The 56,150-nt window shown below is 32.1% G+C and carries 56 protein-coding genes, 6 tRNA genes, 1 pseudogene and 1 riboswitch; of the genes and pseudogenes, 49 read left to right on the top strand and 14 right to left on the bottom strand.

Annotated elements, in window-relative coordinates; genetic code table 11:
• Positions 1-42 precede the first annotated feature (42 nt).
• Together murD and mraY are read right to left on the bottom strand one after the other, a co-directional pair.
• Entirely contained in the window at positions 43-1,251 is a 1,209-nt protein-coding gene (gene murD, locus FBE93_RS00005; protein ID WP_165434062.1) for a UDP-N-acetylmuramoyl-L-alanine--D-glutamate ligase, read from the bottom strand.
• The gene (gene mraY / locus FBE93_RS00010; RefSeq protein ID WP_165434063.1) at positions 1,251-2,312 is read right to left on the bottom strand and encodes a phospho-N-acetylmuramoyl-pentapeptide-transferase; all 1,062 of its coding nucleotides are present in this window, start codon (positions 2,310-2,312) and stop codon (positions 1,251-1,253) included. The genes murD and mraY overlap by 1 nt, the downstream gene beginning before the upstream one ends.
• Positions 2,313-2,391: 79 nt before the next feature.
• Between mraY and gpmI the strand changes: the two genes are divergently transcribed.
• The 7 genes from gpmI to sdhE all read left to right on the top strand — a co-directional run bounded on the left by gpmI (position 2,392) and on the right by sdhE (position 9,098).
• A complete protein-coding gene (gene gpmI, locus FBE93_RS00015; RefSeq protein ID WP_002933090.1) occupies positions 2,392-3,870 on the top strand; it encodes a 2,3-bisphosphoglycerate-independent phosphoglycerate mutase in 1,479 nt (492 codons plus the stop codon).
• The gene (locus tag FBE93_RS08565; RefSeq protein ID WP_002869268.1) at positions 3,854-3,952 is read left to right on the top strand and encodes a hypothetical protein; all 99 of its coding nucleotides are present in this window, start codon (positions 3,854-3,856) and stop codon (positions 3,950-3,952) included. The genes gpmI and FBE93_RS08565 overlap by 17 nt, the downstream gene beginning before the upstream one ends.
• Positions 3,942-4,685: a 3-oxoacyl-ACP reductase FabG gene (gene fabG / locus FBE93_RS00020; protein ID WP_002933087.1), complete on the top strand. Its 744-nt coding sequence runs from the start codon at positions 3,942-3,944 to the stop codon at positions 4,683-4,685. Before FBE93_RS08565 ends, fabG begins: the two co-directional genes overlap by 11 nt.
• A gap of 6 nt (positions 4,686-4,691) precedes the next feature.
• A complete protein-coding gene (locus FBE93_RS00025) occupies positions 4,692-5,102 on the top strand; it encodes a pyridoxamine 5'-phosphate oxidase family protein (RefSeq protein WP_010790856.1) in 411 nt (136 codons plus the stop codon).
• Positions 5,103-5,439: 337 nt separating this feature from the next.
• The gene (gene sdhA, locus FBE93_RS00030; protein ID WP_002857383.1) at positions 5,440-7,275 is read left to right on the top strand and encodes an 8-methylmenaquinol:fumarate reductase flavoprotein subunit; all 1,836 of its coding nucleotides are present in this window, start codon (positions 5,440-5,442) and stop codon (positions 7,273-7,275) included.
• Positions 7,272-8,237 (top strand): 8-methylmenaquinol:fumarate reductase iron-sulfur subunit, encoded by a 966-nt coding sequence (gene sdhB / locus FBE93_RS00035; protein ID WP_165434064.1) that lies wholly within the window; start codon positions 7,272-7,274, stop codon positions 8,235-8,237. The genes sdhA and sdhB overlap by 4 nt, the downstream gene beginning before the upstream one ends.
• 3 nt (positions 8,238-8,240) lie before the next feature.
• Complete coding sequence (gene sdhE, locus FBE93_RS00040; RefSeq protein ID WP_002933084.1) at positions 8,241-9,098, top strand: 8-methylmenaquinol:fumarate reductase membrane anchor subunit; 858 nt, start codon at positions 8,241-8,243, stop codon at positions 9,096-9,098.
• A 23-nt stretch (positions 9,099-9,121) separates the two neighbouring features.
• Here the strand turns inward: sdhE and tenA are convergent, their stop codons facing one another.
• Positions 9,122-9,790: a thiaminase II gene (gene tenA, locus FBE93_RS00045; RefSeq protein WP_072225850.1), complete on the bottom strand. Its 669-nt coding sequence runs from the start codon at positions 9,788-9,790 to the stop codon at positions 9,122-9,124.
• 109 nt (positions 9,791-9,899) lie between these two features.
• On the opposite strand from tenA, the gene acpP reads away from it, so the two are divergent.
• The 5 genes from acpP (at position 9,900) to FBE93_RS00070 (ending at position 15,189) form a co-directional block, all read left to right on the top strand.
• Positions 9,900-10,133: an acyl carrier protein gene (gene acpP / locus FBE93_RS00050; RefSeq protein WP_002854831.1), complete on the top strand. Its 234-nt coding sequence runs from the start codon at positions 9,900-9,902 to the stop codon at positions 10,131-10,133.
• Between the two features lie 25 nt (positions 10,134-10,158).
• On the top strand, positions 10,159-11,373 hold the full coding sequence (locus FBE93_RS00055) for a beta-ketoacyl-ACP synthase II (RefSeq protein ID WP_002882383.1): 1,215 nt from the start codon (positions 10,159-10,161) through the stop codon (positions 11,371-11,373).
• Between the two features lies 1 nt (position 11,374).
• Positions 11,375-12,313 carry an acetyl-CoA carboxylase carboxyltransferase subunit alpha gene (locus FBE93_RS00060; RefSeq protein ID WP_165434065.1) on the top strand — a complete coding sequence of 313 codons (939 nt, stop codon included), beginning with the start codon at positions 11,375-11,377 and terminating at the stop codon, positions 12,311-12,313.
• A gap of 151 nt (positions 12,314-12,464) precedes the next feature.
• Positions 12,465-14,519 (top strand): TonB-dependent receptor, encoded by a 2,055-nt coding sequence (locus tag FBE93_RS00065; protein WP_165434068.1) that lies wholly within the window; start codon positions 12,465-12,467, stop codon positions 14,517-14,519.
• A gap of 82 nt (positions 14,520-14,601) precedes the next feature.
• Positions 14,602-15,189 carry an NUDIX domain-containing protein gene (locus FBE93_RS00070; protein ID WP_002933077.1) on the top strand — a complete coding sequence of 196 codons (588 nt, stop codon included), beginning with the start codon at positions 14,602-14,604 and terminating at the stop codon, positions 15,187-15,189.
• A gap of 42 nt (positions 15,190-15,231) precedes the next feature.
• Here the strand turns inward: FBE93_RS00070 and FBE93_RS00075 are convergent, their stop codons facing one another.
• The 3 genes from FBE93_RS00075 to rpmB all read right to left on the bottom strand — a co-directional run bounded on the left by FBE93_RS00075 (position 15,232) and on the right by rpmB (position 16,933).
• Complete coding sequence (locus FBE93_RS00075) at positions 15,232-16,329, bottom strand: methyl-accepting chemotaxis protein (RefSeq protein WP_165434066.1); 1,098 nt, start codon at positions 16,327-16,329, stop codon at positions 15,232-15,234.
• 9 nt (positions 16,330-16,338) lie between these two features.
• Positions 16,339-16,554 carry a YdcH family protein gene (locus FBE93_RS00080; protein WP_002855201.1) on the bottom strand — a complete coding sequence of 72 codons (216 nt, stop codon included), beginning with the start codon at positions 16,552-16,554 and terminating at the stop codon, positions 16,339-16,341.
• A 184-nt stretch (positions 16,555-16,738) separates the two neighbouring features.
• The gene (gene rpmB / locus FBE93_RS00085; protein WP_002854974.1) at positions 16,739-16,933 is read right to left on the bottom strand and encodes a 50S ribosomal protein L28; all 195 of its coding nucleotides are present in this window, start codon (positions 16,931-16,933) and stop codon (positions 16,739-16,741) included.
• Between the two features lie 139 nt (positions 16,934-17,072).
• On the opposite strand from rpmB, the gene rpe reads away from it, so the two are divergent.
• The 3 genes from rpe to thiC all read left to right on the top strand — a co-directional run bounded on the left by rpe (position 17,073) and on the right by thiC (position 19,953).
• Complete coding sequence (gene rpe / locus FBE93_RS00090) at positions 17,073-17,720, top strand: ribulose-phosphate 3-epimerase (protein ID WP_002859889.1); 648 nt, start codon at positions 17,073-17,075, stop codon at positions 17,718-17,720.
• On the top strand, positions 17,717-18,478 hold the full coding sequence (locus FBE93_RS00095; protein WP_002933070.1) for a 3'-5' exonuclease: 762 nt from the start codon (positions 17,717-17,719) through the stop codon (positions 18,476-18,478). Before rpe ends, FBE93_RS00095 begins: the two co-directional genes overlap by 4 nt.
• A 21-nt stretch (positions 18,479-18,499) precedes the next feature.
• A riboswitch (TPP riboswitch) is annotated at positions 18,500-18,604 on the top strand.
• Positions 18,605-18,660: 56 nt separating this feature from the next.
• Positions 18,661-19,953, top strand: coding sequence for a phosphomethylpyrimidine synthase ThiC (gene thiC, locus FBE93_RS00100; protein WP_002933069.1), 1,293 nt, complete (start codon positions 18,661-18,663; stop codon positions 19,951-19,953).
• On the opposite strand, the gene FBE93_RS00105 is transcribed toward thiC, so the two are convergent.
• The 6 genes from FBE93_RS00105 to FBE93_RS00130 are packed head-to-tail and all read right to left on the bottom strand — an operon-like array spanning position 19,945 to position 24,079.
• The gene (locus FBE93_RS00105) at positions 19,945-20,463 is read right to left on the bottom strand and encodes a hypothetical protein (RefSeq protein WP_002868197.1); all 519 of its coding nucleotides are present in this window, start codon (positions 20,461-20,463) and stop codon (positions 19,945-19,947) included. The genes thiC and FBE93_RS00105 overlap by 9 nt on opposite strands.
• Positions 20,453-20,980, bottom strand: a complete 528-nt coding sequence (locus tag FBE93_RS00110; protein WP_002933063.1) for a hypothetical protein — start codon at positions 20,978-20,980, stop codon at positions 20,453-20,455. Before FBE93_RS00110 ends, FBE93_RS00105 begins: the two co-directional genes overlap by 11 nt.
• Positions 20,977-21,924: a hypothetical protein gene (locus FBE93_RS00115; protein ID WP_002933061.1), complete on the bottom strand. Its 948-nt coding sequence runs from the start codon at positions 21,922-21,924 to the stop codon at positions 20,977-20,979. Before FBE93_RS00115 ends, FBE93_RS00110 begins: the two co-directional genes overlap by 4 nt.
• A gap of 1 nt (position 21,925) precedes the next feature.
• Positions 21,926-22,555 carry a lysophospholipid acyltransferase family protein gene (locus tag FBE93_RS00120; RefSeq protein WP_002891782.1) on the bottom strand — a complete coding sequence of 210 codons (630 nt, stop codon included), beginning with the start codon at positions 22,553-22,555 and terminating at the stop codon, positions 21,926-21,928.
• Entirely contained in the window at positions 22,539-23,840 is a 1,302-nt protein-coding gene (gene miaB / locus FBE93_RS00125; protein ID WP_002933058.1) for a tRNA (N6-isopentenyl adenosine(37)-C2)-methylthiotransferase MiaB, read from the bottom strand. The genes FBE93_RS00120 and miaB overlap by 17 nt, the downstream gene beginning before the upstream one ends.
• Entirely contained in the window at positions 23,837-24,079 is a 243-nt protein-coding gene (locus tag FBE93_RS00130; protein ID WP_002851103.1) for an HP0268 family nuclease, read from the bottom strand. Before FBE93_RS00130 ends, miaB begins: the two co-directional genes overlap by 4 nt.
• 126 nt (positions 24,080-24,205) lie before the next feature.
• Between FBE93_RS00130 and nusA the strand changes: the two genes are divergently transcribed.
• Complete coding sequence (nusA, locus tag FBE93_RS00135; protein WP_002933053.1) at positions 24,206-25,294, top strand: transcription termination factor NusA; 1,089 nt, start codon at positions 24,206-24,208, stop codon at positions 25,292-25,294.
• A 15-nt stretch (positions 25,295-25,309) separates the two neighbouring features.
• Here the strand turns inward: nusA and FBE93_RS00140 are convergent, their stop codons facing one another.
• The gene (locus tag FBE93_RS00140; protein ID WP_002933050.1) at positions 25,310-26,497 is read right to left on the bottom strand and encodes an MFS transporter; all 1,188 of its coding nucleotides are present in this window, start codon (positions 26,495-26,497) and stop codon (positions 25,310-25,312) included.
• Between the two features lie 73 nt (positions 26,498-26,570).
• Here FBE93_RS00140 and FBE93_RS00145 point away from each other — a divergent pair, with 73 nt between their 5' ends.
• The 3 genes from FBE93_RS00145 to recG are packed head-to-tail and all read left to right on the top strand — an operon-like array spanning position 26,571 to position 30,650.
• The gene (locus FBE93_RS00145) at positions 26,571-27,617 is read left to right on the top strand and encodes a dehypoxanthine futalosine cyclase (RefSeq protein ID WP_002933049.1); all 1,047 of its coding nucleotides are present in this window, start codon (positions 26,571-26,573) and stop codon (positions 27,615-27,617) included.
• Complete coding sequence (locus FBE93_RS00150) at positions 27,617-28,837, top strand: pitrilysin family protein (RefSeq protein WP_002933048.1); 1,221 nt, start codon at positions 27,617-27,619, stop codon at positions 28,835-28,837. Before FBE93_RS00145 ends, FBE93_RS00150 begins: the two co-directional genes overlap by 1 nt.
• A complete protein-coding gene (gene recG, locus FBE93_RS00155) occupies positions 28,827-30,650 on the top strand; it encodes an ATP-dependent DNA helicase RecG (protein ID WP_002933047.1) in 1,824 nt (607 codons plus the stop codon). The genes FBE93_RS00150 and recG overlap by 11 nt, the downstream gene beginning before the upstream one ends.
• Here recG and ctb read toward each other — a convergent pair.
• Positions 30,647-31,030, bottom strand: coding sequence for a truncated hemoglobin Ctb (ctb, locus tag FBE93_RS00160; protein WP_002933046.1), 384 nt, complete (start codon positions 31,028-31,030; stop codon positions 30,647-30,649). The two genes, recG and ctb, sit on opposite strands and share 4 nt — an antisense overlap.
• A gap of 94 nt (positions 31,031-31,124) precedes the next feature.
• Between ctb and nssR the strand changes: the two genes are divergently transcribed.
• The 30 genes and pseudogenes from nssR (at position 31,125) to mnmH (ending at position 55,739) form a co-directional block, all read left to right on the top strand.
• Positions 31,125-31,721 (top strand): nitrosative stress-sensitive transcriptional regulator NssR, encoded by a 597-nt coding sequence (gene nssR, locus FBE93_RS00165; protein ID WP_002868789.1) that lies wholly within the window; start codon positions 31,125-31,127, stop codon positions 31,719-31,721.
• A 15-nt stretch (positions 31,722-31,736) separates the two neighbouring features.
• Positions 31,737-32,438: an amino acid ABC transporter permease gene (locus FBE93_RS00170; protein ID WP_165434067.1), complete on the top strand. Its 702-nt coding sequence runs from the start codon at positions 31,737-31,739 to the stop codon at positions 32,436-32,438.
• A complete protein-coding gene (locus FBE93_RS00175; RefSeq protein ID WP_002861208.1) occupies positions 32,431-33,087 on the top strand; it encodes an amino acid ABC transporter permease in 657 nt (218 codons plus the stop codon). Before FBE93_RS00170 ends, FBE93_RS00175 begins: the two co-directional genes overlap by 8 nt.
• A gap of 1 nt (position 33,088) precedes the next feature.
• Positions 33,089-33,849, top strand: a pseudogene (locus FBE93_RS00180) (amino acid ABC transporter ATP-binding protein).
• A gap of 91 nt (positions 33,850-33,940) precedes the next feature.
• Positions 33,941-34,016 (top strand) — tRNA-Thr (locus FBE93_RS00185).
• 49 nt (positions 34,017-34,065) lie between these two features.
• Positions 34,066-34,151: transfer RNA gene (locus tag FBE93_RS00190), tRNA-Tyr, on the top strand.
• A 6-nt stretch (positions 34,152-34,157) separates the two neighbouring features.
• A tRNA-Gly gene (locus FBE93_RS00195) sits at positions 34,158-34,234 on the top strand.
• Positions 34,235-34,338: 104 nt separating this feature from the next.
• Positions 34,339-34,413: transfer RNA gene (locus FBE93_RS00200), tRNA-Thr, on the top strand.
• Between the two features lie 68 nt (positions 34,414-34,481).
• Positions 34,482-35,681: an elongation factor Tu gene (gene tuf / locus FBE93_RS00205; protein WP_002855271.1), complete on the top strand. Its 1,200-nt coding sequence runs from the start codon at positions 34,482-34,484 to the stop codon at positions 35,679-35,681.
• A gap of 52 nt (positions 35,682-35,733) precedes the next feature.
• The gene (gene rpmG / locus FBE93_RS00210) at positions 35,734-35,892 is read left to right on the top strand and encodes a 50S ribosomal protein L33 (protein ID WP_002793551.1); all 159 of its coding nucleotides are present in this window, start codon (positions 35,734-35,736) and stop codon (positions 35,890-35,892) included.
• A 12-nt stretch (positions 35,893-35,904) separates the two neighbouring features.
• Positions 35,905-35,980 (top strand) — tRNA-Trp (locus FBE93_RS00215).
• 18 nt (positions 35,981-35,998) lie between these two features.
• A complete protein-coding gene (gene secE, locus FBE93_RS00220) occupies positions 35,999-36,178 on the top strand; it encodes a preprotein translocase subunit SecE (protein WP_002854985.1) in 180 nt (59 codons plus the stop codon).
• A gap of 9 nt (positions 36,179-36,187) precedes the next feature.
• Positions 36,188-36,721: a transcription termination/antitermination protein NusG gene (nusG, locus tag FBE93_RS00225; RefSeq protein WP_002851098.1), complete on the top strand. Its 534-nt coding sequence runs from the start codon at positions 36,188-36,190 to the stop codon at positions 36,719-36,721.
• Between the two features lie 25 nt (positions 36,722-36,746).
• The gene (rplK, locus tag FBE93_RS00230; RefSeq protein ID WP_002779452.1) at positions 36,747-37,172 is read left to right on the top strand and encodes a 50S ribosomal protein L11; all 426 of its coding nucleotides are present in this window, start codon (positions 36,747-36,749) and stop codon (positions 37,170-37,172) included.
• Between the two features lie 54 nt (positions 37,173-37,226).
• Positions 37,227-37,928: a 50S ribosomal protein L1 gene (gene rplA, locus FBE93_RS00235; protein ID WP_002854928.1), complete on the top strand. Its 702-nt coding sequence runs from the start codon at positions 37,227-37,229 to the stop codon at positions 37,926-37,928.
• A 151-nt stretch (positions 37,929-38,079) separates the two neighbouring features.
• The gene (gene rplJ / locus FBE93_RS00240) at positions 38,080-38,559 is read left to right on the top strand and encodes a 50S ribosomal protein L10 (protein WP_002858610.1); all 480 of its coding nucleotides are present in this window, start codon (positions 38,080-38,082) and stop codon (positions 38,557-38,559) included.
• Between the two features lie 20 nt (positions 38,560-38,579).
• The gene (rplL, locus tag FBE93_RS00245; protein ID WP_002854820.1) at positions 38,580-38,957 is read left to right on the top strand and encodes a 50S ribosomal protein L7/L12; all 378 of its coding nucleotides are present in this window, start codon (positions 38,580-38,582) and stop codon (positions 38,955-38,957) included.
• 108 nt (positions 38,958-39,065) lie between these two features.
• Positions 39,066-43,202: a DNA-directed RNA polymerase subunit beta gene (gene rpoB / locus FBE93_RS00250; protein WP_072225851.1), complete on the top strand. Its 4,137-nt coding sequence runs from the start codon at positions 39,066-39,068 to the stop codon at positions 43,200-43,202.
• Entirely contained in the window at positions 43,195-47,748 is a 4,554-nt protein-coding gene (gene rpoC, locus FBE93_RS00255) for a DNA-directed RNA polymerase subunit beta' (protein ID WP_002855038.1), read from the top strand. The genes rpoB and rpoC overlap by 8 nt, the downstream gene beginning before the upstream one ends.
• Before the next feature lie 119 nt (positions 47,749-47,867).
• Complete coding sequence (gene rpsL / locus FBE93_RS00260) at positions 47,868-48,254, top strand: 30S ribosomal protein S12 (protein WP_002782934.1); 387 nt, start codon at positions 47,868-47,870, stop codon at positions 48,252-48,254.
• Between the two features lie 69 nt (positions 48,255-48,323).
• Positions 48,324-48,794, top strand: coding sequence for a 30S ribosomal protein S7 (gene rpsG / locus FBE93_RS00265; RefSeq protein ID WP_002779471.1), 471 nt, complete (start codon positions 48,324-48,326; stop codon positions 48,792-48,794).
• A gap of 12 nt (positions 48,795-48,806) precedes the next feature.
• Positions 48,807-50,882 carry an elongation factor G gene (gene fusA, locus FBE93_RS00270; protein WP_002779472.1) on the top strand — a complete coding sequence of 692 codons (2,076 nt, stop codon included), beginning with the start codon at positions 48,807-48,809 and terminating at the stop codon, positions 50,880-50,882.
• A gap of 28 nt (positions 50,883-50,910) precedes the next feature.
• A tRNA-Arg gene (locus tag FBE93_RS00275) sits at positions 50,911-50,987 on the top strand.
• A 17-nt stretch (positions 50,988-51,004) separates the two neighbouring features.
• Positions 51,005-51,154 carry a hypothetical protein gene (locus FBE93_RS00280; protein ID WP_002933039.1) on the top strand — a complete coding sequence of 50 codons (150 nt, stop codon included), beginning with the start codon at positions 51,005-51,007 and terminating at the stop codon, positions 51,152-51,154.
• Between the two features lie 7 nt (positions 51,155-51,161).
• Entirely contained in the window at positions 51,162-51,863 is a 702-nt protein-coding gene (locus FBE93_RS00285; RefSeq protein WP_002861225.1) for a tRNA1(Val) (adenine(37)-N6)-methyltransferase, read from the top strand.
• On the top strand, positions 51,853-52,227 hold the full coding sequence (locus FBE93_RS00290; RefSeq protein ID WP_002933038.1) for a YkgJ family cysteine cluster protein: 375 nt from the start codon (positions 51,853-51,855) through the stop codon (positions 52,225-52,227). The genes FBE93_RS00285 and FBE93_RS00290 overlap by 11 nt, the downstream gene beginning before the upstream one ends.
• Positions 52,200-53,477 (top strand): hypothetical protein, encoded by a 1,278-nt coding sequence (locus FBE93_RS00295; RefSeq protein ID WP_002933037.1) that lies wholly within the window; start codon positions 52,200-52,202, stop codon positions 53,475-53,477. Before FBE93_RS00290 ends, FBE93_RS00295 begins: the two co-directional genes overlap by 28 nt.
• On the top strand, positions 53,474-54,250 hold the full coding sequence (gene trpC / locus FBE93_RS00300) for an indole-3-glycerol phosphate synthase TrpC (RefSeq protein ID WP_002933036.1): 777 nt from the start codon (positions 53,474-53,476) through the stop codon (positions 54,248-54,250). The genes FBE93_RS00295 and trpC overlap by 4 nt, the downstream gene beginning before the upstream one ends.
• A gap of 9 nt (positions 54,251-54,259) precedes the next feature.
• Complete coding sequence (locus FBE93_RS00305) at positions 54,260-54,745, top strand: HIT domain-containing protein (protein WP_002857290.1); 486 nt, start codon at positions 54,260-54,262, stop codon at positions 54,743-54,745.
• Positions 54,735-55,739 carry a tRNA 2-selenouridine(34) synthase MnmH gene (mnmH, locus tag FBE93_RS00310; RefSeq protein ID WP_032598751.1) on the top strand — a complete coding sequence of 335 codons (1,005 nt, stop codon included), beginning with the start codon at positions 54,735-54,737 and terminating at the stop codon, positions 55,737-55,739. Before FBE93_RS00305 ends, mnmH begins: the two co-directional genes overlap by 11 nt.
• Positions 55,740-56,150 lie beyond the last annotated feature (411 nt).

The raw sequence follows: 56,150 nt of genomic DNA on the forward strand, positions 1-56,150 counted from the left end.
TAGGGGTTTGGAAGGTAATATTTGTATGAAAAGTAAAATAAATTAAATTTTATTCACACATTCTTTAAAGACTTTTCCACGCTCTGCGTAAGAGTTGAACTGATCTAAACTTGCACAAGCGGGACTTAAAAGAGCCACTTCATTGACTCTTAAGTGATTTGAAATTTCATTTACAGCTTTAGATAAAACTTCACATTTATAGGCTTTCAAATTCGCTTTTTTTGCATAATCAAGCATTTTTTCAGTACTAATACCTATAGCATAGAGTTCTATGTTAAAATTTTTCATAAAATCAAATAAATTACTAAGATCTACACCCTTATCATCTCCCCCTATGATAAGATGGATTTTTTTATCTTTATAGCGATTAAGTGCAGCCATTACCGCACTTTCATTTGTAGCTTTAGTGTCATTTACCCAAAGCCTATTTTGACTGTCTTTAAGCTCTTCGAGTTTATTTTTTTCCATTACAAAGCTATTTAAAAGCTCATAGCTTAAAGTATCAAGTAGAATTTTTTCTATAGCTAAAGCCATGATAGCATCGAGTAAAAAAGGACTTTTAAAGGAAATTTTTTCCGTATCAATGCCAAATTTAACAGCTAGATCTTTTTCATCTTCATAGCTTATTTTATGAGCTTTTGTTGGAGTATTCGCATAAATTTTAGGCAGTATTGCTACATCACATTCATTCATTCTTTTTAAAATGCTTAGCTTATCTTGAACATAATTATCAAAACTTCCATGCCAAGAAAGATGATCAGGACTTATAGGTAAAAGTGCATAAATTTCAGGTTTAGCTTTATGAGTGTAGTGTAGGGTGAAAGATGAAGTTTCAAGTATCCAAAGTTTTGCATAAGGATCAAGCTCTGCTAAAGGAGTTCCAACATTTCCACCCATAACAGCACCAATGTGTGATAATAAATGTGTAGCCATTTGAGTGGTAGTGGTTTTGCCATTGGTTCCGCTTATCCAAACGGATTTTGGCATGATATCATAAAAAAAGTCATATTCACTTTGTAAATTTTTTGCTTTTTGAATGAGTTTGTGCTTTGGTGGAAAACCTGGACTAGGAATTTCAATATCGCTTAAATTATCATCAAAATCATTAGGATTTAAAAGTAAATTTCCTAGTGTATCTTTTTTTGTTTCTATAAAATGATCATCATAAATATCAAAAGGTCCAAATTTATCTACCAAATTTTCAGCAATAGCACGTGTGGTTTTTCCGTATCCAAAAAGTGAAATTTTCATTATCTTAGCTTTATTGATGCAAGTGCGAGTAAATTTGAAAGTAGGGCTATCATCCAAAAACGTACTATAATTTTATTTTCTACCCAGCCAACTTTTTCAAAATGATGATGAATAGGTGCCATTTTAAAAACTCTTTTATTAAAAATTTTAAAACTTCCAACTTGTAAAATTACAGAAACAGTTTCGAGAACAAAAACAAAACCTATGAGTAAAAGTAAAATTTCATTTTTGCTAATGATAGCTAAAAATCCTATAAATCCACCTAAAGCTAAACTTCCGCTATCCCCCATAAAAACCTGTGCAGGGTAGCAGTTGTACCATAAAAATCCCATTAAAGCACCGATTGATGCAGCACAAATAATCACCACTTCACCAAGTCCTTGAATTTTTGGCAAAAGTAAATATTCACTATAATTTAAATTTCCGCTCAAATATAAGAATATCCCTAAAGTAGATAAAGAAAAAATACTTGGAACTGTAGCTAAGCCATCAAGTCCATCGGTTAAATTTACAGCATTAGAGCTAGAAATTAAAACCAAAATCCAAAAAGCAATGGCAAAAATTTCCATATCAAAAAGAGGGTGTTTGTAAAAAGGTATAAAAAGTTCCGTGCTAAGCTCTGAACTAAAATATAAAGGTAAGATGCAAATAAGTCCAGCGATGATTTGTGCTAAAAGCTTCATTCTTGGACTAAGTCCTGAATGATTATCTTTTTTTAGAACTTTGCCTAAATCATCTATGAGACCTATCAAACAAAAAAGTATCAAACAAAGTAAAGCACTTATAGCAAAAATATTATCAAATTTGATACAAAATAAACTTGCGATTACTGCAGAACTGATGAAAATAAGCCCACCCATGGTTGGAGTATGGCATTTGGTTTTATGAGTTTCTGGGGCGTATTCGTAAATAGGTTGACTAGCATTTTTAGCTTTTGCCCAAGTAATAAATTTAGGCATTAAAAATAAAGACAAACATAAAGCGATAAAAAATGCAAATCCTGCACGCACACTAATATAAGTAAAAAAAGCATAATGACTTAAATCTGAAAGATAATACAAAACCTAGCCTTCTTTTTGGTTTTTAAAAGTTTAATTTTAGTAAAATCTAACCAAAAAAATTCTTATAAAAGAGAGAAAAATGAAGCAAAAATGCGTTTTAATTATTACAGATGGAATAGGGTATAATAAGAATAGTAAGTTTAATGCTTTTGAAGCAGCTAAAAAACCAAGTTATGAAAAGCTTTTTAAGGAAGTCCCAAATTCTTTACTAAAAACGAGTGGTTTAGCTGTAGGTTTGCCAGAAGGGCAGATGGGAAATAGTGAAGTAGGGCATATGTGTATAGGCAGTGGGCGTATTATTTATCAAAATTTAGTGCGTATTAATAAAGCCATTGAAAACAAAGAACTTGAAAAAAATGAGAATTTACAAAAACTTTTAGCAAAATGTAAAAGAGTGCATATTATAGGGCTTTATAGTGATGGCGGGGTGCATTCTATGGATACACATTTTAAAGCCATGCTTGAAATTTGTGCGAAAAATGGCAATGAAGTTTTTGCTCACGCAATCACTGATGGGCGTGATGTAAATCCAAAAAGTGGCTTAAATTTCATAAAAGATTTAAAAGGATTTTGTGAAAACTTAGGCGTGCATTTTGCTACGCTTTGTGGGCGTTTTTATGCTATGGATAGAGATAAGCGTTGGGATAGGGTAAAAGAGTATTATGAGTGCTTATTAGGTAAGGCTTATAAGGTGCCAAATTTATTAGAATACCTACAAAAATCTTACGATGAAAATATTACTGATGAGTTTATCAAAGCAGCACAAAATGAGAATTACAAGGGTATGAGAGAAGAAGATGGCATTATCTTTATCAATTTTAGGAATGATAGAATGAAACAACTCGTTGAAGTGTTAAATTCTAAGGATTTTAAAGAGTTTGAACGCGAAAAAATCTTTGAAAATTTACTTACTATGAGTGTTTATGATGATAAATTTAAACTCCCTGTGCTTTTTGAAAAAGAAAAAATTGAAAATACTTTAGCGCAAGTGATTTCTAAAGCAGGGCTTAGTCAGCTTCATACCGCAGAAACCGAAAAATACGCCCATGTAACTTTCTTTTTTAATGGCGGAAAAGAAGAGCTTTTAGAAAATGAAACAAGGGTTTTAATCCCAAGCCCCAAGGTAAAAACTTATAATGAAAAACCCCAAATGAGTGCTTTTGAAGTGTGTGATGCAGTGAAAAAAGGCATAGAAAAGGGTGAGGATTTTATAGTGGTAAATTTTGCAAATGGAGATATGGTTGGACATACAGGTGATTTTAATGCTGCTATAAAGGCTGTCGAAGCGGTGGATACTTGTTTGGGCGAGATTGTAGAATGTGCAAAAAAGCATGATTATGCTTTTATCATTACAAGTGATCATGGAAATTGCGAGGCTATGCAAGATGAAAAAGGAAATTTGCTTACCAATCACACCACTTTTGATGTTTTTGTTTTTGTGCAAGCAAGGGGAGTTTCAAAGATTAAAGATAATATGGGGCTTAGCAATATCGCTGCAAGCGTGCTTAAAATTTTAGACTTAGAAATTCCAAAAGAAATGAATGAGGCTTTATTTTAGTTTGTTTGCCTTTTTTATAAGAAATTTGTTAAGATTGCAATTTTTAAAATTAAACTTATTAAGGATAGATAATGAAATTTAGTGGAAAAAATGTTTTAATTACTGGAGCAAGTAAGGGAATAGGTGCTTCTATCGCAAAAACTTTGGCGGGTTTTGGACTTAAAATTTGGATTAATTATCGTTCAAAACCTGAACTTGCAGATGCTTTAAAAGATGAAATTATTGCAAGTGGTGGCGTTGCTGCTGTGATTAAATTTGATGCAAGTAAAGAAGATGAGTTTGAAAACGGTGTAAAAACTATAGTTGAGAGTGATGGAGAATTAAGTTATCTTGTAAATAATGCAGGCGTTACAAATGATAAACTTGCTTTAAGAATGAAATTAGAGGACTTTAGTAGCGTTGTAGATACAAATTTAAGCTCAGCTTTTTTAGGTTGTAGAGAAGCTTTAAAAACCATGAGTAAAAAACGTTTTGGTGCTGTTGTAAATATCGCTTCTATTGTCGGAGAAATGGGCAATGCTGGACAAGTAAATTATTCTGCTAGTAAAGGTGGAATGATAGCTATGACTAAATCTTTTGCTAAAGAAGGAGCAAGTAGAAATTTACGCTTTAACTGTGTAACTCCAGGTTTCATAAAAAGCGATATGACTGAAGTTTTAAGTGATGAAATCAAACAAACCTATCAAGACAATATCCCTTTAAAACGCTTTGCAGAACCTGAAGAAGTAGCTAATTGTGTAGCGTTTTTACTTAGTGATTATGCCTCTTATGTGACAGGCGATGTGCTTAAGATCAATGGTGGTTTATATATGTAAGGAAAAATGATGGATTTAAAAGAAATAGCACAATTTTTAGATGATAATGCACCAGCATTTTTAGCCACTTTAGGAACTTGTGGAAATCCTAGAGTGCGTCCTATACAAAGTCCATTGCTTGTGAGAGATAAAATTTATTTTTGCACAGCAAATACAAAAGGACTTTTTAAACATATAAAAAATTATAATGGTATTGAATTTTGTTCTTGTGCAAAAGATGGGACTTTTTTAAGACTTAGAGCTAATGCGGTTTTTGAACCAAATTTAGAAGTTAAAAAAATGATGTTCGAAAAATACCCTTATCTTGTAAATCTTTATGAAACTCCACAAAATCCAAAATTTGAAGTTTTTTATCTTGATCATCTAAGCGCTAGAATGCAATTTATGAATGGAGAATTTAAGCTTTTTAAGGCTTAATGATTTGATAATTTTATTAACTATATATTAATTAAGATAAATATTATCTTAATTAATATTAACTTTTTGTTATTTTTTTAAGGTATAATCATTCCGTTTAATTTGCAAGGAATAGATTATGATATATTGCAAAAATTTTTTAATATTTATTTTATTATATTCATTTATCTTCTTTGATTACTTATCTTATGCTTTTTTATATTTACTAAATTATAAATTTGTTTTTAATCCATTTTATATTGAAAGGAGAGTTTGTTTTTGGATTTTTGGCATGCGGTTATGTAAGATTGACTTACATTAAAAATTATTATTAATTTTTTTAAATAAGGAGAATGATATGGGTGAATTTTCTAGAAGAGATTTTATAAAAACAGCCTGTATTAGTGTAGGAGCTTTAGCTGCAAGTTCAAGTGGAGTTTATGCTTTAGATGATTCATCTAAGATGGATAAAGATACAAATTTACCTTCTTGCGATGTTTTGGTAATTGGATCAGGTGGAGCAGGTTTGCGTGCTGCAGCCGCAGTGAGAAAAGAAAATCCAAAATTAAGCGTTGTAGTAGCTACAAAGATGATGCCATCGCGTAACGCAACTTGTATGGCAGAGGGTGGAATTAATGGAGTTACTGATTTTTCTAATGGAGATTCCTATAAATTACATGCTTATGATACTATTAAAGGCGGAGCTTATTTGGTAGATCAAGATGCGGCTTTAAAATTTTGCGAATTAGCTGGAAAGGCTATTTTTAATATGGATTTTATAGGAACCTTGTTTTCAAGAAATGAGCAAGGTGGAGTAGCTCAGCGTTTAATGGGAGGAGCTTCTAAGAAACGCTGTAACTATTCTGCAGATAAAACAGGTCATATTTTAATGCATTCTTGTTTAGATGATGCTATTAGTAGTGGTGTGAAATTTTTAATGGATCATGAGCTTTTGGATATAGGTGTTGTGGATGGAAAATGCGAGGGTGTCGTTTTAAGAGATATACAAAGCGGTGGAATTTATCCTGTGTTATGCAAAGCTTTGGTGATTGCTACAGGGGGATATACAAGGATATTTTATAATAGAACTTCAACTCCTTTTATTGCCACAGGAGATGGCGTGGCAGCTGCTCTTAGAGCAGGACTTGGTTTTGAAGATCCTGAGATGATACAATTTCACCCAACAGGAGTTGCAAATGGTGGAACTCTTATTACAGAAGCGGCGCGCGGTGAAGGGGGATATCTTTTAAATAATCGTGGTGAGCGTTTTATGAAAAATTACCATGAAAAAATGGAGCTTGCACCGCGAGATGTGGTTGCGCGTGCTATAGAAACAGAAATTCGTGAAGGTAGAGGTTATGGCGAGGGACTTGGAGCTTATGTTTTGTGCGATGTACGCCACTTAGGAAAAGAAAAAATTTTAAAAGATTTACCAAAAATTCGTCACACTGCAATGCTTTTTGAAAATATTGATTTAGTAGATACTCCTGTACCTATCCGTCCAACGGCGCATTATTCTATGGGTGGAATTGAAGTGGCTAAATTTGAAGATATGAGTACTAAAATTGCTGGAATTTATGTAGGTGGAGAAGCTTCTTGTATTTCTATACATGGAGCTAATAGACTAGGGGGAAATTCTTTAGCCGATGCAGTTGTAACGGGGCATTTAGCAGGCATTGGTGCGACAAATTATGCCAAAGATGCAAGTTTTGGAAAAGGGGCAAAAACTCATGAACTTGCTCAAAAATGGCAGGCTAGATTTAAAGAAATTACAAATAATGGCGGAAATGGTCAAGAAATGTATGAATTGCGAGAAGAGCTAGGAAGTCAAAATTGGGATAATATGGGGATTTTTAGAACTCAAGAAAAACTCGATCTTCTAGCAAAAAATTTAGAAGATATACAAGCAAGATATGAAAAAATTCGTATTCCAAATCCTAATGAAGTGATGAATACTGCTTTTACAGATTATGTAGAGCTTGGTAATTTGATTTTACTTTCTCGCTGTGCTTGTTTAGCAGCTAGAAATAGACTTGAAAGTCGTGGGGCTCATACTAGAGAAGATTATCCAAAGCGAGATGATAAAAATTTCTTAAAACATAGCATTGTAAATTTAGAAAATGATGAATTAAAACTTAGTTATAAAGATGTCGTGGTAACTGAGTTTTCACTTGATGGAAGGAGAGTACAATGAAAATTATCATAGATCGTTTTAATGGCAAGGAAAAATATGAACAAAGTTATGATATTGATGATAAGGATATACAAGGAAAAACTCTGCTCTCTCTTTTGCTTTTTATCAAAAAAACAAAAGATATTACTTTAAATTTTACCGCCTCTTGTCAATCTGCAATTTGTGGGGCTTGTGCAGTTCGTGTGAATGGGCATTCTTATCTTGCTTGTGATACTAAAATGCAAGATTTGTTAAAAGAATATGATAATCCTTCAAGTATACGCATTTCTCCGCTTGGAAATTTTAGAGTAATTTCTGATTTAATTGTGGATTGGGAGCCTTCTATGGAAAATTTAAGAAAAATTCGTCCTGCTATGGTGGCAAAAAATGAATTTTCAGCGGAAAAGGGCTGTAAACAAAGTCAAGAAGAATTTGATCGTATTAGCAAGCAATGGGATTGTATTTTATGTGGTAGCTGTGCTTCAGAGTGTAATAAATTAGAAGCAGATAGTAGCGATTATATGCAACCTTTTGTTTTTACTCATGCTTGGCGTGCAGCGGCGGACTCTCGAGGTAAGGATCCTATGTTGCATGTAAAACCCAGCGTAATGAATGGACTTTGGCTTTGTGTTCATTGTCAAGAGTGCGCTGATCGTTGTCCAAAGGGTATAAGTTCAGTAAGTGATATAGCAAATTTAAGAGTGATGGCGATTAAAAAAGGTTTAAATGAAGGCTTAGGGCCTGATCATGCTGAAGCTTTTTATAAAGATTTAGTTGAAGGTTCAGGACGCTTGAATGAAATTTATCTTGCTTTGCGTTCTGAGGGTGTTATAGGTTCTATGGGTAAAACAGATATAGCTTTTAAACTTATGCGTGCAGGAAAAATGAATCCTATGCATGTTTTTGGCGAGGATGAAATAGAAGGGCATAAAGATTTGGTTAAAATGATAAAGGCGGCACAAGAAGCTGCTGTTAAGGAGTAAAATATGCAAAAAGAATACGCTTTTTTTCCAGGTTGTGTTTTATCTCAAGCTGCAAAAGAATCTAAAATTTCACTTGAAGCTATTGCACCTATTTTGGGTTGGAAGTTGAATGAAATTAAGGGGTGGAGTTGTTGTGGGGCTTCTCAAGCGCAGTGTGTTGATCCTATTGCGACTTTGGTAGCTAATGCAAGAAATATTGCTTTAGCGGAAGAGATGAAAATGCCAATGCTTACAACTTGTAGTACTTGTATGCTAACTTTAACTAAAGCAAAAAATACTCTTGATAAGGGTGCAAAAGAACGCATCAATACTTTTTTAGCACAAGGTGGAATGAAATATCAAGGTTCAACGCCTATTACAAGTCTTTTGTGGGAGCTTTATGAGGATTTGGATAATTTAAAAAGCAAGGTGAAAAAGCCGCTTTCAAATTTAAAAGTAGCTTTATTTTATGGTTGCCATAGTTTAAGACCTGAAGATACTTTCGGTAAAAAAGAAAGTTCAACCAATCCAAAAAGTTTTGAAAGTGTAGTAGAAGTTTTAGGGGCTAAAATAGTTCCTTTTGAAAAACGCCTTGATTGTTGTGGTTTTCATGCTTCTTATCCTGCAGAAAAATCTGTGAAAAAAATGTCTAGTCAAATTGTCAATAATGCAAGTGAAAATCAAGCTGATTGTGTTGTAACACCTTGTCCACTTTGTCAAATGCAGCTTGATATCTATCAAGAAAGATTTCAAGATTATACTAATTCTAAAGCAAGATTGCCTATTATTCATTTATCACAATTAGTAGGACTTGCATTAGGACTTTCTAAAGAAATGGTTGGTTTGGATTATAATATTATTGATGCAAGTAAAATTGCATAAAAACATGGGCAAAAAGCCCATGTTTAAAGATTTAATTCCATTCTTAAAGAATGCTCCCAAAAAGCCACTTCTAAGCGTGTTACAGTATGAAAAATTTCGCTGAGTTTTTGGAATTTTTGTGCACTAACACTTGAAGTATAAGAATTAACAAAATCTTCAAATTCTTTAGCTTCATTTTGAAAATTTTCACTTCCATAGGTCAAAATCCATTCCTTGTAAGGATGATCTTTTAAATTTTCATTTTTTAAACGATTTATAATTTCAGCACCTATTTTTGCATAGCCTATAGCGCAAGCACTAAGAGCAACTAACATATCTAAAAAATCTCCATTTTCACCTACGCTTAACATATAACGCGAATAGGCTATATTGACTAAACTTTCATCTTTTGCATCGAGTTCATCTGCATTAATGCCAAGAGATAAAATTGCACGATGAAGCTCCATTTCTCCTTCAACTATATAATTTTGAAATTTCATAGCAAAACGAAGTTCTTTTGCGGTATTTGAGTTAAGTGCTAATCTTGCATAACATTTTGCGTAATTAAGCAAATAAATATAATCTTGCTTGAGATAAAAAAGAAAATTTTCTTGCTTTAGGCTTTTATCTTCCAATTTTTTAACAAAATCATGATGTAGATAAGCATTCCAAATTTTTTGATTTTCTTTGATTAAATTAGAGAAAAGCATCATTTTTCCTTTATGTTTTAATATTTTATTTTCAAGTATAATGAAAAACTATAAATATTTTAAGCTTTTTATAGTAAAATACGCTTTATTTTAATTTTTTGAAGGAGAACAAATGGCAACATTTGATGATGTAAAAGCAGTAGTAGTAGAGCAATTAAGTATTGATGCAGATGCAGTTAAAATGGAATCAAAAATTATTGAAGATTTAGGTGCTGATTCTTTAGATGTTGTAGAGCTTATTATGGCTTTAGAAGAAAAATTTGAAGTAGAAATTCCAGATAGTGATGCTGAAAAATTAATTAAAATTGAAGATGTTGTAAATTATATTGACAATCTAAAAAAATAATTTTTTTCTTGCAAGGAGCTTATTCTTGAAAAGAGTTGTAGTTACAGGTATTGGTATGATCAATGCCCTTGGTTTAGATAAAGAAAGTTCATTTAAAGCAATTTGCAATGGAGAAAGCGGAGTAAATAAAATTACTCTTTTTGATGCCACAGACTTTCCTGTTCAAATTGCAGCTGAAGTTAAAAATTTTGATCCATTAGAGGTTGTTGATGGCAAAGAAGTAAAAAAAATTGACCGTTTCATACAACTTGGAATTAAAGCAGCAAGAGAAGCAATGCAGGATGCTGGATTTAGTGAAGAATTAGACAAAGAAGAATTTGGCATTGTTTCGGCTGCTGGTATCGGAGGTTTGCCTAACATAGAAAAAAATTCCATTATTTGTTCCGAGCGAGGTCCGCGTAAAATTTCCCCTTTTTTTATACCTTCAGCACTTGTAAATATGTTAGGAGGTTTGATTTCTATAGAGCATGGACTTAAAGGGCCAAATATTTCTTGTGTTACAGCTTGTGCAGCAGGAACTCATGCTATAGGAGAAGCTTATAAAAGTATAGCTTTGGGAAATGCTAAAAAGATGTTAGTCATAGGTGCAGAAGCTGCGATTTGTCCTGTGGGTATAGGTGGTTTTGCTTCAATGAAAGCTTTATCAACTAGAAATGAAGATCCACAGCATGCTTCAAGACCATTTGACAAAGAAAGAGATGGTTTTGTCATGGGAGAAGGTGCTGGAGCTTTAGTTTTTGAGGAATATGAAGAGGCTAAAAAACGCGGTGCTACAATTTATGCTGAATTAATTGGATTTGGAGAAAGTGCAGATGCGCATCATATTACTTCACCAACTTTAGATGGGCCTTTAAGAGCTATGAAAAAAGCTTTAAATATGGCAGGGAATCCAAAGGTAGATTATATCAATGCACATGGAACTTCAACCCCTGTAAATGACAAAAATGAAACAGCAGCAATTAAAGAGCTTTTTGGTAATAATATCCCGCTTATAAGTTCCACCAAAGGACAAACAGGTCATTGCTTGGGTGCTGCAGGTGCAATTGAAGCAGTTGTTAGTGTTATGGCTTTAAGAGATGGGGTAGTTCCACCTACAATCAATCAGCTTGTAAAAGATGATGAATGTGATCTTGATTATGTTCCAAATATATCAAGAAAAGTAGATTTAAAAGTGGTGATGAGTAATTCTTTTGGTTTTGGTGGCACAAATGGCTGTGTTGTATTTAAAAAAGTAGATTAATATGGCTTCTTATTTAGATTTTGAAAAAAATATTCAGCAAATTGACGAGGATATTATCAATGCTCAGATTAAAGGAGATACTGAAGCTGTATCGATTTTAAAGAAAAATCTTGAAAAAGAAATTTCTAAAACTTATAAGAATTTAAGTGATTTTCAACGTTTGCAATTAGCGCGTCATCCAGATCGCCCTTATGCTCTTGACTATATTGAACTTATTTTAAATGGCACTCATGAAATACATGGTGATCGTGCCTTTAGAGATGATCCTGCTATTGTTTGTTTTATGGGTTATTTAGGAGAGAAAAAAATAATTGTAATTGGTGAGCAAAAAGGACGTGGAACAAAAGATAAAATCGCTAGAAATTTTGGAATGCCACATCCTGAAGGATATCGTAAAGCCTTAAGAGTAGCAAGACTTGCAGAGAAATTTCAAATTCCTATTTTATTTTTGATAGATACTCCAGGTGCTTATCCTGGAATAGGTGCTGAAGAAAGAGGGCAAAGTGAAGCTATCGCTAGAAATTTATATGAATTAAGCGATTTGAAAATACCAACCATTGCTATAGTTATCGGAGAAGGTGGTAGTGGCGGGGCGTTAGCTATAGGGGTTGCAGATAGACTTGCAATGATGAAAAATTCTGTTTTTTCAGTAATTTCTCCTGAAGGTTGTGCTGCAATACTTTGGAATGATCCTGCAAAAAGTGAAGCTGCAACCAAGGCTATGAAGGTAACGGCCGATGATTTAAAATCTCAAGGTTTAATTGATGATGTTATAGATGAGCCTACAAATGGTGCACATCGCAATAAAGAAGCTGCAGCAGTAGCTATTGCTGATTATGTAAAAAAATCTCTAAATGAACTTGAAAATATTGATGTACGAGAACTTTCTGCAAATCGTATGCAGAAAATTTTAAAGCTTGGAGCCTATCAAGAGGCTTAGGCTTTTACTTCGCTTTTTTAAATAATTTTATTATTTATAATTGTTATCAAAATTAAGTTAATTAAAAGTATTCTTTTTTTATACTTCAAAAATGATTTTAAATATCAAAATAATTATTTTTAAAGGAATTAATTTGACTCAAATCAAAAATATGAAATTTAAAAAAAGTTTACTGTGTTTTTTAATTTTATCTGGAGCTTTGTTAAAAGCAGAAGAAAAATATCAACTTAATGATGTTGTGGTTAGTGCTAGTGGTTTTGAACAAGATTTGGTTGATGCGCCTGCTAGTATTTCTATCATTACAAAAGAAGAGCTTGAAAAAAAGCCAATTAAGGATATAGGGGAGGCTATAGGAGATATTCCAGGTGTAGATGTGACTATGAATAAAACAGGCACTTATGATTTTAGCATACGAGGTTTTGGTAGTTCTTATACTTTAGTTTTAATTGATGGAAAACGTCAAAGTGTTGCAAATGGATTTTATGATAATGGCTTTAGCGGCAGTGAGTCAGGTTATCTTCCACCTTTATCTATGATAGAGCGTATTGAGGTTATACGTGGTCCAGCTTCTACACTTTATGGCAGTGATGCTGTAGGCGGTGTGATAAATATTATCACTAAGAAAAATCCTGATAAGACTGAGGCAAATATAGAATTTAACACTCTTTTACAACAGCACTCTAATCACTATGGTAATGCTGGGGGATTTAATGCTTATATAGCAACTCCTTTGATTGAAGATACATTATCAATTTCTGCAAGGTTGAAGTATTATGATAAGGCAGCTTCTGATTTAAAATGGCCTACACCGGTTTGGAATAATAGTCAACAAAGACCTGATAATTACCAAATTGCTAGTCATAGTCCAGGTGCTTTTACTAGCTTAGGTTTTGGTTCTAGGTTTAATTGGACAGTAGATGATAAAAATAATATATATTTTGATATAGAGCGATATATTAATGAAATTTCAGTGAATTCTACAAGTAGTAGGGCTATTAAAAGTGAAAGACAACTTTTTAAGGATAATATTGTTTTAAATCATGATGGTAACTATGATTTTGGTTCAACTAACTCATATTTACAATATGGTAGTACTAAGGATAAGGAGCTGCATAGCCAAATTTGGGTAGGAGAAGGTAAGGTTGTTTTACCTTGGAATTTAGGTCAATACGGTAATTTAGTAAATACCTTTGGTGCAAGGATTGATTATGAGATGTTAAAAAATGATCAAGCAAGCGCAGGTAGTCAAATAAGAGGTAAAAATCTTGATCAAACCACGGTTGCGTTTTATGGGGAAAATGAGTATTTTATAACAGATGATTTGATTTTTACTACAGGTTTACGTTATATTTATAGCGATTTGTTTGATTCTGAATTTACGCCTAGGGTTTATTTGGTTTATCACTTAAATGATAATATAGCCTTTAAAGGAGGTGTTTCAAAAGGCTATAAAACTCCTGCTGCTAAGGAGTTGACAAATGGATATTATAATTATGCCAATGGTAATGCTTATTTTGGAAACCCTGACTTAAAACCAGAAGAAAGTATAAATTATGAATTGGGCGTTGATTTTAGGGTATTTGATTTTGCACATTATTCTATTACAGGATTTATTACTGATTTTACAAATCAAATCAGTAGTGAAGATTTAACAGGCTCATTAAATGGTATTAATTGCGATAATAATACTGTTTGTACTCGTCCTATTAATCTTGGAAAAACACAGACTAAAGGTATAGAATTTGCATTTAATACTAAAACTTACAATGGTTTTAGTCTAAATTCAAGTTATACTTTTATGGATAATCGCTACAAAGATGGTCAAAAAAATTGGTTTGGCGGTGATAGAATAGAAAATTTACCAAGACATATAGCAATGTTAAAATTAAACTATGAGCGAGGTAAATTTAGTTCCTATATAAAAACACGAGCAAGACTTGATACTATAGCTAAAGCAAAAGGTGGCGGTAATGGTAGTTTGCCATGGCAAAAATATAAGCCTTTTTATATAGTGGATTTAGGGATAAATTATAAAATCAATAAGCAATCTAGCTTAAGTTTTGCAGTGCAAAATCTTTTTGATAAAAATTTCTTCGATCCGCAAGTTACTAAATGGGATGGGGTTAATCCTGCTGGATATGCAAATCGTTATCAAGACTATACAGAAGGAAGGAGTTTTTGGTTGAGTTATAAATATGATTTTTAATTTTTTAAGGCTTTAATTACCTTTATATTTTCAAAAAAGCAAAAATAAAGTACAATGTGAAAAATAAATAAAAGGTTTTATTATGGCGTTTAAAAATTTAAAAGAACTTTCTTTTGAAAAATCAAATTATATTAAGCCTAAGAGATTTGCTTATGAAAGTAATGGTAAATTTTGTACTTGGGATTTTATAGAATCTAAAGATAGTGTTTCAGTGCTTTTGTATCATAAAGAATTAGAAAGTTTTATTTTTGTACGCCAATTTCGTATACCACTTTGGTATCATCAAATGCATGATAAAGATTATGTAAAAGATGATAATATGGGCTATACTATAGAGCTTTGTTCTGGGCTTGTAGATAAAAAATTATCTTTAGAGGAAATAGCAAAAGAAGAATGTATAGAAGAACTAGGATATGCTCCTAAAAATTTAGAAAAAATAGGAGATTTTTATACAGGGTTTGGTTCAGGTGTAAGCAAGCAAAGCTTTTATTTCGCAGAAGTTGATGAAAAAGATAAAATTTCTTCTGGAGGTGGAGTTGATGATGAAGAGATTGAAGCTGTTTATGTTAAGGTGCAGGATTTTGAAAAAAAATGTAAAAATATGATAAGAACGCCTTTGCTTGATTTTGCTTATATGTGGTTTTTAAAGGAGAAGTGGGGAAAATATTAAAGATTATTTAGGTTAAACCTTAAAAAGGTTCAACCTAGGATTTTAATGATCTGACTCATCAAGCATTTCTTTAAATACATTGAAAAGATCAAGCGATGCATTTTCAGCAACTTCGCATTTATTAATTATACTGTGTTGAGTAATATCTTTGCTAATATCTTCTGTATTTGCTATTGTTATAGCATTATTCATATTTTCATGAACTTTTTCATGTGGCTCGTTAATTTTTAAGAAGCTTTTATTTTGCCCAAATCTTTCTTTTCCTGTGCTAGCAAGCCATTTTCCTAAGCGACAAGATGTATGATCGGCTAATTGCTTTCCTGATTTGGAAAAAATTTCTTTATAACCATTTAATTTAAAAGCTATATGATCTAGTTTTGCTAAAGATACGAAAGCTTCTGAAGCGATACCAACTGCATTTGAATTAGTAGAATGCGCTTCATTTACTAAGTGAGTAAATTTTTCGGAAAAACTCATAATATGAGCATTAGAATCTATAGAAATTTTTTCAACTTGCTCACTTTGAGTATACATTTCATTTGCATTTTGCTTTAGAAGGTTGATATTCATTTCAACTTCTGTGGTTGCTTTTTGTGTTTTTTCAGCTAGTTTTCTTACTTCATCGGCAACAACAGCAAAACCACGCCCATGTTCACCTGCGCGTGCAGCTTCTATAGCAGCGTTAAGAGCTAAAAGATTGGTTTGATCGGAAACATCTTTAATTAGATTAATTACATTAGTAATTTCATCTACACTTCTATGCAATGTTCCTGCAACATCTCTTGTTTTATTGGCTGATTTTGTAATATCCCCTAAGGAAGCATTGATAGAATTAGCAATATGGTTAAGTTTATCCATTTCAGCAAGAGAAGTTTTAGAATAGCTAGAGATAACTTCTGCCTTATTTACATTTTCTAACATATCGCCTTGAACAATAGTAATATTTTTTAAAACCCCAGTTAATAAAACATTTAAAAGATCTGTTTTAAGTTTAGACTCTAAAGCCGCTTGTTCTAATGATGTAATTTTATTTTTTAATTCTAAATTTTCCGATTGAAATTTTTCAATTTTATGTGCAAGATTTTTATTTTCTTCTTCAAGTTTTTGAAGATCAGAATGGTTTATTTTACTTCCAAACATTGTTTTGCCTTATTTTTTATAATTTGCTAGATATTGGCTAAGTTCATCTTTTACATGAAGCTTTTCTTTTTTTAAGGTTGAAATTTCCATGCTGCTAAGAGAAGTTCTACCTTCTTCTGCATCTTTAATCATGTCATCAAGTTCATTATGACGATCAAATAGTTTATCAAAATGAGCATCTTTACCTTTTAGCTCTGACATTAATTCTCTATATTCATGTAGCATAAACTCTCCTTGTATTAGTGAAATTTAAAATTCATTTAACAAGGTATTTTACACTATTAAAAGATATTTTTGGCTTAAAAAATAATAAAATCAATAATAATTTTTAAATGTGTGTTATATAAGTGATTTATTAAAGTTTATTTTTAAATTGGAAATTTTAAAATTGAGGAATAAATCCTCAAAATTATTTAGAATTTTGTTTTTTTAGAGTTCTTAGAGTAGAAGCTGCAATTCTCATTTTTCTCGTGGTGCCATCTTCTAAAGTTACACGAACTGTTCTGAGATTAGGTAAAAAGCGTCTTTTTGTTTTATTGTTAGCATGGCTGACATTATTACCCACCATTGGACCCTTGCCTGTGATTTGACATACTCTTGCCATTTTCTTGTCCTTATGAAAATTTTTAAATGGAGATTTTATCAAAATTAAGCTTAAAATATTCCATAATTTATAGTTTTTTTAATATATAAGTCGATAAAATATTATTTATCACATTTATATATACTTTAAGGTTTTGATCATGTATGTAGCTCCAAGTTTATTGTCTGCAAATTTTTTGAAATTAGAAGAAGAAGTTAAAGCTATTGAAGCTGCAGGTGCAGATCTTTTACATATTGATGTAATGGATGGACACTTTGTTCCAAATTTGACTTTTGGACCTTGCGTGATCGAAAAAATTTCAACTATTAGTAAGTTGCCATTAGATGTGCATTTGATGGTTAAAGATGTAAGTAAATTTATAGATCTTTTTATCCCTTTGAAACCAAAATTCATTTCTTTTCATATGGAAAGCGAAGTTCATCCTATAAGACTTTGTGAATATATAAGAAGTCAAGGAATCCATCCTGCTATTGTTTTAAATCCGCACACTCCTATTGATTCTATTAAACACATGCTAGAATTTGTAGATATGGTACTTTTAATGAGTGTTAATCCTGGATTTGGTGGACAAAAATTTTTACCTTTGGTACATGAAAAAATCAAAGAATTGCGCCAAATGATTGATAAAAAAAATGCTAAAGTTTTTATAGAGGTTGATGGTGGTGTTAATGGTTTAAATGCTAGCGATTTAGAAGAATCCGGAGCTGATATTTTGGTGGCTGGAAGTTATATTTTTTCTTCTAATGATTATAAAACTGCAATTTCATCTTTAAAGCTTGAATTTTGAGTTTACAGCAAATTGATCAGATTATTTCTATATTAAATAAGCAAAGCAAGCCTTATGATTGGGTGATGCAAGAGTTTGCCAAAGTTGAAGAATTAAAAAATTTTGATTTAGATTTGGAAACTTTTGAGCTTTTGGGTTTGGGTTTAACTTTGAATAAAGATAATATTTTTACCCTTAAAACACGCACAACAAAAATTAAAGATGAAATTTTTTGCATAGTAGATATAGAAAGTACTGGCGGCGTAAGTAAGGGGGAAATTTTAGAAATTGGAGCAGTAAAAATTCAAAATTCTAAAGAAATTGGACGCTTTCAAAGTTTTGTTAAAGTAAAAGAAATTCCAGAAAATATAACTGAACTTACGGGTATTACTTATGAGATGGTGGAAAATGCTCCAAGTTTAGCAAAGGTTTTAAGTGATTTTAGACTTTTTTTAAAAGACAGTATTTTTGTAGCGCATAATGTGCGTTTTGATTATAGTTTTATTTCTAAGGCTTTAAATGAGTGTGGTTTTGGCATTTTGCTTAATCGTCGTATTTGCACTATAGAATTTGCACAATGTTGTATAGAAAGTCCAAAATATAAACTAGAGGTTTTGAAAGAATTTCTGGGCGTGGAAAATACGCATCATAGGGCCTTAGATGATGCTTTAGCAGCTGCTGAAATTTTTAAATATTGCCTTGGAAAACTTCCTTATCATATAAAAACTACAGAAGAACTTATAAATTTTACAAAGACTGCACGCATAAAGCAAAAATAAATATTTAAAGTGTATAATTAAAACATAAATGACGGGAGCTTGTGTAACAGGCTGAGAGTAAGCTAAAAGCTTAGACCGAACCGGATCTGGATAATGCCAGCGTCGGGAAGATTTATAAATTTCAATACTTTAAAAATTTATACTCACCCTTCATTTATCCAAATTTTTTAAAGGATAAATTTATGAAAACTCAAATGAATTATGCCAAACAAGGTGTTTTTACTAAAGAAATGCAGATTGTTGCACAAAAAGAAAATTTAAGTAAAGATTTTTTGCTTGAAAATATTGCTTGCGGTAAAATTATTATCCCTGCAAATATTAATCATAAAAGTCTTGATCCAAATGGTATAGGTTTTGGACTGCGTACTAAGGTTAATGTAAATTTAGGAGTTTCAAATGATTGCGTTGATTATAGCGAGGAAATGAAAAAAGTAGAGCTCGCTCATAAATTTGATATAGAAGCGATTATGGACTTAAGCAATTATGGCAAAACAAGTCGTTTTAGAGACGAGCTTGTTAATGTTTCAAAAGCTATGATAGGAACAGTTCCTGTATATGATGCAGTAGGATTTTTAGAAAAAGATTTAAAACAAATTGGCGCTAAAGACTTTTTAGATGTTGTATATCATCATGCTAAAAGTGGGGTTGATTTTATGACAATTCATGCAGGTATTAATTCTCGCGCAGCGCATATTTTTAAACAAAGTAAAAGACTTACAAATATAGTTTCAAGAGGAGGCTCTGTGCTTTATGCTTGGATGATGATGAAAGATGCCGAAAATCCTTTTTTTGAGTATTATGATGATTTGCTTGACATTTGTTTAAAATACGATGTAACTTTATCTTTGGGCGATGCTTTGCGTCCTGGCTCTACTCACGATGCAAGTGATGGGGCGCAAATTTCAGAGCTTATAGAATTATCGCTTCTTACCCAAAGGGCTTGGGATGTCGGGGTTCAAGTAATGATAGAAGGTCCAGGGCATATGGCTATTAATGAAATAGAGGCAAATATGCAATTAGAAAAGCGTTTATGCAAAGGAGCGCCTTTTTATGTCTTAGGACCTTTGGTAACAGATATTGGCGCAGGGTATGATCATATTAGTGGTGCTATTGGAGGAGCTGTGGCTGCAGCTAGCGGTGCTGATATGCTGTGCTATGTAACACCTGCTGAACACTTAAGACTTCCAAATTTAGAAGATGTTAGAGAGGGTATAGTTGCGACTAAAATTGCAGCTCATGCAGGAGATATAGCTAAACTTCCAAAAGAAAGATCAAGAGATGATGAGATGAGTAAGGCTAGACAAGAGATAGATTGGGAGAAAATGTTTAAACTTGCTATTGATGGAGAAAAGGCTAAAAAAATGTTTAATGAGCGTCGCCCTGATGATTTAAACTCATGTTCCATGTGTGGAAAAATGTGTGCAATGAATACTATGAATCAAATTTTAAAAGGCGAAGATGTGAGTTTAGCTTGAATAAACTTTGAGAGTAAGATCTATAGAGATACCTTGCTCTCCTGCTTTAAGATTAAGTGGATAATCAAGCTTGATTAAGTTGTTATAGTTTTTTAGAGCATCAATAAAATCATAAAGTCTTCTAGGATTGTTCATTGTCGCTTTAATGGCTAAGCGGTTTTTTAGATATTTTTCTTGTTTTTCGGGCTTAGTTTCTTGAATTTTTACGTTTTGAAAATATTTTTGTAAAAAAATATCAAAATTTCCTATATTAAAATTTTGCTCAAATTGCTCTAAACTTTTGTTGTTTTCGCTTCTTAGAGTTGATATTTTATCTTCACTAAAGTCAAATTTTGATTTAGCGGCTTTTAAGATAGCAAGTTGTGAGTTTTCTCTAAGATTTGCTTGTTTGTAATTTTTTAATGTCGGTAAAAGTAAAAATAAGATCAAGGCTGTGCAAACGCTTATAAAACTTAACGCGCAAATGATAAGCTTTAATAAATCAATTTCTTCTAGACTTTTATCTTTCATCTACAACTCCTGGAATTTGTTTACTAATACTAACAAAACGATACCACCCATTATCTAAGCGATAATAGGTTGTATAGCTTTGATCAAAGATGCTTTTTAAAGGGGTTTCTAAAAGTAGAGTAAACATTTCTCTTGTAGGAGTGACTCCGATAAGTTTTAAGGAATATTCGTCTTGTTCAACACTTTCAAGAGTAATATTATCAGTTTTTACAATAATATCAAATAGATTTCTTAAGCTTTCTTTAACAATTTGATTTTGAGTGTTAAAATTTTTCGCTATTTGGCTTTGATCAAATAAAATTTCATAAAGCATTTCATTTTGCTTAGTTTGATTTTGAAGTACTATAACTTGTTGTTTTTCATCATCGATAGAGCTATTGATTAATGCAATTTTTATTGTATATGTAAAATATACTAGCAAGATAAATAATATACTAAAACCAAAAAGTCCTAGCCAAATTTTATCAAAGAGTGTGAAAATAGGTTTTTTTCTTGGTTGTATGAAGCTATAAGTCATTTAAGCTCCTTTCGCATCAACTCTATCATAAGATCTAAGGTGTTGATTTGTTTCGTTTTTATCTCTAAAAAAGTTTCACTTTCTAAAAAATCAATAGCACTTATGTTAATATCTGATTCGCTATATAATAAAATACCATTGATAAATACCCCAGCATATTTATCATCATTGTAAAATTTTTCAATGCTCGTAATAATATAACGGCAAAGTTCCATATCATTGCTAAATTGATTTAATTCATCAAGATTAAAATTATCATTATTATCCAAAGTTTCAAGATTATTTTCTTGATCAAGTAGATCAAATTTATTATTTAAGGCTTCATTGAAGTTATCTAAGGTATCGTTGTTGTTTTCAATTTCTTGATTATCTTCTGATGGAAGTTCAAGCTCTAAACCTAATTCTTGCTCAAATATTTTAAAATCACCGTATAAAATAGTATTGCCTTTAGCAACAATAATTGCCAAAAGATGTCCTTGTTTAAATCCATAAAGTAAAATTTGATCATCAGGCTGTTTTTCTTTTTGTATATTGTAGTAAAGAAGGGCAAAAGGGGAATATAAAAAATCTAAACCTCTATATTCTTCAAAAAGCTCGCTATAATATTCCACATGTTCGGTAGCCGTATAAACAAGGGCATTATTAAATAAAATATGCTGTAAGCTGATTTTTCCTATATTAAAGTGCTCACAATCTTGAATATTTGTACTAGGTATTAATCCTTGTTCTTTGGCGTCTAAAAATAAAGCAGTGTGGTAAAATAAGAAATGCTTGCTTAAATTTTTTATGTATTCTAATAAATTTTCACTTTTATCAAAAGTTTTTTCATTGCTACTGATTAGTTTATTTCCTCTGTAAATAGAAGCTTTTACAATATTTTTTTTATCTTCTAAAATAATACTAATAAAAAGTTGTGGAAATATTTTTTTAAGTAAAAATAACATTTCATTCCTTAAATTGATCAGCTAAGCTAATTTTATCAAATTGTTCCATTAGAAATTCTTTAGCTTTTTCTTTATCTAAAGATAAAATATCCAAAGGTTCACTTAGACTATAAGTAATCTTACTAAAAGGTTTTGGCAAGATCATCTTATCCCAACTTTTAAATTCCCAAAAACGATTTGCTTCATAGTTTAAAATTCTTATCTTTAGTTCTTTTTTTTGAGCCAAAATGATAGAACCATCTGAAATACTATGATAAGGCCCACGTGGACCATCAGGCGTGATAACTATATCGTCATTTTGTTCTAAAACTTTAAATGCAGCTCTAAGTGCACTGCTAGCACCCCTTGAAGTGCTTCCTCTTACAGTATCAAGACCGAAAAGCTTGATGATTTTTGCAATTTGTTCTCCATCTTTATGGTGGGAGATCATGACATAGGCTTTTTTATTTTTTTGTCTATAATGTCTAAACGCAAAAGGCATGAGTGCTAATTTTCCATGCCAAAAAAGTATCACACTAGCTTTACGGTCAACTTTTTCACCTTTATAGTGCTTTTTACAGCTTAAAAAAATAAGCCATTGCAAGATGAAAATTATATATGTTAAGCAATGGATTTTAAACGATTTCCCCATATAAAACCATACGCTTTGCATTAGTGATTTTTACTTCTTTAAATTGCCCTAAAAGTTCTTCGCTACCTTCAACTTGAACTAAAAAATTATTATCTGTTCTTCCAGCAATGCTATTGCCTGCTCTTAATTCTTCAAATAAAACTTTAAAAGTTTTATTTTCTTGTTTTTTTACAATTTCATCTAAAATTTCACTATGACGATTTTGTAAGGTGCTAAGTCTTCTTGAAGCTGTTTCTTCATCGATTTGATTAGGCATGGTTGCGGCTTTTGTTAAAGGGCGTTTGGAGTATTTAAAAGAAAAAATTTGTTCAAAACGCACTTTTTCCAAAACATCCATAGTTTCTTCAAAATCTTTTTCACTTTCCCCTGGAAAAGCTACAATAATGTCTGTAGAAATGCTAACATTTGGACAAAGCTCTCTAAGTTTTAAAGCTCTATTTAAATACCATTCTTTAGTATAGCCACGCTTCATAGCTTTTAAAATTTCACTTGAGCCGCTTTGTAAAGGCATGTGCATGGATTTGCAAACTTTTGGATTATTGGCAAAAACTTCTAAAAATTTATCATCCATATGCAAAGGATGTGGACTTGTAAAGCGAATGCGTTCTAAACCTTCTATGGTGCTAAGTTTTTCTAAAAGATCTGAAAAGTCCATTTTTTTATGTTCGTTTCTAAATCTTTTGCCGTAGTTATTAACATTTTGTCCTAGTAAGAAAATCTCTTTAGCGCCTTTTTCAACAGCTTTTTGAGCTTCTTTGTAGATAATGTTAAAAGGTATGGAAATTTCATCTCCTCTTGTGTGTGGCACTATACAGTAAGTGCAGTGTTTGTCGCAACCTATGGAGATATTAATATAGGATTTATAAATACTATTTCTAAAATCTGCAAAAGCAAATTCACTTTCATCATAGTCTATGTCCACGCCCATAAATTTTGGAGTTTTTATAGCTTGAGTGATTCTGGAAATATTTCTTGCCCCTAGAACAAAATCCACATAAGGAGCACGTTTGAAAATTTCATTTCCCAAATGTGATGCAGTACATCCACAAACTCCTATTTTAGCACCTTCTTTTTTAACTTTTTCAAAGCCACCCACTTCTGAGAAAAGTTTATGCACAGGTTTTTCACGCACTGAACAGGTATTGATAAGAATAAGATCTGCTTCTTTGATATCTTCTGTTAGTGCGTAATTTTCTTTTTGTGTTAATTCTGCGATCATATGCTCAGAATCTCTGACATTCATTGCACAACCTAAAGTTTGGATAAAAAGTTTTTTAGCACTCAAAGAATATGTACCTCATACATAAAATCATTATCATCAAGTCCGTATTTTACGGTTCTATGATAAATGCTTACTCCTTTTTTTTCAAAATGATTTACAAGGGCAATAAGTTGTTTGTGTGTATTATCTTTATCAAAATAAAAAAACTTTTGCCCTTCTTTTTCTATAGCCTCTTCGATTTTTTCTAGGCTAATATTTTTAGGTTTTTCATTAATCAAAGTTCTTGCCAATTTTAATTCCATAGCTAAATCCTTAAGAATTTTCATTTTAATCTATAATTTTAGCAAATTTTACTTTTAATTAAACTTATTAAGGATATAATTTTTATCTACATTTTTAAATTTCCCACAAAAAAGGTTTTATAAAATATGGAAAAGATAGCAGATATTATCGAATCTATTGCTAATGAAAAAAATTTAAACTTAGAGAATGTAAGAGAAAAGGTAGCTACCGCTTTAATCAATACTGCAAAAAGAATTTATGGACAAGAATATGAGTTTTTTGTGGATCCTAAAAATTTAAATCTTTATCAAAAAATTACCATAGTAGCAGATAATGACGAGAGGTTGCAAAATAAAAGTGAGAGTTTTATCGCGTTAAGTAAGGCAAAATCAGAAGCTTTGGATGTTGAAATAGGAGATGAATTAACCTATGAATGTTCTTTGGAAAATTTAGGAAGAACCGCGGTAAATACCTTGCATAAAGAGCTTGAATATCATATACAAAAATTATTAGAACAAACTATTTTTGAAAAATATAAAAACAAAGTAGGGCAAATGGTTTTTGGTACAGTTGTTAGAATGGATAATGAAGAAAATACTTTTATTGAAATAGATGAATTAAGAGCTTTTTTACCGAGAAAAAATCGCATTAAAGGGGAAAAGTTTAAAATAGGGGATGTGGTAAAAGCTGTGATACGCCGTGTTTATACAGATAAGGGTATTAAAATCGAGCTTAGTCGTACGAGTCCTAAATTTTTAGAATGTTTACTTGAAGCTGAGGTTCCAGAAATCAAAGATGGTTATGTTAATATTATAGGATGTGCTAGAATTCCAGGTGAAAGAGCAAAAATCATTCTTCAGGCTAATGGAGCAAATATCGATCCTGTAGGTGCTACAGTAGGTGTTAAAGGGGTAAGAATTAATGCAGTAAGCAAAGAGCTTCATAATGAAAATATTGATTGTATAGAATTTACAAATGAGAGTGAAATTTTAATTTCTCGTGCCTTGGCTCCTGCTATTGTAAATTCTGTAAAAATTGAAGATAAAAAAGCTATTGTAAGTTTAAATAGCGAACAAAAAAGCAAAGCTATAGGAAAAAATGGTATTAATATTCGCCTTGCTTCTATGTTAAGTGGTTATGAAATAGAGCTCAATGAATTAAGCTCATCGCAGCTAAATAATGCTATCAGCAGTGAAGAAGCAATGAAAAATCTTCAAGATTTATTTAAAATTTAAAATATTTGTGAATTTTCACAAATATTTTTTATAAAACCACTTCCAATAAAATGCCGCAAAGATAAAAATCGTACCCAACAAACCTGTAATCAGTTCTAAACTCAAGCCTATTTCAAATAAAAAGCCCATAAGCATTGAAATAATAGCACTAAAACTAAGATAAATCATATCTGTATAAGCGATCACCCTACCATGATATTCTTTGTCGGCATTTTTTTGTATCATAGTGTAGGTATAAGCCCAAAGTGCTGAGGTAAAAAAACCTGCACCAATTAAACCTAAAAAAGAAATATAAAAATTAAATTGAGTTAAAGCCCAAAGTATAATACCAAAACCTTGACCAAGATACATGTAAAATAAATTTTTATCATTAATAAATTTGCTTAAAACCATAGGTCCTATAGCCAAAGAACAAGCACGTACCGCATTTAAAAACCCTATTACTAAAGCAGCAGATAAAACTTCTTTATATTGATGTTGTGCTAAAAGAGTAACTAAGGTTTCATAAGCAGTTAAACCTATAAAAGCGTGAAGCAAGATAAGGTGAAAAATTATCTTATTGTTTAAAACATAGAAAAATCCTTCTTTTATCATGGTAAAAAAGCGACTTTGTGTTTTTTGATGAAAATCAGGAATGCTTAATCTTACTAAAAAAGAAATGCCTATGAGTATAAGCATACAGTCAAATAAAAAAGCAGTTTTAACTCCTAGAAAATAAATAAAAATTCCCGCACTTGCCATACCTGCTGTATAAGAAATCGCCCAAATGACACTGTGCATTTCATTAGCGAGTTTAAGTTCTTGAGGGGTTAAAATTTTGGCCAATAAACTCATTTCAGCTTGAAAATAAATCGAAGCAACACAAAGTCTTATGAAAATTAAAATAAACAAAAGCCAAAGCATACTAAGGCTTGTGACAAAAATAAGACAAAAAATGGAAATTAATTCTATGCTAATCATACTGAGTAAAAGTTTTTTAGGTTTATTTTTCTCTACTATAACCCCATTAATAGGGGCAAGCAAAACTCCAGGTAAAAAAGCAAGCATAGCACTTGTAGCTGTTGCCCAAGTAGGAGCATTAAGCTCGACTAAAAGGGTAAAAACTCCCGTTTGAGAAAACCATGCTCCAAAATATACTATAAACTGAACCGAAGCTAATATTCTGATATTTTTGTTATTTTTTAATAGATCGATGTAATTCATAAGCGAAACTATAGCATAATTTATATTTTAAATGCTATAATTATTTTAATTATGTAAAAAACAAGGAAAAATTTTGAAAAGACTGGATAAAAAAGAAGCTTTAGATTTATTACACCATGCGAGTTTAACGGAACTTGGAGAAATGGCTTATGAAAGAAAATTAGAACTTCATCCTGAAAAAATTACCACTTTTGTTGTAGATAGAAATATTAATTATACCAATGTTTGTTGTATTGATTGTTCTTTTTGTGCTTTTTATCGCCATCATAAAGAAGATGATGCTTATATTTTAAGCTTTGAAGAGATAGGCAAGAAGATAGAGGAGCTTGAGGCTATCGGGGGTACACAAATCCTTTTTCAAGGTGGGGTGCACCCAAAATTAAAAATAGAATGGTATGAAGAATTAGTTTCTTGGATAAAAGAGCATTATCCAAATATTACTGTGCATGGTTTTTCAGCAGTTGAGATCGCTTATATTGCAAAAGCATCTAAAATTTCAATTGCTGAAGTACTTCAAAGACTACAAGCTAAAGGTTTATTTTCTATACCAGGAGCAGGTGCTGAGGTGCTAAGTGATAGGGTGCGTGATATCATTGCACCCAATAAATGTGATACAGCTACTTGGTTAGAAGTACATTACCAAGCTCATAAAATCGGTATGAAAAGTACAGCTACCATGATGTTTGGAACGGTTGAAAATGATGAAGAAATCATCGATCATTTTGAGCATTTAAGAAAATTACAAGATGAAACAGATGGCTTTAGAGCTTTTATTTTATGGAGTTTTCAAAGTGATAATACTGCTTTAATCCAAAAACATCCAGAGATTATGAAGCAAAGTTCTAACAAGTATTTAAGACTTTTAGCTTTAGCAAGACTTTATTTAGATAATTTTAAAAATTTACAAAGTTCTTGGGTAACTCAAGGCTCACTTATAGGCCAGCTTGCTTTAAAATTTGGGGCTAATGATTTAGGTTCAACTATGATGGAAGAAAATGTAGTAAGTGCTGCAGGAGCAAGTTATAGAATGAATCAAGATGAGATGATAAGACTGATTAGAAGTTTAGGCGAAAATCCAGCTAAACGCAATACCGCTTATGAAATTTTGGAGAGATTTTGATGCAGTATTTAGAGAGTAGGGGTGTTAAAATCCCTTTTATTTTTGAAAAAAATTCTGATTTTCCTATTGTTGTTTTAAAGCTTGTTTTTAGAAATTGCGCTAGAAGTTATGATGAAATAGCAGGCTTAGCTAAGATGTTTTCACGTATTTTAAATGAAGGCGTGGATGATAAATTTTTTAAGGATTTAGAATTTAGAGCGATAAATTTAGAGGCAAGTAGTGGTTTTGAAAGCTTGGAAATCAATCTTTCTTGCTTGAAAGAAAATTTTGATTTTGCTTTAAAGAGTTTAGAAAAATTGCTTTTAAAACCAAGAATGGAAGAAAAAATTTTGCAAAAATTAAAAATCAATGCCTTGGGTGAGCTTGCGAGTAAAAATAGTGATTTTGATTATTTAGCAAAAAATTTACTCAATGCTCAAATTTTTAAATGTAAAGAATTTCAAAGTCCAAATGATGGAGATGAAAAAAGTATAGAAACTTTGTCTTTAAAAGATTTGCAAAATTTTTATAAAAATTTTATCCATCTTAGTGATTTGGTTGTGATTTTAGGAGGAGATTTAGAAGAAAAACAAGTTAAGGAAGATCTTTTAAAACTCTTATCAAAACTTCAAATAGGTAAGAAAAATACTCCAAAAAAATATGAGTTAAGCAAAAACATCAAAGATGAAATTTTGCTACGCCCAGAAAGCGAACAAGCTTATATTTATTTTGCTACGCCTTTTTTTGCTGATTTTAAAGATAAGGATTTATATCTTGCAAAAATTGCTTTATTTGTTCTAGGGCAAGGAGGATTTGGTTCAAGGATTATGGAAGAAATTCGCGTTAAAAGAGGTCTTGCATACTCAGCTTATGCTATGCTTGATATGAATATGTCTTTTTCTAGAGTTTTTGGATATTTACAAACTAAAAATGAAAGCGCTAAAGAAGCTAAAAAAATCGTAAAAGAGCTTTTTGAAGATTTTATAAAAAATGGCATGACTCAAAATGAACTTGATCAAGCTAAAAATTTTCTCATAGGATCAACTCCTTTGCGTTATGAAAGCTTAAGCAAGCGTTTATCTATGTCTTTTAACGAATTTTATCAAGGTTTAAATTTGGGATATTATAAAGAAGAGTTAAAACTTATGGAAAAGGTTAAACTTGAAACCATAAATGCTTATATTAAAAAACATCAAGAGCTTTTAAATATAAGTTTTGCAAGCATACAAAATGAAAATTAAAGAAAGTGATTTTGAATTTTTTAAAAAATTAAAAATTAGAAGTGCTATTGATTTAGCGCTTCTTTTACCTAAAAAAATTGAAAATTTAAATCCAAGTAAAAATCCTAAAGAAAATGAAATGTGCACCCAAAAAATCACTATAAAAAGCGTTAGTTCAAGAAAAAATCAACTTTTTGGTTTAGGTTTTTGTGAAGAATGGCAAGAAAATATTTCTTTTGTATTTTTTCATCCTAGAGCTTGGCATTTTGGGATTTGTAAGGTAGGAAAAGAGCTTATTTTTAATGCTAAACTCTCGCGTTTTAATCACACTTGGCAATTTAACAATCCTAAAATTTTAACTTCTTTTGAGGGTTTTAGTCCAAAGTATCAAATTTTAGGTTTAAAAGATACAAAAATTGCTGCTTTTATACATAAATATCTTAATTATGAAAATTTAAAAGAAAGTGGCATAGAGGATAAATATATACATTTTCTTTTAAATTTGCATGTTTATGATGAAAAAAGTTTTTTTATGTTTGAAAATTTGCAAAATTTTAGCAAAGATTTAAAATATATAGAAATATATAATTTTTTAAAGCGTTTAAAAGCTAAACAAACGCATTTTAAAGCTCATCAAATCAATGTTTTTAATATAGCTAATTGGCTTAAAGATTTGCCTTTTTCTCTTACTAAAGATCAGCTTAACGCCTTAAAAGACATAGAAAAAGATTTGCATTCAAAAGAAGCCAAAAGGCGTGTGATTATGGGTGATGTGGGGTGTGGTAAAACCTTGGTTTTACTCGGTGCGGCTTTGATGGTTTATCCTAAGCAAGCTATTTTAATGGCACCTACTAGTATTTTAGCGTATCAGCTTTACGAAGAGGCTAAGAAATTTTTACCTGATTTTATGAATATTTTGTTTATTAAAGGGGGTAAAAAAGAAAAAGATTTAGAACAAAATATCCAAAAAGCAAATCTTATCATAGGCACTCACGCTTTAATTCATTTAGAAAGTCATAATGCCGTGCTTGTAATGATAGATGAACAACATCGTTTTGGATCAGCTCAGCGTGAAAAAATTCATTCTTTAAATAAACAAGAATTTACCCCTCATTTTATACAGTTTTCGGCTACGCCTATTCCAAGAACTTTAAGCATGATACAATCTGAACTTTTAAATTTTAGCTTTATTAAACAAATGCCTTTTAAAAAAGATATTACAACTTATTGCATACAAAATGAAGGTTTTTCTAAGCTTAGCGAGAAGATCAAGGAAGAAATTGTTAAAAATCATCAAATTATCATTATTTATCCCTTAGTGAGTGCTAGTGATAAGATTCCTTATCTTTCTTTAGAGCAGGCTAGGGGGTATTGGCAGAGTCATTATGAAAAAGTTTTTGTAACTCATGGAAAAGATAAACAAAAAGATGAAATTTTAGAGCGTTTTAGAGATGAGGGAAATATTTTACTAAGCACTACAGTGGTGGAAGTAGGTATTTCTTTGCCAAGATTGAGTATGATAGTGATTGTGGGGGCGGAACGTTTAGGACTTGCTACCTTACATCAACTTCGTGGCCGTGTAGGTCGTGTAGGGCTTAAAAGTACTTGCTATCTTTATACTAAACTTAAAGAAATTCCGAGTCGTTTAAAAGAATTTGCTAGCACTTTAGATGGGTTTAAAATAGCAGAGCTTGATCTTAAAAATCGTTTGAGTGGAGATTTGCTCGATGGTTTTATGCAACATGGAAATGAGTTTAAATTTTTTGATTTTTCTAAGGATGAGGAGATTTTACAAAAGGTAAAAAAAGATTTGGCAAAAAAATTGCCAAATTAATGTCCACCATATTTATAAAGCATATTTTGAAAATGTGAAGCTATCGTTTGTGCACGCTGTAAAATAACTGCTTTCATTTCTTCATTATAAACCATATTTAAACTTTCTTCAAAAAGTCCTAGCCAAACTTCAAAAAATTCTTGAGGAAAAGGAGGTAAATCTAGATGCTTTTTTAAGGGTTGCCCATTATAATCACCTTCTCCTAAAAGCATGCCTGCCCAAAAATTTCCTATTTTTGCTTTATGTTCTTTCCATTCTTCATCGCTTGTTCCAATAGCATTGTTAAAAATAGGGCCCAAATCCTTATCTTTTCTAACTTTTTCATAAAATATTTCCATGAGTTTTGCTATGCTTTCTTGATTAATTGTTTCAAATTTCATATAAGCCTTTCTTAAATGTTAATTTTATGGCGTTAATATAGCAAAAATAAGATAAATTAAATTTAACATAAGTTAAGAATGGAAAATGTATATAATGAAAGATTATTTAGAACTTTTATCTAGTGTAGGAAAATTAAAAAAATTTCAAAAAAATAGTATTTTATTTTATGAGGGCGAAGAGGCTAAAAAATTTTTTATTTTACTCAAGGGAAAAATACGCATTTATAAAAGTACAGCAAGTGATAAAGAAATTACTTTGCATTATTTTAATCCTCCAAATTTTATAGCAGAAATGCCTGCTTTTAAAAAATTAAATTATCCTGCTAATGCTATATTTGAGGAAGATGGAGAAATTTTGGAAATTGATTTTATTAATTTTCAAAATTTATGCAGTGAAAATAAAGAATTCAATTTTTTACTTATCAGTTCACTTTTTGATAAAATTAAAATTTTAGAAAAGAAATTATCTCAAAATGCATTAGATTTAAGGACGAGATTATTAAAGTATCTTTTGGAAAATGAAAAAAATTTAGATACAATTTCACAAAAACAAATTGCAATTGATTTAAACGTTAGAGCACAATCTTTATCTCGAGTGTTAAAAGAACTTAAAATTTCAGAACTTATTGATACAAAAAAAGGTAGAATTGAAATTTTAAATAAAGATATGATCATGAAAGAACTTTGGTAAAATTTAAGGTAGAGAATGGATTTTGATTTTATATTAGCTCAAGCTTCTGCTTTTTTAACGGCTGCTTGGCTTACGATAAAACTAAGCTTTTTTGGAATTATTTTTTCTTTGATAATAGGCTTGTTTTGTATTTTAATGAGTTATTTTAAAATAAAAATTTTAGAAAATATTTGCAAGCTTTATATAGAGTTTTCAAGAAATACGCCTTTATTAATTCAACTTTTTTTCTTATATTATGCTTTACCTAAATTTAATATACATTTAGAGCAAATTCCACCGCTTGATTTGATTTGCTTAAGCGTAGAAGAAACTTTAAGGCCTTCTTTTGCTTGTGCTATAGTAGGACTTAGTTTTTTAGGAGGTTCTTATATGGCTGAAAGTTTAAGAGCGGGATTTGAAGCCATAAGAAAACAGCAGTTTGAAGCGGGACTTTCTTTGGGTTTTTCAAAATTTGGAAATTTGCGTTATGTGATTTTGCCGCAAGCTTTGGCTATTTCTATGCCAAGTATTAGTGCTAATATTATATTTTTAATCAAAGAAACTTCAGTCGTTAGTATTATTGCCTTGCCAGATTTGGTGAATTTAATGAAGAGTTTAAATTCCTTAACCTATAAGACAGATGAGCTATTGTTTTTGTTGTTTATGGGATATTTATGCATTATTTTGCCTTTGTCTTTTATTTTGCTAAAGTTTGAAAAAAGGTTACTTCATGCTTGAACTTTTAAATACCGATACGCTTTTAAGACTCTGGCAAGGGCTTTTTGTCACTCTTGAAATTTCATTTATCAGCATTATTATTACTTCGATAGGTGGGTTATTTTTAGGAATTTTAATGAGTTTTAAAAATACCTATATCTATGCTTTTTGTCGTTTGGGTTTAGAATTTGTGCGTGTTATGCCACTTTTAGTATGGCTTTTTGTGGTGTATTTTGGTTTTCCTAGATGGTTTGGGTGGGATTTGAGTTCTGTAAGTGCAGCTATTATTGTTTTTAGCATTTGGGGTTGTTTTGAGATGATGGATTTGGTGCGTGTTTCCTTGCAGAGTATTCCAAAACATCAGTATGAAAGTGCATCATCTTTAGGTTTAAATACAGTGCAAAGTTTTGTTTATATTATTATTCCACAAGCTATGCGTCGTTTAACTCCTATGAGCATGAATTTACTTACTCGTATGATTAAAAGTACAACCTTTGCTTATCTAATCGGCGCAGTAGAGCTTGTGAAAGTAGGGCAACAAATTATAGAATTTCACAATAGAAATGATTTTGCACCTTTTATTATTTACGGTTTGATTTTTTTTATCTTTTTTATACTTTGTTATCCCATCACTTTATATTCGAGAAAATTAGAGAAAAAATGGAGCTAAAATGAGCATACTAAAAATAGAAAATTTACAAAAGTATTATGGTTTGCATCACGCCTTAAAAGATATTAATTTAGAAGTTAAGGCTAAAGAAGTTGTGGTGATTTTAGGTCCTAGTGGATGCGGAAAATCTACGCTTTTGCGTTGTATTAATGGGCTTGAAGAGATTGCAAGTGGTAATATTTATATTGATAATGAGAAAATAGATAAAGATTTTAAAGAATGGCCAAGAATGCGTCAAAAAGTTGGTATGGTTTTTCAATCTTATGAGCTTTTTGAGCATTTAAGTGTTGAAGAAAATATACTTTTAGGGCCTATGAAAGTGCAAAAAAGAAAGAAAGATGAGGTTTTAAAAGAGGCTAAAATTTGGCTTGAAAAGGTGGGGCTTTTGCATAAAATTCATACTTATCCAAGAGAACTTAGCGGAGGACAAAAGCAAAGAATTGCCATAGTAAGAAGTTTATGTATGAATCCTGAGTTAATGCTTTTTGATGAGGTTACAGCAGCACTGGATCCTGAGATTGTTAGAGAAGTTTTAGAAGTGATGTTAAATCTTGCAAAAGAGGGTATGACTATGCTTATTGTTACTCATGAAATGAGTTTTGCTAAAGCTGTAGCAGATAAAATCATTTTTATGGATGAAGGAAAAATCATCGAAGAAAATGATCCTAAAAGTTTTTTTGAAAATCCAAAAAGCGAAAGAGCAAAGAAATTTTTAAATTTGTTTGATTATCATAAATAGATAAAAATAATATTGGTTTATAATAATAAACTTTACAAGACTAAAATTTTATAGAAAAACTAAAAAAGTCTTGACAAAAATTTTTTTTTGAGTTATAATCTCACTTTTATTTTTGCTGGTTTAGCTCAGTTGGTAGAGCAGCTGCCTTGTAAGCAGCAGGTCGGGGGTTCAAGTCCCTTAACCAGCTCCATTTATTTTAGCAGTGTTTGACCAGAATATTGAAAAAGCAATATTTTTATGGTGAGTTACTCAAGTGGCCAACGAGGGCAGACTGTAAATCTGCTGGCTTTTGCCTTCCGTGGTTCGAATCCACGACTCACCACCATGCTTTGCGGGAGTAGCTCAGTTGGCTAGAGCATCAGCCTTCCAAGCTGAGGGTCGCGGGTTCGAGTCCCGTTTCCCGCTCCAATAATTTAAAAGAACTGGGAGCTGTATTTTAAAACCTTTAACTTACAGTATATATCCCATTTAAGAGTTTTTGTTGTCTGTTATTGTGTATAATTTTTCTGAGCGCTCGTATGGCTCAGAGGTAGAGCACTCCCTTGGTAAGGGAGAGGTCGCGGGTTCAATTCCCGCTATGAGCTCCATGAATTGAAAAAATTATATAGATATAAGACTTGCTTTGCTCAATTTATTTTTTATACGGAGGAAAAAAATGGCTAAAGAAAAATTTTCACGTAATAAGCCACACGTAAATATTGGTACTATTGGTCACGTTGACCATGGTAAAACTACTTTAACAGCTGCTATTTCTGCTGTTCTTTCTAGAAGAGGTTTAGCAGAGCTTAAAGATTATGATAATATCGATAATGCTCCAGAAGAAAAAGAGCGTGGTATTACTATTGCTACTTCTCATATTGAATATGAAACAGACAATCGTCACTATGCACACGTTGACTGCCCAGGTCACGCAGATTATGTTAAAAACATGATTACAGGTGCTGCACAAATGGATGGAGCGATCTTGGTTGTTTCTGCTGCAGATGGCCCTATGCCACAAACTAGAGAGCATATTCTTCTTTCTCGTCAAGTAGGCGTTCCATATATTGTTGTTTTTATGAATAAAGCAGATATGGTTGATGATGCTGAACTTTTAGAGTTAGTTGAAATGGAAATTAGAGAATTATTAAGCTCTTATGATTTCCCAGGCGATGATACACCTATTATTTCTGGTTCTGCTTTAAAAGCTCTTGAAGAAGCTAAAGCTGGACAAGATGGTGAATGGTCAGCAAAAATTATGGATCTTATGGCTGCAGTTGATAGCTATATTCCAACTCCAACTCGTGATACTGAAAAAGACTTCTTGATGCCAATTGAAGACGTTTTCTCAATTTCAGGTCGTGGTACTGTTGTTACAGGTAGAATTGAAAAAGGTGTTGTAAAAGTAGGTGATACTATCGAAATCGTTGGTATTAAAGATACTCAAACAACAACTGTAACAGGTGTTGAAATGTTCAGAAAAGAAATGGATCAAGGCGAAGCAGGAGATAACGTAGGTGTTCTTCTTCGTGGTACTAAAAAAGAAGAAGTTATCCGTGGTATGGTTCTTGCTAAACCAAAATCAATTACTCCACACACTGACTTCGAAGCTGAAGTTTATATCTTAAATAAAGATGAAGGTGGTAGACATACTCCATTCTTTAACAACTATAGACCACAGTTTTATGTAAGAACAACTGATGTTACAGGTTCGATTAAATTAGCTGATGGTGTTGAAATGGTTATGCCAGGTGAAAATGTGAGAATTACTGTAAGCTTGATCGCTCCAGTAGCACTTGAAGAAGGAACTCGTTTTGCTATTCGTGAAGGTGGTAAAACTGTTGGTTCAGGTGTTGTTTCTAAAATTATTAAATAATTTAATAAAGCCAAGTTAAAAGCTTGGCTTTAATTTTTTAAGGAAAATTAAAATGAGAATTAAAGTTGGTTTAAAGTGTGAAGAATGTGGTGATATTAATTATAGCACCTATAAAAATAGTAAAAATACTACTGAAAAATTAGAATTAAAAAAATATTGCCCAAGATTAAAAAAACATACACTTCACAAAGAAGTTAAGCTAAAAAGTTAAGCTTGCGCCCTTAGGGCAATAGCTCCAACGGTAGAGCGCCGGATTCCAAATCCGATGGTTGGGGGTTCGAATCCCTCTTGCCCTGCCATAATTAAGGTTTAAATAAATGGAAAAATTAATAACTTATTTTAAATTATCAAAAGCCGAATTAAGGAAAGTAATTTTTCCTTTAAAAGAACAGGTAAGAAATGCCTATATTACAGTTTTTGTGGTTGTTGCGGTGATTTCTTTGTTTTTGGCGTTAGTGGATTGGCTTATGTCCTCTATTGTTTCTGCGATCGTATAAGGAGAGTAAATGAGTACTCATAAATGGTATGCAATTCAAACTTATGCTGGCAGTGAAATGGCAGTTAAAAGAGCCATTGAAAATTTAGTAAAAGATAACGGAATTGAAGAACAACTTAAAGAAATTGTTGTTCCAACTGAAGATGTTATTGAATTTAAGAATGGAAAGGAGAAGATTAGCGAAAGAAGTTTGTATTCAGGATACGTTTTTGCACTTCTTGATTTAAATACAGAGCTTTGGCATCGCATTCAATCTCTTCCAAAGGTTGGTCGTTTTATTGGAGAATCCAAAAAGCCAACCCCTTTAACAGAAAAAGATATTAATTTGATTTTGGAAAAAGTTCACAATCGTGCAGCGCCTAAACCAAAGATTTCTTTTGAAGAAGGGGAAAATGTGAGAATCACAGAAGGGCCATTTGCAAACTTTACTGCAATTGTAGAAGAGTATGATATGGTTCGTGGTTTATTAAAATTAAATGTTTCTATTTTTGGACGCTCAACTCCAGTGGAGATCTTATATTCTCAAGTTGAGAAAATAATTTAATTTATATCAAGTAAGGAGATTTGTTATGGCTAAAAAAGTCGTAGGCGAAATTAAATTGCAAATTGCTGCCACAAAAGCAAACCCATCACCACCTGTTGGTCCTGCTTTGGGTCAGCAAGGTGTTAATATTATGGAGTTTTGTAAGGCTTTTAATGAAAGAACAAAAGATATGGCAGGTTTTAATATCCCTGTTGTTATCACTGTTTATGCAGATAAAAGTTTTACTTTTATTACAAAACAACCGCCAGCTACGGATTTGATCAAAAAAGCAGCTGGAATTTCTAAAGGTACGGATAATCCACTTAAAAATAAGGTGGGTAAGTTAACTCGTGCTCAAGTTTTAGAAATAGTAGATAAGAAAATTGCAGATTTAAATACTAAAGATAGAGATCAAGCTGCTAAAATTATTGCAGGTTCAGCTCGTTCTATGGGTGTTGAAATCGTTGATTAATCCTTTCACCGCCAAGGTAAAAGGCGGTAGCACTTTAAAATGCGGAGAAAATAAATGGCTAAGATAGCAAAAAGATTAAAAGAATTATCACAAAAAATTGATTCAAATAAAGAGTATGCTTTAAGCGATGCAATTGATACAATAAAGACTTTAAAGTCTGCTAAATTTGATGAGACTGTAGAAATTGCTTTAAAACTTAATGTTGATCCAAGACATGCAGATCAAATGGTAAGAGGATCTGTTGTTTTACCTGCTGGAACGGGTAAAAAAGTTCGTGTTGCTGTAATTGCAAAAGACGCAAAAGCTGATGAAGCGAAAAATGCTGGTGCAGATATTGTGGGTAGCGATGATTTAGTAGAAGAAATTCAAAAAGGTAATATGAATTTTGATGTTTTGATTGCTACTCCAAATTTAATGGGACTTGTTGGTAAAGTTGGTAGAATTTTAGGGCCAAAAGGTTTAATGCCAAATCCTAAAACCGGAACAGTGACTATGGATGTTGCTCAAGCAGTTAATAATGCAAAAAGTGGTCAGGTAAATTTCCGTGTTGATAAGCAAGGAAATATCCATGCAGGTCTTGGTAAAGTAAGTTTTTCCAAAGAACAATTATGGGACAATGTTAGCACTTTTGTAAAGGCAATTAACAAACACAAACCTGCCGCAGCTAAAGGTAGATATATTAAAAATGCGGCTTTATCTTTGACAATGAGCCCTTCTGTAAAGCTTGAAACACAAGAATTGCTTGATATGAAATAAGAGTTGCTTTTTTGCAACTCTTTTGTTTTAAAATAAACATTTGAAAAAATTTTTGATTTTTTGAGATGTTTATTTTAGATTGAAGATAGTCGAGGCGTAAGCTTAATTGGATTTCCACTCTACTTGAAATCTCAATCGGAAAGGAGAAAATGTGACTAGAAGCGAAAAAGTTGAGATTATTGCTAAACTTGAAGAAGGTTTTAAAGCTAGTGAAGCTATTGTAGTTTGTAATTACAGAGGTCTTAGCACAAAAAAACTAGAAGAGCTTAGAAATAATGCAAGAGAAAACAATGTAAAAGTTCAAATTGTTAAAAATACTTTGGCTAACATTGCTCTTAACAATTCCGGTAAAACAGGTCTAGTTCTTAAAGATACAAATATTTATCTTTGGGGCGAAGATCAGCTAAGTGTTTCAAAAGTAGCTGCTAAATTTGAAGAAAATAACGATAAATTTGAAATCAAAACAGCTCATATTGAAGGCGAAGTTGCAGATGTTGCTAAGGTTAAAGCTCTTGCTAAAATGCCTTCACGCAATGAGTTGCTTGCTATGCTTTTGCAAGTTTGGAATGCGCCAATTACCAATTTCACAATAGGTTTAAATGCGCTTAAAAATAAAAAAGAATCTGAATAAATTAAATAAAAGGATAAAAAATGGCAATTTCTAAAGAAGATGTATTAGAATATATTTCAAATTTAAGTGTTCTTGAGTTATCAGAACTTGTAAAAGAATTTGAAGAAAAATTTGGTGTGTCTGCTGCTCCTGTAATGGTAGCTGGTGGTGCTGCAGCTGGTGGTGCTGCAGCTGCTGCTGAAGAAAAAACTGAATTTGATATCGTTTTAACTGATGGCGGTGCTAAAAAGATTGAAGTTATTAAAATCGTTCGTGCTCTTACAGGCCTTGGTCTTAAAGAAGCAAAAGATGCAGTTGAGCAAACTCCTTCAACTCTAAAAGAGGGTGTGGCTAAAGCTGAAGCTGAGGAAGCTAAAAAACAACTTGAAGAAGCTGGTGCTAAAGTAGAACTTAAGTAATTTTAAGCTTTAAAGTTAGAAGAAGATTTGCCGAGGCAAGTCTTCTTTTTTTATTTTTACCTAATTTTTAGGTCTTCTTTTTTAAATTTACAAAATTTACCATGAGGTATGTGCGATATGTTAGATAATAAATTAGGAAATCGTTTAAGAGTAGACTTCTCAAACATTTCAAAACAAATAGAAATCCCAAATCTTCTACAATTACAAAAAAAGAGTTTTGATTATTTTTTAAATCTTGATAATGGTGAAAGTGGTATAGAAAAAGTTTTTAAATCAATTTTTCCTATTCATGATCCGCAAAATAGATTGAGTCTTGAATATGTTAGTAGTGAAATAGGCAAGCCAAAATATACCATTCGCGAATGCATGGAAAGAGGTTTGACTTATTCTGTAAATTTAAAAATGAAAATCCGTCTTACTCTGCATGAAAAAGATGAAAAAACAGGGGAAAAAGTTGGCGTAAAAGATATTAAAGAACAAGAAATTTATATCCGCGAAATTCCTTTAATGACAGATCGTGTATCTTTTATCATTAACGGGGTTGAGAGAGTGGTTGTAAATCAATTACATAGAAGCCCTGGTGTTATTTTTAAAGAAGAAGAAAGCTCAACGGTTGCAAATAAGCTTGTTTATACAGCACAAATTATTCCTGATCGTGGTTCGTGGCTTTATTTTGAATACGATGCCAAAGATGTTTTGTATGTAAGAATCAACAAGCGTAGAAAAGTTCCTGTAACTATGCTTTTTAGAGCTTTAGGGTATAAAAAACAAGATATTATTAAGTTGTTTTATCCTATTCAGACTATACATGTGAAAAAAGATAAATTTTTAACAGAATTTAATCCAAATGATTTTATGGATAGAATAGAATATGATATTAAAGATGAAAAAGGAAAAATCGTTCATCAAGCTGGAAAAAGACTTACAAAGAAAAAAGCAGAACAGCTTATTAAAGACGGTTTAAAATGGATAGAATATCCTGTAGAAATTTTACTTAATCGTTATTTAGCAAATCCTATTATTGATAAAGAAAGTGGAGAGGTTTTATTTGATTCTTTAACTTTGTTAGATGAGAGTAAGCTTGCTAAGATTAAAGAGCAAAAAAGTTTTGATATAGCAAATGACTTGGCTAATGGCGTTGATGCAGCGATTATTAACTCCTTTGCTCAAGATGGAGAAACTCTAAAACTTCTTAAACAAAGTGAAAATATCGATGATGAAAATGATTTAGCTGCGATTAGAATTTACAAAGTTATGCGCCCAGGTGAACCTGTGGTAAAAGATGCAGCGAAGGCTTTTGTAAATGATTTATTCTTCAATCCTGAAAGATACGATCTTACCAAGGTAGGTCGTATGAAAATGAACCATAAGTTAGGTCTTGAAGTGCCTGAGTATGTTACTGTTTTGACTAATGAAGATATTATTAAAACTGCAAAATATTTAATTAAAGTAAAAAATGGTAAAGGACATATTGATGATAGAGATCATTTAGGAAATCGTCGTATCCGTTCTATAGGTGAACTTTTAGCCAATGAACTTCATTTAGGTCTTGCAAAAATGCAAAAGGCGATCAGAGATAAATTTACTTCTTTAAATGCGGATCTTGATAAAGTAATGCCTTATGATTTAATCAATCCTAAAATGATTACTACAACTATCATTGAATTTTTTACAGGAGGTCAGCTTTCGCAATTTATGGATCAAACCAACCCTTTAAGTGAGGTTACTCATAAGCGTCGTTTGTCAGCGCTTGGTGAAGGTGGGCTTGTAAAAGAAAGAGCAGGTTTTGAAGTGCGTGATGTTCACGCGACACATTATGGTAGAATTTGTCCAGTTGAAACACCTGAAGGTCAAAATATTGGTTTGATTAACACTCTTTCTACTTATGCAAAAGTAAATGAACTTGGCTTTGTTGAAGCACCATATAGAAAAGTTGTAAATGGTAAAGTGACTAATGAAGTTGTTTATCTTACAGCAACACAAGAAGAAGGCTTATTTATCGCACCAGCTTCAACTAAGGTTGATGCTAAAGGCAATATAGTAGAAGAATTTGTTGAGGCTAGACAAGATGGTGAAACTATACTTGCAAGACGCGAAGAAGTGCAATTAATCGATCTTTGCTCAGGTATGGTTGTTGGGGTTGCGGCTTCTTTGATTCCGTTTTTAGAGCACGATGATGCAAACAGAGCACTAATGGGTTCAAACATGCAACGTCAAGCTGTGCCGCTTCTTACTGCTTCAGCTCCGATAGTAGGAACAGGTATGGAACAAATTATTGCGCGTGATGCTTGGGAAGCTGTTAAAGCAAAGCGTGGCGGTGTGGTTGAGAAAGTGGATAATAAAAGCATTTTCATTTTAGGTGAAGATGATAAAGGTCCATTTATTGACCATTACACTATGGAGAAAAATTTAAGAACTAATCAAAATACAAATTATATTCAACATCCTATTGTTAAAAAAGGTGATATAGTAAAAGCAGGACAAATTATCGCAGATGGTCCTTCTATGGATCAAGGCGAACTTGCTATAGGTAAAAATGCTTTAATCGCTTTTATGCCTTGGAATGGTTATAACTATGAGGATGCTATAGTTGTAAGTGAGAGAATTATTCGTGAAGATACCTTTACAAGTGTGCACATTTATGAAAAAGAAATTGAAGCAAGAGAACTAAAAGATGGTATAGAAGAAATTACCAAAGATATCCCAAATGTAAAAGAAGAAGATGTTGCACATCTTGATGAGAGCGGTATTGCAAAAATTGGTACCCATATCAAACCAGGTATGATTTTGGTGGGTAAGGTTTCTCCAAAAGGTGAGGTTAAACCAACTCCTGAAGAAAGACTTTTAAGAGCGATTTTTGGAGAAAAAGCAGGACATGTTGTGAATAAATCACTTTATGCAACCGCTTCTTTAGAGGGTGTTGTTGTGGATGTTAAAATTTTCACTAAAAAAGGCTATGAAAAAGATGATCGTGCAATAAAATCTTATGATAAGGAAAAAATGGCTTTAGAAAAAGAACATCATGATAGACTTTTGATGATGGATAGAGAAGAAATGCTTCGTGTTTGTGCTCTTCTTTCCAAAGCCCCTTTAAATAGCGATCAAAAAATTGGAGATAAAAATTATAAAAAAGGACAAACCGCAGATATTAGCGAACTTGAAAAAATCAATCGTTTTACTTTAACAACTTTGATTAAAGCTTATTCTAAAGAGATTCAAAAAGAATACGATGATTTAAAAAATCATTTCCAAAATGAGAAGAAAAAATTAAAAGCAGAACACGATGAAAAGCTTGAAATTTTAGAAAAAGATGATATTTTACCAAGTGGGGTAATTAAGCTTGTTAAAGTTTATATTGCTACAAAGAGAAAGCTTAAAGTCGGTGATAAAATGGCAGGACGTCACGGAAACAAAGGTATAGTTTCAACTATAGTTCCTGAAGTGGATATGCCTTATTTACCAAATGGTAAAAGTGTGGATATTGCACTTAATCCACTTGGCGTTCCAAGTCGTATGAATATAGGCCAAATTTTAGAAAGCCATTTGGGTTTAATTGGACTTAGACTTGGAGATCAGATTCAAGAAATTTTTGACAGAAAGCAAAAAGATTTTCTTAAAGAATTAAGAGCAAAAATGCTTGAAATTTGTTCTATTCCAAGACTTGCAAGCGAAAAAGAATTTATTAAAAGCTTAAGCGATGAAGAGCTTTTAAACTATGCTAGAGACTGGAGTAAAGGAGTTAAATTTGCTACTCCTGTTTTTGAAGGTGTAAATATAGAAGAATTTAGCAAGCTTTTTGAAATGGCCAAGATAGATATGGACGGCAAAACAGAACTTTATGATGGACGCACGGGTGAGAAAATCGCAGAGCGTGTTCATGTAGGATGTATGTATATGCTAAAACTCCACCACTTGGTTGATGAGAAAGTTCACGCAAGAAGTACAGGACCTTACAGCTTAGTTACCCAGCAGCCTGTGGGTGGTAAAGCACTCTTTGGGGGACAAAGATTTGGGGAGATGGAAGTTTGGGCACTTGAAGCTTATGGAGCGGCTCATACTTTAAGAGAAATGTTAACTATCAAATCAGACGATGTAGAAGGTAGATTTAGTGCTTATAAAGCATTGACAAAAGGTGAAAATGTTCCAGCAACGGGAATTCCTGAAACATTTTTTGTATTAACCAATGAGCTTAAATCTCTTGCTTTAGATGTTGAGATTTTTGATAAGGATGAAGATAATGAGTAAATTTAAAGTAATAGAAATCAAAGAAGATGCAAGACCTAGGGATTTTGAAGCGTTTCAACTAAGACTTGCAAGTCCTGAAAAAATCAAATCATGGTCTTATGGAGAAGTAAAAAAACCAGAAACTATCAATTATAGAACCTTAAAGCCTGAAAGAGATGGGCTTTTTTGTGCAAAGATTTTTGGACCTATAAGAGATTATGAATGTCTTTGTGGTAAGTATAAAAAAATGCGTTTTAAAGGTGTTAAGTGCGAAAAATGTGGCGTTGAAGTAGCAAATTCAAAAGTGCGTCGTTCTAGAATGGGACATATCGAGCTTGTAACTCCTGTGGCTCATATTTGGTATGTTAATTCTCTTCCGAGTCGTATAGGAACGCTTTTGGGTGTTAAGATGAAAGATCTTGAGCGTGTGCTTTATTATGAAGCTTATATCGTTGAAAATCCAGGCGATGCTTTCTATGATAATGAAAGCACCAAAAAAGTAGAATATTGTGATGTTTTAAACGAAGAGCAATATCAAAATTTAATGCAACGCTATGAAAATAGTGGCTTTAAAGCAAGAATGGGTGGAGAAGTTGTTCGTGATTTACTTGCAAATTTAGATCTTGTAGCACTTTTAAATCAGCTTAAAGAAGAAATGGCGGCTACAAATTCAGAGGCTAAGAAAAAAACTATCATTAAACGCTTAAAAGTTGTAGAAAATTTCTTAAATTCAAATTTAAACGCCAATACCGATAGCGATGAAGCCGTACCAAATCGTCCTGAATGGATGATGATTACAAATCTTCCAGTTTTACCGCCAGATTTGCGTCCTTTAGTGGCTTTAGATGGTGGAAAATTTGCAGTTTCTGATGTGAATGACTTATATCGTCGCGTTATCAATAGAAATACACGTCTTAAAAAACTTATGGAACTTGATGCACCTGAAATCATTATCAGAAATGAAAAAAGAATGCTTCAAGAGGCTGTTGATGCACTTTTTGACAACGGTCGTCGTGCTAATGCTGTAAAGGGAGCAAATAAACGCCCATTGAAATCTTTAAGTGAAATTATTAAAGGTAAACAGGGACGTTTCAGACAAAACTTATTAGGTAAGAGGGTGGATTTCTCAGGTCGTAGCGTTATTGTTGTGGGTCCAAAACTTAGAATGGATCAATGTGGTTTACCTAAAAAAATGGCTTTAGAACTTTTTAAACCACATCTTTTAGCTAAACTTGAAGAAAAAGGTTATGCAACCACAGTAAAACAAGCTAAAAAAATGATAGAAAATAAAACTAATGAAGTTTGGGAATGTTTAGAAGAGGTAGTAAAAGGGCATCCTGTTATGCTAAACCGTGCGCCTACTTTACATAAACTTTCTATTCAAGCGTTTCATCCTGTTTTAGTGGAAGGTAAGGCTATACAACTTCATCCTTTAGTTTGTGCAGCATTTAACGCAGACTTTGATGGGGATCAAATGGCGGTGCATGTGCCACTTTCTCAAGAGGCTATTGCAGAATGTAAAGTGCTTATGCTTTCATCAATGAATATTCTTTTGCCAGCAAGCGGTAAGTCTGTAACCGTTCCATCGCAAGATATGGTTTTAGGAATTTATTATCTTTCATTGGAAAAAGCCGGTGCTAAAGGTTCGCATAAAATTTGTACAGGCATTGATGAAGTGATGATGGCACTTGAAAGCAAGTGTTTGGATATTCATGCGAGTATACAAACCATGGTAGATGGTAGAAAGATTACCACTACAGCAGGAAGATTGATTATTAAATCCATTTTACCTGATTTTGTGCCTGAAAATAGTTGGAATAAAGTCTTAAAGAAAAAAGACATTGCCGCGCTTGTGGATTATGTTTATAAACAAGGTGGTTTAGAGATTACAGCAAGTTTCTTGGATAGACTTAAAAATTTAGGTTTTGAGTATGCAACTAAAGCAGGTATTTCAATTTCTATTGCAGATATTATTGTTCCTAATGATAAGCAAAAAGCTATCGATGAAGCAAAAAAACAAGTAAGAGAAATTCAAAATTCTTATAATCTTGGTTTGATTACTTCAGGGGAAAGATACAATAAAATCATTGATATTTGGAAAAGTACAAATAATGTCCTTTCAAAAGAGATGATGAAGCTTGTAGAAAAAGATAAAGAAGGTTTTAACTCTATTTATATGATGGCAGATTCTGGTGCTAGGGGTAGTGCGGCTCAAATTTCTCAGCTTGCTGCGATGAGAGGACTTATGACTAAACCTGATGGTTCTATTATCGAAACTCCTATTATTTCGAATTTCCGTGAAGGGCTAAATGTTCTTGAATACTTTATTTCAACTCACGGTGCTAGAAAAGGTCTTGCAGATACCGCTCTTAAAACAGCAAATGCGGGTTATTTGACAAGAAAACTTATCGATGTTGCGCAAAATGTAAAAATTACCATTGAAGATTGTGGAACGCATGAGGGTGTTGAAATCAATGAAATTACCGCAGATAGCTCTATTATAGAAACTTTAGAAGAAAGAATTTTAGGCAGAGTTTTAGCTGAAGATGTGATCGATCCTATTACAAATTCTGTGCTTTTTGCAGAAGGTACTTTAATGGATGAAGAAAAAGCAAAAATTCTTGGAGAAAGCGGTATAAAAAGTGTCAATATCCGCACTCCTATTACCTGCAAAGCTAAAAAAGGAATTTGTGCAAAATGTTATGGTATCAATCTTGGAGAAGGTAAATTAGTAAAACCAGGCGAAGCAGTAGGAATTATTTCCGCTCAATCTATCGGCGAACCAGGAACGCAGCTAACTCTAAGAACTTTCCACAGTGGGGGAACTGCAAGTACGGATTTACAAGATAGACAAGTAAGCGCACAAAAAGAAGGTTTTATAAGATTTTATAATCTTAAAACTTATAAAAATAAAGAAGGTAAAAATATCGTAGCAAATCGTAGAAATGCGGCGATTTTACTTGTGGAGCCAAAAATTAAAACTCCATTTAAAGGTGTGATTAATATAGAAAATATTCATGAAGATGTGATTGTTTCTATTAAAGATAAAAAACAAGAAGTAAAATACATACTAAGAAAATACGATCTTGCTAAACCAAATGAATTAGCAGGTGTAAGTGGCAGTATAGATGGAAAACTTTATTTGCCATATCAAAGCGGTATGCAAGTAGAAGAAAATGAAAGTATCGTAGAAGTGATTAAAGAGGGTTGGAATGTACCAAATCGTATCCCTTTTGCGAGTGAAATTTTAGTAGAAGATGGTGAGCCTGTAGTTCAAAATATCAAAGCAGGCGAAAAAGGAACGCTTAAATTTTATATCCTTAAAGGCGATGGTTTAGATAGAGTAAAAAATGTTAAAAAAGGCGATATTGTTAAAGAAAAAGGATTCTTTGTAGTGATTGCTGATGAAAATGATAGAGAAGCAAAAAGACACTATATTCCAAGAGAATCTAAGATAGAATTTAACGATAGTGAAAAAATCGATGATGCAAATACTATCATTGCAAGTGCTCCTAAAAAAGAAAGAAAAGTGATTGCAGAATGGGATGCTTATAATAATACTATCATTGCAGAAATTGATGGTGTTGTAAGCTTTGAGGATATTGAAGCAGGTTATAGTGCCGATGAGCAAATTGATGAAGCTACAGGTAAGCGTTCTTTAGTGATTAATGAGTATTTGCCAAGCGGAGTTAGACCAACTTTGGTAATCGCAGGAAAAGGTGATAAGGCTGTGCGTTATCAGCTTGAACCAAAAACCGTTATTTTTGTTCATGATGGTGATAAAATCGCTCAAGCAGATATTTTAGCAAAAACTCCAAAAGCTGCAGCTAAATCAAAAGATATTACAGGAGGTCTTCCAAGAGTTTCTGAACTTTTTGAAGCAAGAAAACCAAAAAATGCGGCTGTGATTGCAGAAATTGATGGTGTTGTTCGTTTTGATAAACCTTTGCGTTCCAAAGAAAGAATCATTATCCAAGCAGAAGATGGAACAAGTGCTGAGTATTTAATCGATAAATCAAAACATATTCAAGTAAGAGATGGCGAGTTTATCCATGCAGGTGAAAAACTTACAGATGGAGTTGTTTCAAGTCATGATGTGCTTAAAATTTTGGGTGAAAAAGCCTTGCATTATTATTTGATTTCTGAAATTCAACAAGTTTATCGCGGACAAGGTGTTGTGATTTCTGATAAACATATAGAAGTTATCGTTTCTCAAATGCTAAGACAAGTAAAAGTTGTAGATAGTGGACATACGAAATTTATCGAGGGTGATTTGGTTTCAAGACGTAAATTCCGTGAAGAAAACGAAAGAATCATTAGAATGGGTGGAGAACCTGCTATTGCTGAGCCTGTGCTTTTAGGTGTAACAAGAGCAGCGATTGGAAGTGATAGTGTGATTTCTGCGGCTTCATTCCAAGAAACTACTAAAGTTCTAACCGAAGCAAGTATAGCGGGTAAATTTGACTACTTAGAAGATTTAAAAGAAAATGTTATTCTAGGTAGAATGATTCCTGTTGGAACAGGGCTTTATGGTGAACAAAATTTAAAACTTAAAGAACAAGAATAAAACTCTATTTTATAGCCCTTCGGGGCTATATTTCTTCATTTTCAATCTTTTTAACTAAAATATAAGCAAAATTTAGGTATCATCCAAAGTTTATTACATTTTTAAAGAAAGGAATTATTGTGCCTACCATAAATCAATTGGTTAGAAAAGAGCGCAAAAAAGTTTTAGAAAAATCTAAATCTCCAGCGCTTAAAAATTGTCCACAAAGAAGGGGAGTTTGCACTAGGGTTTATACTACAACACCTAAAAAACCAAACTCAGCGTTAAGAAAAGTTGCCAAAGTAAGACTTACTAGTGGCTTTGAAGTGATCAGCTATATCGGCGGTGAAGGTCATAACTTACAAGAACACAGCATTGTTTTAGTGCGTGGTGGTAGGGTAAAAGACTTACCAGGGGTTAAATATCACATCGTTCGTGGTGCTCTTGATACAGCAGGTGTTGCAAAAAGAACAGTTTCTCGTTCTAAATATGGTGCTAAACGCCCTAAAGCAGGCGCTGCAAAATAATCATTCATACAGACAAATCCGTTAGATTTGATTTTGTTTGAGTAAAATTTAAAATTTGAAGGAAAAATAATGAGAAGAAGAAAAGCTCCGGTAAGAGAAGTCTTGCCTGATCCGATTTATGGTAATAAAGTAATCACAAAATTTATTAATTCTTTAATGTATGATGGTAAAAAAAGCACAGCTACAACAATTATGTATGGTGCTTTGGAAGCTATTGATAAAAAAGGTGGCGAGAAAAAAGGTATTGATATTTTTAATGATGCGATTGAAAATATTAAGCCTTTATTAGAAGTGAAATCTCGTCGTGTAGGTGGTGCAACCTATCAAGTTCCAGTTGAAGTTCGTCCTGCTAGACAACAAGCTTTAGCGATTCGTTGGATTATTTCTTTTGCAAGAAAAAGAAGCGAAAGAACTATGATTGATAAACTTGCAGCTGAGCTTTTAGATGCTGCTAATAGCAAAGGTGCTTCATTTAAGAAGAAAGAAGATACTTATAAAATGGCTGAAGCAAATAAAGCATTTGCTCACTATCGTTGGTAAGAAGGAGTGTGTATGTCAAGAAGTACTCCTTTAAAAAAAGTTAGAAATATCGGTATTGCTGCTCACATTGATGCGGGTAAAACGACTACATCTGAAAGAATTCTTTTCTTTACAGGTATGAGTCATAAAATCGGTGAAGTTCATGATGGTGCTGCTACTATGGACTGGATGGAACAAGAGAAAGAGCGTGGGATTACTATCACTTCTGCGGCTACAACTTGTTTTTGGAAAGATCACCAAATTAACCTAATTGACACTCCGGGTCACGTGGATTTTACAATTGAAGTTGAAAGATCTATGCGTGTTCTTGATGGTGCTGTTGCGGTATTTTGTTCAGTGGGTGGGGTGCAGCCTCAAAGTGAAACAGTTTGGAGACAAGCAAATAAATATGGTGTTCCAAGAATAGTATTTGTAAACAAAATGGATAGAATCGGTGCAAATTTCTACAATGTAGAAGATCAAATTCGTAACCGTTTAAAAGCTAATCCAGTTCCACTTCAAATTCCAATTGGTGCTGAGGATAATTTTAAAGGCGTAATCGATCTTGTAACTATGAAAGCTTTAGTTTGGGAAGATGATACTAAGCCAACGGATTATGTAGAAAAAGAAATTCCAGCTGAACTTAAAGAAAAGGCAGAAGAATATCGCACAAAAATGATAGAAGCAGTTTCTGAAACTTCAGATGAGTTGATGGAAAAATATTTAGGCGGAGAAGAATTAAGCCTTGAAGAGATTAAAACAGGGATTAAAGCAGGATGTTTAAGTCTTTCTATCGTTCCTATGCTTTGCGGTACAGCGTTTAAAAATAAAGGGGTTCAACCTTTACTTGATGCTGTTGTGGCTTATTTACCAGCTCCTGATGAAGTGGCAAATATCAAGGGTGAATATGAAGATGGCACAGAAGTTTCTGTAAAATCAACTGATGATGGCGAGTTTGCAGGACTTGCATTTAAAATCATGACAGATCCATTTGTAGGACAACTTACTTTCGTGCGTGTTTATCGCGGTTGTTTGGAAAGTGGTTCTTATGCGTATAACTCAACTAAAGATAAAAAAGAAAGAATTGGTCGTTTGTTAAAAATGCACTCTAACAAAAGAGAAGAGATTAAAGTGCTTTACGCAGGCGAAATTGGTGCTGTTGTAGGACTTAAAGATACTTTAACAGGGGATACTCTTGCAAGTGAAAAAGATAAGGTAATCCTTGAAAGAATGGATTTTCCAGATCCAGTTATTTCTGTTGCAGTTGAGCCAAAAACTAAAGCTGATCAAGAAAAAATGTCTATTGCTTTAAATAAATTAGCACAAGAAGATCCAAGTTTTAGAGTTTCTACAGATGAAGAAAGTGGTCAAACTATCATTTCAGGTATGGGTGAGTTACACCTTGAAATTATCGTTGATAGAATGCTTCGTGAATTTAAAGTTGAAGCTGAAGTAGGTCAACCACAAGTTGCTTATCGCGAAACTATTAGAAAAACTGTTGAACAAGAATACAAATACGCTAAACAATCAGGTGGTCGTGGTCAGTATGGACATGTATTCTTACGCCTTGAACCACTTGAGCCAGGTAGTGGATATGAATTTGTTAATGATATCAAAGGTGGGGTAATTCCAAAAGAATACATTCCTGCAGTTGATAAAGGTGTTCAAGAAGCATTACAAAATGGTGTTTTAGCAGGTTATCCTGTGGAAGATGTTAAAGTAACTGTTTATGATGGAAGTTATCACGAGGTGGATTCATCTGAGATGGCGTTTAAACTTGCTGCTTCTATGGGCTTTAAAGAAGGTGCTAGAAAAGCAGGTGCTGTGATCTTAGAGCCTATGATGAAAGTTGAAGTAGAAACTCCTGAAGATTATATGGGTGATGTTATTGGAGATCTTAACAAACGCCGTGGTCAAGTAAATAGCATGGATGAGCGTGGTGGAAATAAAATCATCACAGCATTTTGCCCTTTGGCTGAAATGTTTGGATATTCAACTGATCTTAGAAGTCAAACTCAAGGTCGTGCGACTTATTCTATGGAATTTGATCACTATGATGAAGTTCCTAAAAACGTTGCGGATGAAATTATCAAAAAAAGAAATGGTTAAATTTTTAGCGGGATTTTTCCCGCTTTCTGTCCTCGTAGCTCAGCAGGATAGAGCGCAAAATTCCTAATTTTGAGGCCGTGAGTTCGAATCTCGCCGTGGACACCATTTTATGAGGTGTTATTATGATAAAAATTGCTTTTTTTATAACTTTTGTAATTTCTTTTTTGATAGCACAAAGCCCAGTAAATTTTAAAGAAGATAATAATATAACAAAAGAACAAAATATATTTAAAGAACAACCTCCAAAACGCATTAAAATTCCAACGCATTAAAATATATATGTCAGATTTGATTACGCTAGCACAATTATCACAAGGGTATCGTTACAATAGTGATTCTTTAATTTTAGCTGATTTTATTTTAAAACAAGGAATTAAAGGCGCTGTTTTTGATGTAGGTGCAGGCTGTGGTATCATAGGTATTTTACTTAAAAAAAATATTGCAAATTTAAGTTTATCTTTGATTGATATTCAAAAAGAAAATATAAAATTGATTGAAAAAAATTTAAAATCCAACCAAATACAAGGCGATATTTTTCATGATGATTTCAATCAATTTCAAAGCATAAAAAAATTTGACTTCATAGTTTGCAATCCTCCATTTTATAGACAAGGAGCTTACAAGAGTGAAGATCAGCATAAAGCTATAAGTAAATTTCAGGAATTTTTACCCTTGCATAGCTTTTTAACTAAAGCAAATTCTATGCTTAAGCCAAATGGTACTTTGTATTTTTGCTATGAAGCTTTAGCTTTAGATGAAATTTGTTTTATTTTAAAAGATATGAAAATAAAAATAACAAAGCTTTGCTTTGTACATACACATCAAAACAAAAAAGCAAGACTTGTTTTGATACAGGTAAAAAAAGGTTCAAAATCGCCTTGTGAGATTTTACCTCCTTTTTTTGTATATGAAAATGAAATTTTAAGCAAACAAATGCAAGAAATTCACTTAAGATTTAGGTTAAAAAGTTATGATATTTGATAAAAATTTTTCTTATGCTTTTGATGAAAATGCTTGTGAGAAATGCGGTGGAAAGTGTTGTACTGGAGAAAGTGGCAATATTTTTGCAAGCAAGGAAGAATTAGAAGCATTAAGAAAGCATTTAAATTTAGAAAGCAAAGAATTTGCTGAAAAATACTTGAGAAAAGTGGGCTTTAAAATGAGTTTTAAGGAAGTCGAATTTGAAGATGGTTTTGCTTGCATTTTTTTTGATACTCAAAAAAGAAATTGCAGTATCTACGATTTTCGTCCAAAACAATGCAGAACTTTTCCATTTTGGGAATATTTTAAAACACATCAAAAGGAATTAGAAAAAGAATGTATAGGTATTTGTTATTTGTCTTAGCAGCCTTTTTTTTGGCAGCTTGTGGAAGTTCAAAAATCAATGTTGTTTATCCTGATTATACAAAATATAAAAGCAATGATTTTGATTTAAGGGTTATGAAGGCTTATAATTATGAGTATTATAAACAATACAAAGAAGCCAGAGATGAATTTTTAAGTCTTTATCAAGATTATAATAATACTAATTTTTTAGAAAATGCATTTTTACTTACTTTAGCAAACAATCTTGACAAGCAAGCAGAGTTAAATAATCTAGCAAAGCCTTATTTAAATCAAAATGACAATCTTAAGCGACTTAGTGCTCTTTATGCTTTAAATTCAAATGATATCAACAATGCTCAAAAACTTATGAAAGAACTTTTGGTAAAAAAGGATAGTGATCCTAGAAATTTAGAGCTTTACGGAGATATTTTGGTTAAAAAAAATGATTTAAAAAATGCTACAAAATACTATAGATCTGCTTATAATCAAGTGCAAAATGAAGAAATTTTATTTAAACTCATAGGAATTTATGCGATTTTGAATGATACTTTAAATATTAAAAATGTTTTAGAATTTTCAAGAAAAACCAATGGTTGTACTCTCAAAACTTGCGTCTTGCTTGCTAAAATTTATTTTAATGAAAAAAATATCGAAGCTTTAAAAAGTATATATAAAGAGCTTTATCAACTTACCAAAAATAAAAGTTTTGCATTGGCTTTGGTTGAGCTTTTAAATTCTCAAGGCAAAACAGAAGAAGCTTTAAAAATTTCTTTGCAGTATGATTTAGATGATGATATTAAACTCGCTTTGTATCAGAATTTAAAACGCTTTGATGATGCTAAAAAAATGAGTTTAGCTCTTTATCATAAAACAAAAAATAAAGAATATCTTCTACGAGCGGCAGTTTTTGAATTTGAAGCTGCAAATGAAGCTAAAAAAATCACTCCGAAAGTAATTGATTCTGTAAAAGAAAAATTCGAACAAGCTGTCGATAAAGATAGCAATGCTTTGTATTTAAACTACTATGGATATTTGCTTATAGATTATGATTTAGATGTTAAAAAAGGTATAGAGCTTGTGAAACTTGCCTTAGAAAAAGATCCGCAAAATCTGTATTATTTAGATTCTTTAGCTTGGGGGTATTATAAACTAGGCGATTGTAAGCAAGCATGGGAAATTTTAAAACAAACATTAGATGATAAAGAATTTGCAAATTCTGATGAGAGTAAAGCTCATATAAAAGCGATAAAGGCGTGTGTAAAACCATGATATTGGATAAAATTTTTGAAAAAACAAAAGAAGATTTAAAAGAACGCAAACTAAAACTTCCTTATGATATGTTAGGGCGTTCTTTAGCTTCAAATCCTTTCTTTCCAAAAGATGTGATTAAAGCTTTAAAAAGAGTAGAAAAAGAAGTTAAAATCATAGCAGAAGTAAAAAAAGCAAGTCCTAGCAAGGGAGTCATTAGAGAAGACTTTGATCCTTTGAGTATCGCTTTAAATTATGAGAAGAATAAAGCTACGGCGATTTCTGTTTTGACTGAGCCACATTTTTTTAAAGGTTCTTTAGAATACTTAAGTCTTATACGCCGTTATACACAAATTCCTTTACTTAGAAAAGATTTTATCTTTGATGAGTATCAAATTTTAGAAGCTTTGGTTTATGGGGCGGATTTTGTATTGTTAATCGCTAAAATGCTAAGCATGAAAGAGCTTAAAAAACTGCTTGAGTTTGCAAGACATTTAGGTCTTGAGGCTTTGGTTGAAATTCATGATAAAGAGGATTTGAGTAAGGCTATTTTTGCTGGAGCGGATATTATCGGTATCAATCATCGTAATTTAGAGGATTTTACTATGGATATGAGTTTGTGTGAAAAACTTATCCCACAAATCCCAAATTCAAAAATCATCATCGCAGAAAGTGGTTTAGAAAATAAAGAATTTTTAGAGCATTTACAAAATTTAGGCGTTGATGCTTTTTTAATCGGCGAATATTTTATGCGCGAAAAAGATGAAGGAAAGGCTTTAGAAGCTTTGCTTTAAGGAGGGAAAATGCAGTATTTGTATGCACCATGGCGGAGTGAGTATTTTGAAAAAGAAAAAAGCGTTTGTCCATTTTGTGATTGTGCTAATAAGATCAAAAGCGATGAAGATTTAGGCGTAATTTTTAGAGCAAAGCATTGTTTTGGAGTGATGAACCGCTATCCTTATTCTGCGGGGCATTTTATGGTGATTCCTTATGTACATGAAGAGCATATAGAAAATTTAAGCGATGAAATTTGGCAAGAAATGAGCCATTTTGTGCGTTTGGGAGTGAAAATTTTAAAAGAGCAAATTCATGCAAATGGGGTCAATATCGGTATGAATTTAAGCAAAGATGCAGGAGCTGGCATAGCTTTTCATTGTCATTATCATCTAGTGCCACGCTGGGCAGGAGATACAAATTTTATCACAACCATAGGAGAAACTAGGGTTTGTGGCACTAATATCGAGCAAGTTTATCAAAAACTTGTTTTGGCTTTTAAAAATGCTCAGTGAAGTTGAATTTGCAGAGTTTCAAAAAGAAAATTTCTCTCTTTTAATCGATGCAAGAAGCCCTAGAGAATTTTTGCATTCTCATTTGATAGGAGCTTTAAATTTTTATGCACTCAATGATGAAGAATATCAAGAAATAGGAACGATTTATAAGAAAAATCAAGCTTTAGCCAAGGCTAGGGGTGCGAGTTATATTTGTCAAAATACCGCTAAGCATATATTAGAAATCACCCAAAATTTTCGCATAGGAGAAAAGGTGGGGATTTATTGTTCTCGTGGGGGTTTGCGTTCAAAGTCTATCGCAGTGATTTTAAGTGAGCTTGGTTTTAGAGTGGTGCGTTTAAAAGGTGGCTTTAAAGCTTATAGAACTTTTGTAACGCATTATTTTGAAAATGAAATAAATTTTGATTTTTTTACTCTTTGCGGCAATACAGGCTGTGGAAAAACAGAGCTTTTAGAACAACTCCCACAAGCTATAAATTTGGAAAAAATAGCAAATCATTTAGGCTCGTCTTTTGGTGATATTTTAGGAAAACAACCTACGCAAAAAGCTTTTGAAGCAGAACTTTTTCACAATATGCAAAATTTAGAAAATTTTGCTTTCATAGAAAGCGAAAGTCGCAAAATAGGGGATATCATCTTACCTTTGAAATTTTATGAAAAAATGCAAAAGGCTTTTAAAATTTATTGTTTTTGTTCTTTGGAAAATCGCATTAAAAGAATACAAAAAATTTATCAAGAGAAAATGACTCCTTTAAAATTTCAACAATGTGTGCAAAAAATTAGCCCTTATATCAGCTTAAATTTACGCCAAGATTTGCTTCAAAGTTATGAGAGAAAAGAATGGCAAAGGCTTATTACTATGCTTTTGGAGTATTATGATAAAACTTATAAAAAACCAGATAAGATTGATCTTGAGTTAAATACTGATGATATTTTAAAAGCTAAAGAAGAAATTTTAAGATATTTTAAGCTAAAAAACTACATTTTAATTTAATTTTTTTATCACTTTGCAAAAAAATTATACTATTTTCTTTAAAAAAATAAAAAAAATCACAAATTTATTTTTTATTTTTGAAATTGTTATTTTTTAATTTCTCAAAGTATTGTAAATTAGGCTTTTGGATATTGTTTTTTCATTTACCATAAATTTTTATATAAAAGTAATATTTATTACATAAATCATTTTATTTAGGGCTTTTAAATGTAGTTTTTATAGTATTTAAAAGCCAATCATGTATTTATTTTTTTGTTTAAAATATGGATATTATATTTCAATGAGAATAAAATAATAAATTTTAATTTAATTTATAATTAAGCTAAATTTAATTAGAGTTGCACTCGTTTTTTGCGATGTTACAAAACATTGTTATTTTAATTTTATTTTCCAAGGACATCTATGCCAGCT

The sequence above is a fragment of the Campylobacter sp. CFSAN093229 genome, assembly GCF_011068225.1.
In the GTDB taxonomy this organism is placed as follows: Bacteria; Campylobacterota; Campylobacteria; order Campylobacterales; family Campylobacteraceae; genus Campylobacter_D; species Campylobacter_D jejuni.

Excerpts from the sequence above, each read along its gene's own strand:
- murD (WP_165434062.1), bottom strand. The coding sequence starts at position 1,251 with ATGAAAATTTCACTTTTTGGATACGGAAAAACCACACGTGCTATTGCT.
- gpmI (WP_002933090.1), top strand. The coding sequence starts at position 2,392 with ATGAAGCAAAAATGCGTTTTAATTATTACAGATGGAATAGGGTATAAT.
- FBE93_RS08565 (WP_002869268.1), top strand. The coding sequence starts at position 3,854 with ATGAGGCTTTATTTTAGTTTGTTTGCCTTTTTTATAAGAAATTTGTTA.
- fabG (WP_002933087.1), top strand. The coding sequence starts at position 3,942 with ATGAAATTTAGTGGAAAAAATGTTTTAATTACTGGAGCAAGTAAGGGA.
- FBE93_RS00025 (WP_010790856.1), top strand. The coding sequence starts at position 4,692 with ATGATGGATTTAAAAGAAATAGCACAATTTTTAGATGATAATGCACCA.
- sdhA (WP_002857383.1), top strand. The coding sequence starts at position 5,440 with ATGGGTGAATTTTCTAGAAGAGATTTTATAAAAACAGCCTGTATTAGT.
- sdhB (WP_165434064.1), top strand. The coding sequence starts at position 7,272 with ATGAAAATTATCATAGATCGTTTTAATGGCAAGGAAAAATATGAACAA.
- sdhE (WP_002933084.1), top strand. The coding sequence starts at position 8,241 with ATGCAAAAAGAATACGCTTTTTTTCCAGGTTGTGTTTTATCTCAAGCT.
- tenA (WP_072225850.1), bottom strand. The coding sequence starts at position 9,790 with ATGATGCTTTTCTCTAATTTAATCAAAGAAAATCAAAAAATTTGGAAT.
- acpP (WP_002854831.1), top strand. The coding sequence starts at position 9,900 with ATGGCAACATTTGATGATGTAAAAGCAGTAGTAGTAGAGCAATTAAGT.
- FBE93_RS00060 (WP_165434065.1), top strand. The coding sequence starts at position 11,375 with ATGGCTTCTTATTTAGATTTTGAAAAAAATATTCAGCAAATTGACGAG.
- FBE93_RS00065 (WP_165434068.1), top strand. The coding sequence starts at position 12,465 with ATGAAATTTAAAAAAAGTTTACTGTGTTTTTTAATTTTATCTGGAGCT.
- FBE93_RS00070 (WP_002933077.1), top strand. The coding sequence starts at position 14,602 with ATGGCGTTTAAAAATTTAAAAGAACTTTCTTTTGAAAAATCAAATTAT.
- FBE93_RS00075 (WP_165434066.1), bottom strand. The coding sequence starts at position 16,329 with ATGTTTGGAAGTAAAATAAACCATTCTGATCTTCAAAAACTTGAAGAA.
- FBE93_RS00080 (WP_002855201.1), bottom strand. The coding sequence starts at position 16,554 with ATGCTACATGAATATAGAGAATTAATGTCAGAGCTAAAAGGTAAAGAT.
- rpmB (WP_002854974.1), bottom strand. The coding sequence starts at position 16,933 with ATGGCAAGAGTATGTCAAATCACAGGCAAGGGTCCAATGGTGGGTAAT.
- rpe (WP_002859889.1), top strand. The coding sequence starts at position 17,073 with ATGTATGTAGCTCCAAGTTTATTGTCTGCAAATTTTTTGAAATTAGAA.
- thiC (WP_002933069.1), top strand. The coding sequence starts at position 18,661 with ATGAAAACTCAAATGAATTATGCCAAACAAGGTGTTTTTACTAAAGAA.
- FBE93_RS00105 (WP_002868197.1), bottom strand. The coding sequence starts at position 20,463 with ATGAAAGATAAAAGTCTAGAAGAAATTGATTTATTAAAGCTTATCATT.
- FBE93_RS00110 (WP_002933063.1), bottom strand. The coding sequence starts at position 20,980 with ATGACTTATAGCTTCATACAACCAAGAAAAAAACCTATTTTCACACTC.
- FBE93_RS00115 (WP_002933061.1), bottom strand. The coding sequence starts at position 21,924 with ATGTTATTTTTACTTAAAAAAATATTTCCACAACTTTTTATTAGTATT.
- FBE93_RS00120 (WP_002891782.1), bottom strand. The coding sequence starts at position 22,555 with ATGGGGAAATCGTTTAAAATCCATTGCTTAACATATATAATTTTCATC.
- FBE93_RS00130 (WP_002851103.1), bottom strand. The coding sequence starts at position 24,079 with ATGGAATTAAAATTGGCAAGAACTTTGATTAATGAAAAACCTAAAAAT.
- nusA (WP_002933053.1), top strand. The coding sequence starts at position 24,206 with ATGGAAAAGATAGCAGATATTATCGAATCTATTGCTAATGAAAAAAAT.
- FBE93_RS00140 (WP_002933050.1), bottom strand. The coding sequence starts at position 26,497 with ATGAATTACATCGATCTATTAAAAAATAACAAAAATATCAGAATATTA.
- FBE93_RS00150 (WP_002933048.1), top strand. The coding sequence starts at position 27,617 with ATGCAGTATTTAGAGAGTAGGGGTGTTAAAATCCCTTTTATTTTTGAA.
- recG (WP_002933047.1), top strand. The coding sequence starts at position 28,827 with ATGAAAATTAAAGAAAGTGATTTTGAATTTTTTAAAAAATTAAAAATT.
- ctb (WP_002933046.1), bottom strand. The coding sequence starts at position 31,030 with ATGAAATTTGAAACAATTAATCAAGAAAGCATAGCAAAACTCATGGAA.
- nssR (WP_002868789.1), top strand. The coding sequence starts at position 31,125 with ATGAAAGATTATTTAGAACTTTTATCTAGTGTAGGAAAATTAAAAAAA.
- FBE93_RS00170 (WP_165434067.1), top strand. The coding sequence starts at position 31,737 with ATGGATTTTGATTTTATATTAGCTCAAGCTTCTGCTTTTTTAACGGCT.
- FBE93_RS00175 (WP_002861208.1), top strand. The coding sequence starts at position 32,431 with ATGCTTGAACTTTTAAATACCGATACGCTTTTAAGACTCTGGCAAGGG.
- tuf (WP_002855271.1), top strand. The coding sequence starts at position 34,482 with ATGGCTAAAGAAAAATTTTCACGTAATAAGCCACACGTAAATATTGGT.
- rpmG (WP_002793551.1), top strand. The coding sequence starts at position 35,734 with ATGAGAATTAAAGTTGGTTTAAAGTGTGAAGAATGTGGTGATATTAAT.
- secE (WP_002854985.1), top strand. The coding sequence starts at position 35,999 with ATGGAAAAATTAATAACTTATTTTAAATTATCAAAAGCCGAATTAAGG.
- nusG (WP_002851098.1), top strand. The coding sequence starts at position 36,188 with ATGAGTACTCATAAATGGTATGCAATTCAAACTTATGCTGGCAGTGAA.
- rplK (WP_002779452.1), top strand. The coding sequence starts at position 36,747 with ATGGCTAAAAAAGTCGTAGGCGAAATTAAATTGCAAATTGCTGCCACA.
- rplA (WP_002854928.1), top strand. The coding sequence starts at position 37,227 with ATGGCTAAGATAGCAAAAAGATTAAAAGAATTATCACAAAAAATTGAT.
- rplL (WP_002854820.1), top strand. The coding sequence starts at position 38,580 with ATGGCAATTTCTAAAGAAGATGTATTAGAATATATTTCAAATTTAAGT.
- rpoB (WP_072225851.1), top strand. The coding sequence starts at position 39,066 with ATGTGCGATATGTTAGATAATAAATTAGGAAATCGTTTAAGAGTAGAC.
- rpoC (WP_002855038.1), top strand. The coding sequence starts at position 43,195 with ATGAGTAAATTTAAAGTAATAGAAATCAAAGAAGATGCAAGACCTAGG.
- rpsG (WP_002779471.1), top strand. The coding sequence starts at position 48,324 with ATGAGAAGAAGAAAAGCTCCGGTAAGAGAAGTCTTGCCTGATCCGATT.
- fusA (WP_002779472.1), top strand. The coding sequence starts at position 48,807 with ATGTCAAGAAGTACTCCTTTAAAAAAAGTTAGAAATATCGGTATTGCT.
- FBE93_RS00280 (WP_002933039.1), top strand. The coding sequence starts at position 51,005 with ATGATAAAAATTGCTTTTTTTATAACTTTTGTAATTTCTTTTTTGATA.
- FBE93_RS00285 (WP_002861225.1), top strand. The coding sequence starts at position 51,162 with ATGTCAGATTTGATTACGCTAGCACAATTATCACAAGGGTATCGTTAC.
- FBE93_RS00290 (WP_002933038.1), top strand. The coding sequence starts at position 51,853 with ATGATATTTGATAAAAATTTTTCTTATGCTTTTGATGAAAATGCTTGT.
- FBE93_RS00295 (WP_002933037.1), top strand. The coding sequence starts at position 52,200 with ATGTATAGGTATTTGTTATTTGTCTTAGCAGCCTTTTTTTTGGCAGCT.
- trpC (WP_002933036.1), top strand. The coding sequence starts at position 53,474 with ATGATATTGGATAAAATTTTTGAAAAAACAAAAGAAGATTTAAAAGAA.
- FBE93_RS00305 (WP_002857290.1), top strand. The coding sequence starts at position 54,260 with ATGCAGTATTTGTATGCACCATGGCGGAGTGAGTATTTTGAAAAAGAA.
- mnmH (WP_032598751.1), top strand. The coding sequence starts at position 54,735 with ATGCTCAGTGAAGTTGAATTTGCAGAGTTTCAAAAAGAAAATTTCTCT.